Below are 47,667 nucleotides of genomic sequence, written 5' to 3' on the forward strand. Positions count from 1 at the left end.
CGCGCCCCGCGCCCCGCGCCCCGCGCCCCGCGCCCCGCGCCGGTGACGAGCGCGACCTTTCCGTCGAGGGTGACGCTCATGTGACCTCCGGTGCGCTCTGCGGCCGTACGACACGGGCCCGGCACGCCGCGGGGGTGCCCCACGCGTCGCGCAGCGGCCGTGCCTTTCGCAGCCACAGCGACAGGTCCAGCTCCTCCGTGTAGCCCACCGCGCCGTGCAACTGGAGCGCGGTACGCGCGGCGGTGTAGGCGGCGTCACCGGCCGCGGTCTTGGCCGCCGCCACGTCCACCGGGGACTTCGAGAGCGCCGCGCCGAACAGTAGCGGCCGCGTGAACTCCAGCCCGATCAGGGCGTCTGCCAACCGGTGCTTGACCGCCTGGAACGAGCCGACCGGCACGCCGAACTGCTCCCGCCGCTTGACGTACTCGACGGTGCGGCGGAGCAGTTCGAGCCCCACACCGAGCGCCTGTGCCGCCGTCAGTAACGCGGCGAGCTCCGTCGCCCGCCCCACGGCCGCGCGTATCGCCGAGCCTCGGGCCACCACGGTGCCGCCTTCCGGCGCGAACAGCCGCCGTGCCGGATCGGCGGACGGCCGCAGCGGGCCGTGTCCCGTGGCCAGGCGCAGCTCGTCACCCGATGCCACGAACACCGCGTCCGCGGCGTCGGCGTCCAGCGCGTACGGGCCCGACGCGAAGCCCCCGCCGGAGCCCTTCCCGGGAGCGGCGACAAGCGTGGCCAGCGCCTCGCCGGAGGCGATCCGGGGCAGCCACTCCTTGGCCCGGCCGGGGTCGGGGAGCTCGGCCAGCAGCGTGGCCACCGCGGCCGTCTCCACGACCGGGCCGGGTATCGCGTGGCGTCCCGCCTCGACGTACGCCACCGCCAGCTCCACGGGGAGCGGGCCCACCCCCTCGTACGTCTCCGGCACCGCCAGGGCGAACATCCCGGCCTCGCCGAGCCGCGCCCACAGCGACCGCCCCGGCCCGTGGTCACCGCACGCCCATGCCCGGACCGCCGAGGGCGTGTCTGCCGCGCCGAGCATCCGGTCGAGCGTCCGGCCGAACTCGGCCTGCTCCGCGTCCAGGAGGAACCTCATCAGCGGCGTCCCTTCGGCAGGCCGAGCAGCCGCTCGGCGATGATGTCGCGCTGGATCTCGTTGGTCCCCGCGTAGATGGGACCCGCCAGCGAGAACACATACCCCTCGGCCCACTCTCCGTCGGCCGCTTCGCCCTCCGCCCCCAGCAGTTCGAGCGCCGTCTCGTGCAGCGCCACGTCGTACTCGGACCAGAACACCTTGTTCAGGCTGGACTCGGCGCCGATCCGCCCGCCCGCCGCGAACCGTGACGCGTGGGCGTACGTGAACAACTGGTAGGCCCGCGCCCCGATCGCCGCGTCCGCCACCCGCTCACGCAGCGCCGGGTCCGCACCCCGCTCCCGCCACAGCCGCACCAGCCGCTCCGCCGACGCCAGGAAACGGCCGGGGGAGCGGAGCATCAGCCCCCGCTCATTGCCGGTCGTCGACATCGCTATCCGCCAGCCGTTCCCGACCTCCCCGATCACGTCGGCGTCCGGCACGAACACGTCGTCCAGGAAGAGCTCCGCGAACGCCGGTCTGCCGTCTAGGCGGCCGATCGGGCGGACCGTGACGCCCGGCGCGCGCAGGTCGAACATCACGTAGGTCAGGCCGTGGTGCGCCTTGGCCGCGGCCGGGTCCGTGCGGAAGATGCCGAAGGCCCGGTCGGCGAACGCGGCCCGCGACGACCAGGTCTTCTGCCCCCGCAGCAGCCACCCGCCGTCCGTGCGCACCGCCCGCGAGCGCAGTGAGGCCAGGTCCGAACCCGCCTCCGGCTCCGACCATGCCTGCGCCCAGATCACCTCGCCGCTCGCCATCGACGGAAGGACCCGCGCCCGCTGCTCCTCGGTGCCGTGGTCGAACAGCGTCGGTGCCAGCAGGTTGATGCCGTTCTGCGAGACCCGTCCTGGCGCGCCCGCCGCGTAGTACTCCTCCTCGAAGGCCAGCCACCCGAAGATGTCGGCGCCACGACCCCCGAACTCCCGGGGCCACGACACCACCGACCAGCGGCCCGCGGACAGTTCGGCCTCCCAGGCTCGGTGCGCGGCGAAGCCCTCCGCCGTCTCGAGCGAGGGCAGCGGTCGTCGCGGCACATGCGCCGCGAGCCATTCCCTCGCGTCGGCGCGCAGTGCCTCCTGCCCGGGTGTGAAGTCGAGGTCCATCGCGCTCACCAGCCTTCCCTAACAAGTGTTTGGTAGGTTACCGTAGGCGCATGATCGGTGTCGAGGAGTTTCGAGCGGAATACGTGCCGGGGCACGGCCTGCTGGCGGGCCGCGGCGCCGTGATCACCGCCGCCGCGGGCGCCGGGATAGGCGGTGCGACCGCGCGCCGCTTCCTGGAGGAGGGCGCCCGGGTCGTCATCAGTGACGCGCACATACGCAGGCTCAAGGAGAGCGAGCGGGCACTCGCCGACGAGTTCGGTGCCGACCGTGTCCATGCCCTGCCCTGCGACGTCACGGACGAGACGCAGGTCCAGGCCCTGTTCGCGTTCGCCGCCGAGGCGTACGACGGCCTTGACATCGTCATCAACAACGCGGGCCTGGGCGGGACGTCGGAGCTCGTCGACATGACTGACGAAGCCTGGAGCAAGGTGATGGACGTGACGCTGAACGGCACGTTCCGTTGCACCCGGGCCGCCCTGCGCGCCTTCCGCGACTCCGGCCGCGGTGGCATCGTGGTCAACAACGCCTCGGTGGTCGGCTGGCGCGCCCAGACCGGACAGGCCCACTACGCGGCGGCCAAGGCCGGCGTGATGGCCCTGACCCGGTGCGCCGCGCTGGAGGCGGCGCAGTTCGGCGCGCGGGTCAACGCGGTGGCTCCGAGCCTCGCCCTCCACCCCCACCTGGCGAAGGTCACCTCGGAGGAAATCCTCGCCGACCTCACGCGGAAGGAAGCGTTCGGGCGCCACGCGGAGCCTTGGGAGGTGGCCAACGTGATCGTCTTCCTGGCCTCCCGTTACTCCTCGTACATGACCGGCGAGGTCGTCTCCGTCAGCAGCCAGCGCGCCTGAGAAGAAGCCGTCCTGGTGAGCCACCGCCGCCGTTCGAAAGACAAGCAAGCCGGGCAGGCGAGCAAGTCGACCGACAGGCAAGTCGACCGACAGGCAAGTCGATAGGCAAGCAAGTCGAAAGGCACTCAAGAGGCGCTCGAAAGGAGCGAACCGCCGTGGCCGAGGCATACATCGTCGACTCCGTCCGCACCCCCGTCGGACGCCGCCGAGGCGGACTCAGCGGCGTCCACCCCGCCGACCTGGGCGCCCATGTCCTCAAGGAACTCGTGGCACGCACCGGTATCGACCCGGCCGCCGTCGACGACGTCGTCTTCGGCTGCCTCGACACCGTAGGGCCGCAGGCCGGTGACATCGCCCGCACCTGCTGGCTCGCCGCCGGGCTGCCAGAAGAAGTGCCGGGCGTCACCGTCGACCGGCAGTGCGGATCCTCGCAGCAGGCCCTGCACTTCGCCGCGCAGGGCGTCCTGGCGGGAACCCAGGACCTCGTCGTGGCCGGAGGCACCCAGAACATGTCCATGATCCCCATCGCCTTCGCCTCCCGGCAGGCCGCTGAACCACTCGGCCTCACCCAGGGCCCCTACCTGGGCAGCGAGGGCTGGCGCGCCCGCTACGGCGACCAGCCGGTCAACCAGTTCCACGGCGCCGAGCTGATCGCCGACAAGTGGGGCATCACCCGCCGCGAGCAGGAGGAATGGGCCCTGCGCTCCCACCGGCGCGCCCTGCGCGCCATCGACGAGGGCCGCTTCACCCGCGAGACTGTCGCGTACGGAGAGGTGACCGCCGACGAGGGACCGCGCCGCGACACCACACTGGAGAAAATGGCCGCGCTCGACCCCGTCGTCGAAGGCGGCACCGTCACCGCCGCTTGTTCCTCCCAGGTCTCCGACGGCGCCGCGGCCCTCCTGATCGCCTCCGAACAGGCCGTACATGACCACGGCCTGACGCCACGCGCCCGCATCCACCATCTCTCCGTGCGCGGTGAGGACCCCATCCGGATGCTCTCCGCACCGATCCCCGCCACGGCCCACGCCCTGAAGAAGACCGCCCTGAGCATGACCGACATCGACCTGGTGGAGATCAACGAGGCGTTCGCGCCCGTCGTGCTCGCCTGGCTGAAGGAGACGGGCACCGACCCGGACAAGGTCAACGTCAACGGCGGGGCCATCGCCCTCGGCCACCCCCTCGGCGCCACCGGAGCCCGGCTCATGACGACTCTCGTGCACGAACTGGAGCGCACCGGCGGACGGTTCGGGCTGCAGACCATGTGCGAAGGCGGCGGCCAGGCCAACGTCACGATCGTCGAACGCCTGTGAGCCACGTGGCCCACGTGACAACGGCGATGCCTGTGACCTTCGTGACCCCTTTGGATCCTTTCGCCCCCGTGTGGCCCGGGGGCCGCCACCCGGTCCGGCGCGGGGCGGGACAATAGGGAGGTGCCTACGAAGAAGAAGCCCCAGGCGAGTGCCCCGCCCGAGCGGCGCCGAGAACTCCTCGGCACCGCCGCCGAGGTCTTCGCCGAACAGGGGTACAACGCGACGACCGTGCGCAAGATCGCCGACCACGCCGGGATGCTCGCGGGCAGCCTCTACTACCACTTCGACTCCAAGGAGTCGATGCTCGAGGAGATCCTGCGCACCTTCCTCGACGAACTGTGGTCCGGTTACGACGCCGTGCTCGACGCCGACCTGGGCCCGCGCGAGACACTGGAGGCGCTCGTCACCGAGTCGTTCCGCGAGATCGACCGGCACCGCGCCGCCGTCGCGATCTACCAGAAGGAGTCCCGGCAGCTCGTCGCGCAGGAGCGCTTCGAATTCCTCGCCCAGTCACAGCGACGCTTCGAGAATGCCTGGCTGACCACGCTGGAGCGCGGTGTCGCCGAGAAGGTCTTCCGCGCCGACCTCGACATCCGGCTCACCTACCGGTTCGTGCGCGACACCGTATGGGTCGCCGCGTCCTGGTACCGGCCGGGCGGACAGCACAGTCCGGAGGAGATCGCCCGGCAGTACCTGTCGATGGTCCTGGACGGGATCGCCGTACGGGAGGTGTGAGCGGCCTGCCCGCCGGGGCGGGTCACTCCGGTGCCGGAACCGGCAGTGCCTCAAGCACCTCCCGCGCCTCCCGCATCACCCGCGCGACCAACTCCGCACAGCTCGGCAGGTCCTCGATGAGCCCCGCGACCTGGCCCGACGCCATGACGCCGAGATCGGTGCGGCCCTCGACCATGGACGCCTTGAGCAGCATCGGCGTGTTGGCGGCCAGCAGCACCTGGCTCCACGACAGGTCCCTCCCGTGCTTCATGGCCAGGCCGTCGCGAACCATCCGCGCCCAGCTCAGCCCGGACAGCCTCCGGAACCGTGCCGCCCGGCGGACGGCCTGGTACAGGGCGCGTGTCCGTCCGGCGCCCTCCAGCGCGTCGACCAGATCGCTGCGGAGCATCCGGTGGGGCAGCCCGTCCACCGCGCGGGTCACCGTCACATCCCGTACCGACGCCGCGAGATACCGGGCCTTCACCGCGTCCGGAACGGTGGAGTCCGATGTCAGCAGAAACCGCGTGCCCATGGCGACACCCGCCGCCCCGTAGGCGAGCGCGGCGACCAGTCCACGCCCGTCGTGGAACCCGCCCGCCCCGACCACCGGTATGTCCACCGCGTCCACCACCTGCGGCAGCAGCACGCTCGTCGCCACGTCCCCGGTGTGGCCACCGCCCTCCCCGCCCTGCACGATCACCGCGTCCGCGCCCCATGCCGCGACCTTCTCGGCGTGCCGCCGCGCGCCGATCGACGGGATGACGACGACGCCCGCGTCCTTCAGCTCGGCGATCAGCTCCCGGGAGGGCGCGAGCGCGAACGAGGCGACCTTCACCCCTTCGTCGACGATGATCCGCACGCGCTCGCGGGCGTCCCCCGCGTCGGCCCGCAGGTTCACCCCGAAGGGCCGGTCGGTGCGGCTCTTGACCTCCTTCACGGCAGTGCGGAGTTGCCCCAGGGGCATCGTCGCGGAGGCCAGCACCCCGAGCGCCCCCGCCTCGGCCGTCGCCGAGACCAGGCGGGGACCTGCCACCCAGCCCATGCCGGTCTGCACGACAGGGTGGCGGATTCCGGTCAGCTCGGTGAGCGGGGTGGACAGCGTGAACCCGGAACCAGCGGACGCCGTCATGCCGGGCCGACCTCTCGTTCCCGCAGCCCCTCCGGGTCGATCACCTCACGGATCAGCCGCAGCTCCTCGGGTGTCGGCTCACGTGTGAAGGGCACCCCGTTCTCGGGCAGCACGAGCGGGAACCCCGTCGCCTCCTGGACCTGCTCCACCGTGACCCCGGGGTGCACGGACACCAGCCGCATCGCGTGGCCGGGCGACGCGAAGTCGAGCACGGCCAGGTTCGTCGCCACGCGCGGAATGCGGTGGTAGCGGGTGGCGGAAGGCCCCGCCGCGGCCGCACTGTCGTAGCCGACCCCGCTGATCATGTCGACCTTCTCGACGAAGACCCGTGTGCTGTGCCGGGGCACCCAGTAACTCACCGCATTGTTGAGTGTGTTGACCGGAGCGCCGCGCACGCCCAGGAGCTGGCGGTCGGGTCTGGCCCAGTCGCCGATGCACGAGATGTTCATGTTGCCGAACCGGTCGAGCTGGCTCGCGCCCATCATGACGTGCCGCTTGCCGCCCGTGACGAACGCCAGATGCTGCCGGTACGGAAGCCACCCCTCCACCGCGCCGTCGAGGCCGACCAGCATCGCCTCCCCGTCGGTCAACAGCAGGTCGGGGGAGAAGGCGCGCTTGGCGAGGCGGGCACCGAACGCCGGTACCAGGCCGCCCATCGCACTGGCCAGCACCTCGCCGTCGCCCCGCCAGGCGTCGGCGCATGCGATCACGGAGTACTCGGCCCGGGTCACCTCCGTCACGGTGGTCACTTCTGCTCCTCGTGCCAGACCTGGACGGCCGACTGGTACTGCTTCTCGTCGCCGCCGGGGGGCAGGAACCGCTCGGCGAACTCGGACCAGGGCGTGGTCGCGTACATCTTCTGGAACGCCTCGTCCCGGTCGTAGTCGGGCACACAGGACGTGAAGTGCGCGCCGTTCGGCGTCTCGACGACCCCCGTCACCGCGTGCCGCTTGATGAGCAGGGACTGCGGGACGCTCCCCTCGAAGCTCTCGACGACCCGCTCGCACGACACGTACGCCGTGTCGGCCGCCTCGCAGAACAGGTCGTCGAAGTACGGGTCCGGGCCCAGGTACTGGCCGTTGCCCCGGCGGTCCGCGCGGTTGACGTGCACCAGCGCCGCGTCCATGCGCAACGCCGGCATGGCGACGAACATCTCCGCGTCCTCGTACGGCGACGTGACCGTCCGCAGACCCGGGTTGACGCGCATGACGTCCGAGCCGATGCCCGCGCGGACCGGCAGGAACGGCAGCCGGTTCGCCGCCGCGTGCAGCCCCCACATGAACATGGCCTCGTCGACCTCCATGAGCTCGAACGCGCCCCGCTGGCGCGCCGCCCGGAAGTTCGGCTCCAGCGGGATCGAGTCGAGCGTCGCGAACGCGGCGACCAGCTTGCGGATCTTCCCCGCCGCCGCCAGCATCCCCACGTCGGGACCGCCGTACGAGACGACCGTCAGGTCCGAGATGTCGCTGCGCAGCAATGCCCGTACGAGCGCCATGGGTTTGCGGCGAGAGCCCCAACCGCCGATGCCGAGGGTCATGCCGCTGCGCAGGCACGCCACGGCCTCCTCGGGTGTCAGCAGCTTGTCCGCCGTGTTGCTCGTGGTCACTTGTCCTCCTGCGCGAATGTGTCGCGGACCCGGTCGGCGACCCCGCTGAGGTTCGCCTCGAACGTGAAGCCCTGCTCGAAGCGGTAGCTGCGGTGCACGTCCACCGGGTCGATGCCGTTGAGCGCGGCCTTGGCCAGACGCAGCAGGTAACCGTCCTTGCGGGCGATCTCCCGGGCCAGCTCCAGGGCCGCCGCGCGCAGCCGGGGCCGGGGCACGACCTGCCACACCGAGCCGTGCGCACGCAACTCGGCGGCGGTGGCCGTGCGCGAGGTGTAGAAGAGCGCGCGCATGAGGTGCTGCGGCACCAGACGGGACAGGTGCGTGGCCGCGCCGAGCGCGCCCCGGTCCAGCTCCGGCAGGCCGAACGTCGCGTCGTCGCTCGCCACGATCGCGTCAGCGTTCCCCACGAGCCCGACGCCGCCGCCCAGACAGAACCCGCCGACTGCGGCGATCACCGGGACCTCGCAGCGGTACACCGCCGAAAACGCCTCGTAGCAGCCTCGGTTGGCGCCCAGCAACGTGGAGCGGCCACCCGCTCCGCTCGCCGCCTCGCGCTGCATCTCCTTGATGTCCACCCCCGCGCTGAACCCGCGGCAGCCGTCGGCCGCGCACAGCACGACACAGCGCACGCCCGGGGCCCGGCCCGCGGCGAGTATCGCGTCCGCCACGTCGTACCAGCCCTGCACCGGCAGCGCGTTGACCGGAGGGAAGTCCATCGTGACGACGGAGATCCCCTTTTCGGGTGAGGAGGTGGAGACACCCATGGCGTTCAGCTACCTTTCCACCTAACGTTTGTTTGGTACATCGACGACGGTAGCAGGCACGACCGACAGGCGGAACGGGGCGAGCGGGATGAACAGGATGAGCGGCGGGACAGATCTGAACGGCCGGGTCGTGGTGGTCACGGGCGGGACGAGAGGAGTGGGCGCGGGCATCGTGGACGCGTTCGCACGGACGGGCGCGCGAGTGGTGGTGTGCGCCCGCAGACCGCCCAAGGCACCGCTGCCCGGCTGCGAGTTCGTTCCGGTCGACCTGCGCGACGCGGATGCCGTCCGGGAGATGTTCGCGAGACTCGACCGGGTCGACGTGCTGGTGAACAACGCGGGCGGCACCCCGTACCGGCGCCTGGACGAGGCGGACGCGCGGCGGCACGCCCGCGTGCTCGAACTCAACCTGACAGCACCGCTGACCGCGTCGCTCGCCGCCCGCGAGCAGCTCGCCGCGGCGGGCGGCAGCGTGGTGATGATCGGCAGCGTCAGCGGCACCCGCCCCTCGCCGGGCAGCGCGGCCTATGGGGCGGCCAAGGCGGGCCTGGAGAACCTGGCCCGGTCCATGGCCGTCGAGTGGGCCCCTCACATACGCGTGAACACGCTCGTGCTCGGCATGGTCCGCACCGAACTCGCCGCCCTGCACTACGGGGACGAGGACGGCGTGGCCGCCGTCGGCGCCACCGTGCCGATCGGCCGCCTCGCTGAGCCGCACGAAGTAGGAGAGGCAGCCGTGTTCCTGGCATCGGACGCGGCCTCATACATCACCGGGGCCAGCCTGCTCGTGCACGGCGGGGGAGAGGCCCCCGCGTTCCTGGCGGCGGCGACGGTCAACAAGGACGACAAGACCAGCAACGTCCACGACGGCGGGACACCGACACCGAGACCGGGGAGACCGGGGAGACCGACGAGACCGACGAGACCGACAAGGGCGAGCAAGGGCGAGTAAGCGCGAGCGAGGGGAGACGAGATGAGGCACAGCAAGGAGAGCGGAGGGCTCTGCGCGGGGCGGGTCGTCGCCGTGACCGGGGCGGGGCGCGGCCTCGGGCGCGCGCACGCGCTCGCATTCGCGGCCGAAGGGGCGAAGATCGTCGTCAACGACCTGGGCGTGGGGCTCGACGGCACCCCCGCCCCCGACAGCCCCGCCGCCCAAGTGGCCCAGGAGATAAGGAGCCTGGGCGGCGACGCCGTGGCCCACGGCGGCGACGTGGCGACCGAACGGGGCGCGGCCTCCCTCGTCGCCACGGCCGTCACCACCTTCGGCCGCCTCGACACCTTGGTCAACAACGCCGGATTCCTGCGCGACCGGATGCTGGTGAATCTCGACGAGGACGACTGGGACGCCGTCATGAGGGTCCACCTCAAAGGCCACTTCCTGCCGCTCAAGCACGCGGCCGTGCACTGGCGTGCCGAGACCAAGGCGGGCCGCACCCCGGTGGCCCGTGTCGTCAACACCTCCTCCGGAGCGGGCCTACTGGGCTCGGTCGGCCAGGGCAACTACAGCGCGGCCAAGGCCGGCATCCTCGGCCTGACCCTGGTCGCCGCGGCGGAGCTCGGGCGCTACGGGGTCCAGGTCAACGCCATCGCACCGGCCGCCAGGACCCGCATGACCGAAGCCGCCTTCGCCACCACCATGGCCGCCCCCGCCGACGGCGGCTTCGACGCGATGGCCCCGGAGAACGTCTCACCGCTCGTCGTCTGGCTCGGCTCCGGCGCCCCGAGCGACGGCGTGAGCGGCAGAGTCTTCGAGACCGAAGGCGGCCGGATCACCGTCATGGACGGCTGGCGGGCAGGGCCCGGCATCGACAAGGGGCAGCGGTGGACGCCCGCTCAGGCGGGCAGGGCGGCCCGCGAACTCCTCACACGGGCCGAACCGCCCGGCCCCGTGTACGGCGCGTCATGACCGCGGCCTCACGTGTCGCACTCCATGACCGTCCGGCACAGCGAACACCGCGCGCGCACCCGGCCCCGCACCGGAACCCTGATCCGCTGGTGGCACGTCGGACAGGGGAAGGCCACCCGCAGCCCGCCGGAACCGTCCGGGGAGAAGGCGTACGGGCCGCCGGGCGCCGGGCCGCGCGCGCCGTGATCGCGTGCGTAGCGGCGGTCCTTCGCGTAGCGTCGCCGCCCCGCCCAGCCGGCCGCCGCCAGCGGCGGCTGCCGCTCGTCCTGGCGCGCCTGCGCCAGGCCCTGCGTGTACGCCGTGTACGCCTGCGGACTGGTGAACCACGTCTCCGGAGCCTCGCCGAACGCCAGCGACCGCTTCGCGAGCACGTAGCCGAACTCCTCCGGCGTCAGATAGCCGAGCTTCTGCGACGAGGCGGAGTCCTCCCGGTAGGCGTCGAGCAGCAGCCATCCCGCGCCCAGGTACGTCGCCGCGACATCGGTGAGGATCTCGTTGTCCCGCGTCCCCGGGAACGAAAGATCGAGACGGTGCAGATACACATGCATGATCTCGTGGGCGAGCGCCGCCCCGATGTCCCTGCGATGTGTGCGGAAGCGGTCGTTCAGCTCGATGAAGTACTCCGGGCCCGCCGCCAGCTCCACACTCGCCGCGTGCTGCATCTCGCGGAAACTCACGATCATCCGCGCGTCCGGCAGCCGGTAGTGCCGCACCAGCTCGTGCGCCACCCGCTGGGCACCCAGATAGAGATCGTCCTGATCGCAGAAGGCCACGTCGACCGGGGCGACACTGGGGGCGAACGAGTGCAGGCTGTCGTACGACAGACGCTTGTACAGCGCGGTGACCGCCGACCGTACGGTCTCCAGGTGCGGATATCCGTGCACCACCGGTCCGCCGTTCGCCACGCACGCACCCCCTGCCGCAGCCGGGCCGTGTTCCTTCGGGGCAGGCCCCCGGACCCGGCGTCTTCAGAGTACGGCGCCCGCACGCAGGCGAACACCGCCGCAACACCGCACGACGGCGCACACGGCCCCGCCCGACCGGTCCCGCGAGGAATCGGCGCGGCCGGGCGCGGCCGTCCGTACTCCTCCAGCGCACCGGCTCCGCCGACCGTCACACGCGGCAGGCGGCAGCTGCCCGGCCACGGCCACCGCCCGCGGCGGGCGACGCCATTAATCCAACACCTGCCTCCGCTTTGTCCATGGGCGCACACGCCATGGCCGACGCATCGTGATCGGCGCGCCGAGCCACCGCCAGAACAGAACCCGCCGTGAGAAGGAGCGTGCCGTGCAGCCCACACGCCAGCCGTCGCACCAGCCGGACGAGCCGAAGCAGCCGGACCCGGACGAGACAGGGCACCGGCCGGGCCCCAGCCGAAGAGCGGTCGTCGCCGCCACAGCCGCCGCCGGAGCGAGCGCCGCACTCGGCGGCCTGACCGGCCCCGCACAGGCCGCCACACCCGCCACACCCGCCACCCTCGGCACCGCCCGGATCAGCTCCCCGGAACTCGACGTCCGCGTCCACCCCGCCTTCCCGGCCGTCGTCTCCTACACCGACCGGGCCACCGGCGCCGTGCTGCACGCCCAGCCCGACCCGGTCACCACCCTCCTCGTCGACGGCACCGAGCACACCCCGGAGGTCACCTCGACGATCGGCTCCGACCGCGCCGACTACCGCCTCACCCTCACCGGCGGCACCACCATCGACGTCCGCATCGGCGTCGAAGGACACCGCGTCGACTGGCGCGTCACCGACATCACCGACACCGACGCGCTGCGCGTCGGCACCCTGGAGATCCCCGGCCTCGCCCTGCTCTCCGTCCGCAGCGACCAGCCCGGCGCCACCCTGCTCGCCGCCCGCCTCCAACTCGACAAGGCCAAGAGCGGCGACACCCTCGTCACCCCGACCGCCGACAGCACCCCGGTGGCCCGCACCGGCTGCGCGTACGCCGTCGTCGCCCACGACGGACTCGGCGGCGCCGTGGAGACCAACACCGTCTACGACAAGCCCTCCGGCAGCGACGGCACCACCTGGGAGAACGGCCGCCTGTGGCACGACGTCGTGCGAGCCGCCGACCACACCGCCGCCCGCCTCACCCCCGGGCAGTGGACCCACCGCGCCGCCACCTCACCGGTCGACGCCACCGAACCCCTCCCGTACGCCGCGGTCATCGTCACCGGCGACCGCAACGGCGACGGCACCGTCGACTGGCAGGACGCCGCCATAGCCTTCCGCGACATCGCCGTCACCCCCCTCGGCGCCGACGAACAGCACCTGCGCGTCGTCCCGCACATCCCGTTCAACTTCGCCTCCCAGGCCACCAACCCCTTCCTCGCCACCCTCGACAACGTCAAGCGCATCCACCTCGCCACCGACGGCCTGCGCCAATACACCCTCCTCAAGGGCTACCAGTCCGAGGGCCACGACTCCGCCCACCCGGACTACGCAGGGAACTACAACACGCGCGCGGGCGGCCTCGACGACCTCAACACCCTCGTGCGCGAAGGCAGCAAGTGGAACAGCGACTTCGCCGTCCACGTCAACGCGACCGAGGCATACCCCGTCGCCCACGCCTTCTCCGAGACCCTCGTCGACAAGACGAACAGGCAATGGGACTGGCTCGACCAGAGCTACCGCATCGACCAGCGCCGCGACCTCGTCTCCGGCGACATCATCAAACGCTTCGCAGACCTGCGCCACGACGCCGACCCCGCACTCGACTCCATCTACGTCGACGTGTTCCGCGAATCCGGCTGGACCTCCGACCGCCTCCAGCGCGCCCTGCGCGACCAGGGCTGGCACGTGGCCTCCGAATGGGCACACGGACTGGAACGCTCCTCCCTGTGGTCGCACTGGGCCACGGAGACCGACTACGGCCCCGACACCTCACGCGGCATCAACTCCCGCCTGGTCCGCTTCATCCGCCACCACCAAAAGGACGTCTTCGCTGACAAATGGCCCCTGTTGGGCACCGCCCGCATGGGCAACTTCGAAGGCTGGCGCGGCAAAACCGACTGGACCACCTTCTACCGGCTCATCTGGACCCACTCCCTGCCCGCCAAATACCTCCAGGCCCAACCCATCAGGACATGGACCGAGCACGAGGTCACCTTCCTCGACCCGGCGCACACCACCGTCAGTGACGCCACCGGCGCCCGCCGCATCACCACCGACGACCGCCTCGTCTACGACGACGGCAGCTACCTGCTGCCCTGGGAGCCCCGCAGACCTACCGACCCCGACCGGCTCTACCACTACAACCCCAAGGGCGGCACCAGCACATGGCACCTCCCGCGTGCGTGGGAGAGCCTGACCCGCACCGCCCTGTACCGGCTCACCGACCAGGGCCGCACCTTCGTCACGTACGTGCCCGTCAGCGCCGGCAAGGTCACCCTCAAGGCCGCCGGAGACCAGCCGTACGTCCTCTACAAGGACCGCGACGACCTCGACCGCGACCCCGACTGGGGCCAGGGCACACCACTGCGCGACCCCGGATTCCACTCCGGCACCCTCGACGCCTGGCAGGTCACCGGGCCCGCCGGCGTCGAGCTCAGCGACCTCGGCGACCACGAACTCGTCATCGCCCCCGGTGCCGCGGCCACCGTCAGCCAGCGCCTGAGCCGCCTCGCCCCCGGCCGCTACGCCGCGTCCGTCCAGGTCGAGGTCGGCACCAAGGCGGGCGCGCGCCGCAAGGCGTCCCTGACGGTCCGCACCGCCGACGGCGTCACCGCCACCAACTGGACCGAGACCTCCACCGCGGTCAACTACGTCGCCGCCGACCGCAAGCACGGCACCCGCTTCCAGCGGATGTTCACCTACTTCACGGTGCCCGAGGGCGGCGGCCCCGTCACTCTCGCCCTGACCGCCGAAGCCGGACCGGACCGTGTCCGCTTCGACAGTGTGCGCGTCGCCGCCACCGACCGCCCCGCACCACCCCGGGCCACCGTGGCCACCGAGGACTTCGAACACGTCCCGCAGGGCTGGGGCCCCTTCGTCAAGGGCGACGCGGGCGGCTCGACCGACCCGCGCACCCACATCGGCCAGCGCCACACCCCGTACACACAGCGCGGCTGGAACGGCAAGGCCATCGACGACGTCATCGACGACGGGCAGTCCCTGAAGTCCCGCGGCGAGAACACCGGGCTCGTCTACCGCACCGTACCGCACACCGTCCGCTTCACCCCGGGCAAGCGCTACCAGGTCACCTTCCGCTACGAGAACGAGAAGGCCGCACAGTACGCCTGGGTGACCGGCGTCGACACCGGCGCCACCACCAAGGAACTCGACCGCAAGGACCTGCCGGTCGCCACCGCCCCGACCGCCCTCGCCTACACGTTCACCGCGCCGGGCAAGGGCGAGGCATGGGTGGGGCTGCGCAAGACCGGCGGCGACGGCACCGCCGAGTTCGCCCTGGACGCCTTCGAGGTGACCGAACTGGCCTGACAGCGGCCCCCACGCCCGTCGCCACCCGCCGCCTCGCCTCAGCCCGCAGCCCCAGAGGGCAGGGCGGGGCAAGGCGGCACCCCGGCGCGGGCGAGCGCTCGGGCCGGACCCGGCTCGTCGCGGCCCGTCGCGGCGTGCGACCGACCCGGCGCCGCGCGAGCGCACCCCCGCCCCCGCGCGGTCACCGCAACCGCACCAGCGGCTTTGCCGGTGCCCGGTCCGTCTCCAGGACCCACACCTCGTTGCCGCCCTCCCGCAGCACCGGACCGGGCACATACAGCGACCGCTGCGGGCCCACCGACCAGTACCGGCCCAGACAGAACCCGTTGACCCACACGAACCCCCGCGTCCAGCCCGGCAGCTCAAGCGCCGCGTCCCCCGCCCCCGACACCTCGACCACGCCCCGGTACAACCCCGGCAGCCCGCCGCCCGGCGCCCCGCACGGCAGCGCCGCCACCGCCGCCGCGCCGAACACGTCCAGGCGCAGCCCCCGCGCCCGTACACCGTGCAGATACTGCCGCTCGTGCAGCAGCCCGCCCGTCACCCCCTTCGACTCGCCCTGCAGCGGCCCGTAGTTGACCCGCCCCAGCGACTCCACCCACAGCTCCACGCGCGCGTGCCCCGCCACAGGCTCCGCAAGACACGGCTGCTCCTCCGTGAGCACCCCGGCCCGCTCCCCGTCGACGTACACCACCGCGATGTCCCGCAGCCCCCGCGCCAGCAGCGGATACCGCCCGCGAGGACCGGGCACCGTCACCGCGTACCGCACCAGGCCACGGTCCACGTCCAGTTCCTCGAACGACGGCGGCACCGCGAACTCCCCCTCCGGCCCGCCCAGCGCCTCAAGCACCCCGCCCATGGCCGTGAACGACGACAACAGACCCGATGCCGGCGCCGCCAGCACCGGCGGCTGCTCCGGCACATCCGGCAGCGGCCCCCGCGCATAGGGCGCCAGTACCTCCCGGAACCGCCAGAACTTCTCCGTCGGCCGCCCGAACTCGTCGACCGGCGCGTCATAGTCGTACGACGTCACGTCCGGCTCCAGCGGGCCGTCATGCAACGCGCCGCCCCGGTTCGCGCCCGCCCAGCCCGCGAAATTCGAACCGCCGTGCGCCATGTACAGGTTCACCGACGCACCGCACTCCAGGATCTCCGCAAGCGCCCGCGCCGCGTCCGCGGGCCGGCGCACCACCGGCTCGGCACCCCAGTGGTCGAACCAGCCGCACCAGAACTCCATGCACATCAGCGGCCCCTTCGGCCGGTGCCTGCGCAGCGTCTCGAAGCTCTCACGCGCGCGCGAGCCGAAATTCACCGTCGCCAGCACCCCCGGCACCGAACCACCCGACAACATGTGATCTTCCGGCCCGTCCGCGGTGAACAGCTCCGCCGTCACACCGAGCCCCGCCAGCAGGTCCGCCAGAGCCCGCAGATAGCGGCCGTCCGACCCGTAACTGCCGTACTCGTTCTCCACCTGCACCATGATCACCGGGCCGCCCCGGTCCACCTGCCGCTCCACCACGTACGGCATGAGCGCCCCGAACCAGCGCTCCACCGCCGCCAGGAACTCCTCGTCCCCCGTACGGATGCGCCTGCCCAGCGGGCCCGTCACCCAGTGCGGCAGCCCCCCGTTCTCCCACTCCGCGCAGACGTACGGGCCAGGACGCACGATCGCCCACATACCCGCGTCCCGCACCGCGTCCAGGAAACGCCCCACCATCGCCACGTCCCGCACCTCACCAGGACGCGGCTCGTGCAGATTCCACGGGACATACGTCTCCACACAGTTCAGGCCCATCGCCCGCAGCATGCCGAGCCGGTGCGCCCACTGCTCCTCATGCACCCGGAAATAGTGCAAGGCACCCGACAGCAGGCGCACCGGCGCCCCGTCCACCTCGAAATCGTCCTCGCCCACCCGGAAATCGGACATCACGTGCTCCTCTTCACCTGAAGCGGCGCTCCACGCGCCCCCCTCACCCACACCCTCACCTCTGGCGGGCGACCCGGTCCATGGACAAAGATCGGCTGGTGTTGGACGGGGGAGCCGGCCCACGAGCACCACGGGAGGGGACAAATGTCCACATACCACACATGGATGCGGTACTTCACCCCCAGCCCCGTCCACCACCGCCTCGGCCTGGTCTGCCTCGGCGTCGGCCTCCAGCACGGCCTGCTGCCCCCCGTCGGACCCCGCACCCTCGGCCACCACGTCGCCGTCGTCATCACCGCCGGAAGCGGCTGGTACCAGCAGGACGACGGCCGCCGCACCCCCGTCACCGCCCCCGCACTCATCTGGCTCACCCCCGGCCGCTCCCACCACTACGCCGCCGACCCCGCCACCGGCTGGGACGAATGCTTCGTCGACTTCACCGGACCCGCCACCACCACCTACACCGAACTCGGCTACATCCAGCCCGACCAGCCCGTCGTCCCCCTCTCCGACGCAGCACAGCCCCGCGCCGCCGTCGGCCGCATCGCCCGCGCCGCACGCCGCGGCAACCCCCTCCTCGAAGTCGAGACCGGCGCCGCCGTCCACGAACTCCTCGTCGCCCTGCGCCGCGCCCGAGCCGACACCGCCCCCGACGGCGACCCCGTCCTCCAAGCCCTCGCCCGCGACGCCTTCCAGCCCCTGTCCGTCGCCGAACACGCCGCACGCCACGGCATGACCACCGCCGAACTGCGCACCGCCGTCCGCCGCGGCGCCGGCTGCAGCCCCAAGGACTACCTCCTCGGCATCCGCCTCGGCCGCGCCAAGGAACTCCTCGCCGCCACCGAACTGCCCGTCGCCGCCGTCGCCCGCCGCGTCGGCTACGACGACCCCGCCTACTTCTCCCGCCTGTTCACCCGCCGCGTCGGCACCCCACCCGTCCGCTTCCGCGAACAACAAGGCCGCGCCGTGCCCGGCGGATGGTCCGACCAGATCCCCGACCCCGACGACCCGCCCATGCTCCACGTAGGCTGATCCGCCATGACCACCAGCACGCCCCACGAACAGCCGAACCGACACGAGACCGACCCGGCCGTACGCGCCGAACTCGGACGGCTGCGCGACAGCATCGACAACATCGACGCCGCCGTCGTCCACATGCTCGCCGAACGCTTCAAATGCACCCAGCAGGTCGGCCACCTCAAGGCCGCCCACGATCTGCCGCCCGCCGACCCAGCCCGCGAAGCCCGTCAGATCGAACGACTGCGCCAGCTCGCCGAGAACGCCAAACTCGACCCCGCCTTCGCCGAGAAACTCCTGAACTTCATCATCAGCGAGGTCATCCGCCACCACGAGCAGATCGCCGAGCAGAACAGCAACCGCTGACCGATGTCAGTGGCATGCGGCAGCATGTCCTCATGCCCGTACTGACGCGCGACGAAGCGCAGACCCGAGCCAAACTCCTCGACGTCCGGCACTACAGTGTCCACCTCGACCTGACCCGCGGCGCCGACACCTTCGACTCCCGCACCGTCATCAGGTTCGCCGCGCACACCACCGCGGACACCTTCGTCGAGGTCAAACCCGCCGAGCTGCGCTCCGTCACCCTCGACGGGCACCCCCTGGACCCCGCGGCCCTCGACGACAACCGACTGCCGCTGCCCGGCCTGACCGAGGGCGAGCACGAGCTGGTCGTCGACGCCGCCATGCGCTACTCGCACACCGGCGAAGGCATGCACCGCTTCACCGACCCCACCGACGGCGAGACCTACGCGTACACGCAGCTGTTCATGGAAGACGTCCAGCGCGTCTTCGCCGCCTTCGACCAGCCCGATCTCAAGGCCGCCTTCGACGTCACCGTCACCGCCCCCGACGGCTGGACCGTCCTCGCCAACGGCATCACCGAACACCTGGGCGACGGCACCTGGCGCGCCGCCACCACCCCGCCCCTGCCCACCTACCTCGTCGCCGTCGCCGCGGGCCCCTGGCACTCCGTCCGCACCGAACACCGCGGCCTCCCCTTCGGCCTGCACTGCCGCCGCTCCCTCGCACCCCACCTCGACGCCGACGCCGACGAACTCCTCGCCATCACACGCGCGTGCTTCGACCGCTACCACGAGAAATTCACCGAGCCCTACCCCTTCGACTCCTACGACCAGGCGTTCGTCCCCGAATTCAACGCCGGAGCCATGGAGAACCCCGGACTCGTCACCTTCCGCGACGAATTCGTCTACCGCTCCGCCGTCACCGACACCGAACGACAGACCCGCGCCATGGTCATCTCCCACGAAATGGCCCACATGTGGTTCGGCGACCTCGTCACCCTCGCCTGGTGGGACGACATCTGGCTCAACGAGTCGTTCGCCGAATACATGGGCTACCAGACCCTCACCGAAGCAACCCGCTTCACCGACACCTGGGTCGACTTCGGCATCGTCCGCAAAGCCTGGGGCTACGACGCCGACCAACGCCCCACCACCCATCCCGTGGCCCCCGAAGCCGTCGACAACACCGCCGACGCGCTCCTCAACTTCGACGGCATCTCCTACGCCAAGGGCGCCAGCGCCCTGCGCCAACTCGTCACCTGGCTCGGCGAGAAGAACTTCCTCGCGGGCATCAACACCCACTTCGCCCGCCACAAGTTCGCCAACGCCACCCTCGCCGACTTCATCGACTCCCTCGCCCACCACACCGACCGCGACGTCCACGCCTGGGCCCACGCCTGGCTGCGCACCACCGGCGTCGACACCCTCACCACCCGCGTCACCGAGACCGACGACGGCTGGACCCTCGCCGTCGACCACGCGGGCACCCGCCCCCACCGCCTCACCGTCGGCCTCTACGACCTCGACGCCTCCGACGGCCACGCCCTGGCACTCCGCGAGAACCTCGACATCGACGTGCCCGCACCCGGCGAACCCCTGGCGTTCCGCGGACCGCGCCCCGCCCTGATCGTCCCCAACGACCAGGACCTCACCTACGCCAAGATCCGCCTGGACACCCCATCGGAAGAAGCCACCGTACGCGGCATCTCCCGCGTCCCCGGACCCCTCACCCGCGCCGTCCTGTGGAACACCCTGCGCGACATGGTCCGCGACGGCCAGCTCGAACCCGCCGCCTACCTGGAGGCCGTCGCCGCACACCTCCCCGAGGAGACCGACCTCGCCATCGTGCAGGGCGTCCTCACCTTCGCCCGCACCCAGGCCGCCGACCGCTACACCGCCCCCGCCGACCGGCCCGCCGCCCTCACCCGCCTCACCGCCCTGTGCGAAGACCTCATCCGCCGCACCGAGGACGGCAGCGCACCCGGCCTCCGCCTCACCGCCGTACGCCACTTCATCGACACCGCACAACACCCCGACGTCATCCGCGGCTGGTACGACACCGGCGCCGTACCCGGCGGACCCGAACTCGACCCCGAACTGCGCTGGCGGATCCTCGGCCGGCTCAGCGTCCTCGGCGCCGTCGACGACGTCGTCATCGACGCCGAACTCGTCCACGACCCCAGCGCCACCGGGCAGGAAGGCGCCGCCCGCTGCCGCGCCGCCCTGCCCGACCCCCAGACCAAACAAGCCGCATGGGCCGCCCTGTTCACCACCGACCCCGACCGCGACCTCTCCAACTACCTGTTCACCGCCACCGCCCAAGGCTTCTGGCAGCCCGAACAGACGGACCTCCTGCGCGACTACGTCCCCCGTTACTTCACCGGCGCCACAGCCCTCGCCGCGCGCCGCGGCCCCGCCATCGCCGAAGCGGCAGGCCGCCACGCCTTCCCCGCCTACGCCATCGACACCGACACACTCCACCTGGGCGAGCAAAGCCTCACGCACCCCACCCTCATCCCGGCCCTCCGCCGCAAACTCACCGACCAGCTCGACGACCTGGCCCGCGCGCTGCGGGTCAGGCAGCACTGAGGCCGTCCGGTGGATCTTGTCGGGGTCGCGGGCCCCGGCACGCGGCCCCGCCCGCACCGATCGGCACGGCAGACAGAATCCGACCTGATCCACCGGACAGCGCGCATGGCCACCCGCCGCCGAGCGGGGCCACCCGCCCCGCTTCCCGGCCGGCACCCCGCCGGGAAGCGGCTACCCCTCCCGCGCCGCCGACGTCAAGGACATGTCCGCATACCGTTCCCCCGCCACCTGACCGGCGATCGGCTCCAGCACCGCCAACTCGTCCGCGGACAACGTGATCCTCGTGGCCGCCGCGTTCTCCAGCAGACGGCTCCGCTTACGCGTACCCGGGATCGGCACCACCGCCAGACCATGCACCTCCGCTCGCTGCTGCAGCCAGGCCAGCGCGATCTGCGCCGTCGTCGCCCCACGCTCCGCCGCCATCGCACGCATAGGCTCAAGCAGCGCCGCGTTCACCCTCGCGTTCTCACCCGAGAACCGCGGCATCGACCGACGGAAATCAGCACCCGACAACTGGGCACTCGCGTCACTGAACGCCCCCGTCAAAAAGCCACGCCCCAGCGGCGAGTACGGCACGAACGCCACTCCCAACTCCGCCGCCGCACCCACCGCGCTGCGCTCCACATCCCGGCTGAACACCGACCACTCCGTCTGCAACGCCGCGATCGGATGCACCGCGTACGCCTCCCGCAGCTCCGCACCCGTCACCTCACTCAGCCCCAGATGCTTCACCTTCCCCTCCCGCACCAACTCCGCCATCGCGCCGACCGAGTCGGCCAACGGCACGGACGGATCCCGGCGGTGCATGTAGTACAGATCGATGACGTCCACGCCCAGCCGCCGCAGACTCGCCTCCACGGCCCGCTTGATATACCCGGGGTCATTGCGGATCGCCCGGTACGACGGATCATCGGCCCGGTACTCGATCCCGAACTTCGTGGCCAGCGTGATCTCGTCCCGATGCGCGGCCACGAACGGCGCCAGAAACTCCTCATTGGCTCCCACGCCATACATGTCCGCCGTGTCGATCAGCGTCACCCCCGCCTCGACCGTCGCCTCCAGCGTCTCCCGCGCCGCCGCCACATCCGTCTCCCCGTACGCGGCACTGATCCCCATGGCACCGAAACCCTGCACCCCCACCAGCGGACCGCCGTCGCCCAGCTCCACCGTCCGGATCTTCTCCACCACCGCGCTCATCCCAGCCTCCAATCCCGTCACTCCAGCCTCCATGCCCGTCACTCCCGCCTGCACGCCGCTCATCCCTGCCTCCCCGCCTCCGTGTCATCCGCGCCCATGCCACTCATGGCCACTTCACGCACCCTCTGACACCTCCGCCGACGCCCCTTCCGACGCCCCGTCCGGCATCTCCTCGGACGCCTCCCGTGGCACCCGGCCGACACCACCCGCATAGAACTCGATCTTCGTGTCGATGACAGAGAGCGCACTCCGCAACTCCGCGATACGCCCCAGCACATCGCGCCGCGTCCGCTCCAGAATCTCCCGCCGCTCGTCGTACGACTCCGCGCCCAGATGCACCAGAGCCGCGAACCGCACCATCTCCGCGACCGGCATCCCCGTGAGACGCAACGCCGTCACACAGCTCAGCCACTCCACATCGCGGTCACTGAACACCCGCCGCCCCGTGTGCGTCCGTTCCACCGCGGGCAGCACACCGATCTCCTCGTACCAGCGCAACGTCGGCGCACTCAACCCCGTGAGAACCGACACCTCACTGATCGTGAAAGGCCCCTGGTGGGCCGATGCCGACATCGACTGTGGCCGGGACTCTGGCCGTGACTGTGGCCTTGGCTCGGAACCGCTCTCGATCACCGTCATGCCCCACACGCTATGAGGTTCAAGCGCACTTGAAGCAAGCCCCCAGGTGCGCTGTCCGGCGAATCCCGTCGAAGTCACAGGGCCCGGCGTACGCGCCCACGCCACATCAAGGGCGGGACGGCGCGTGGGGGAGCCCCGGGGAGCCCCTACAGCGTCCGCCCCCGCCCCGCACCGACCAATACCCCTTTCGGGTCTCCTTCGTTGGTACATCAGGCACACCACCCCGCCGACGCCCAGGCTGGTGAACCACAGCCGAACAGGCACCACACACCCCGGCACGCTCCCGAAGGACCCGAAGGACCCGCATGAGCCCCCGCCCGTCACCCACCCCCGAACGGGCTGCGCCCACAAACCCACCTTCGCCCGCCCTCGCACCCGGCCCCCCACCCCTCGCCGGCGGCACCCAAGGCCCCGACGCCCTCCGGCCCCTGCTCCACACCGTTCTCGACGCCCTCCACACCGGCGCCACCCACCGCGCGGGCCCCCTCCCCGCCGGCGGCCCCGACACCGTCGCCGCGCACCTACGCGACCGAGCAGGCGACCTCCTGCCCACCCGCGGCACCGGCCCCCACCACGCCCTACGCACCCTCGTCACCGCCGTCGCCGCGGGCGCCGCCGACCCTGCCGACCCGCTCTGCGCCGCCCACCTGCACTGCCCACCCCTCGCCGTCGCCGTCGCCGCCGACCTCGCCGCCGGCGCCCTCAACCCCTCCATGGACTCCTGGGACCAAGCCCCCGCCGCCTCCGAACTCGAAGCCCTCCTCACCCGCACCCTCGCCCACGAGATCTACCGCCCCCACCCCTCGGCCCCCACACCACCCGACGCGCTCGTCACCACCGGCGGCACCGAAGCCAACCAACTCGCCGTCCTCCTCGCCCGCGAAACCAACCCGCACCCCCAGCCCGTCCAGCTCCTCACCGGCGCCAACGCCCACCACAGCCTCGCCCGCGCCGCCTGGCTCCTCGGCCTTCCCGCCCCCATCACCCTCCCCACGCCAGGCGGCACCCTCGACCCCGCAGCCCTCGACGCCGCACTCACCGGCCTACCCGGCCCCAAACTCGTCGCCGCCACCGCCGGCACCACCGACGCCGGCCTCATCGACCCGCTCCCCGACATCGCCGACATCACCGAACACCACGGCGCCCGCCTCCACATCGACGCCGCCTACGGCGCGGGTCTCCTCTTCAGCGACCGCCACGCCCACCGCCTCCACGGCCTCGACCGCGCCCACACCGTCACCCTCGACCTCCACAAACTCGGCTGGCAGCCCGTCGCCGCCGGCCTCCTCGCCGTACGCGACACCACCGAAACCACCGCCCTCACCCACACCGCCGACTACCTCAACGCCGACGACGACACCGAAGCGGGCCTCCCCGACCTCCTCGGCCGCTCCCTGCGCACCACCCGACGCCCCGACATCCTCAAAATCGCCGTCACCCTCAAAGCCCTCGGCCGCACCGGCCTCGCCGCTCTCGTCGACCAGGTCTGCGACCACGCCCGCCACCTCGCCCACCTCGTCGCCACCCATCCCGCCCTCGAGCTCTACGACACCCCCACCATCTCCACCGTCCTGTTCCGGCCCACCGGCGCCCCCGACTCCCACATCGCCGCCATCCGCCGCAACCTCCTCACCGAAGGCCACGCCGTCCTCGGCCGCGCCCGCATGGACAACCGCCTCTGGCTCAAAGCCACCCTCCTCAACCCCCACACCGACCCCGCCGCCCTCGCCGCGCTCCTCAAACTGGTGGAAGGACACACTCCGCGATGAACGCCGAGACAGCCGCACCTGGCGCACCCACCGCCACCCGCCCCAGCTCGACCCCGAGCCCCAGCCCCAGCCCCAGCGCCAGCCCCGGTCCCGAAGCTCCCCGTGACCTCGTCGGCATCGGCATCGGCCCCTTCAACCTCTCCCTCGCCGCCCTCGCCCACCCCCTCACCGAACTCGACACCGCCTTCTACGAACAACGCCCCGCCTTCCACTGGCACCCCGGACTCCTCCTCGACGGCGCCACCCTCCAAGTCCCCTTCCTCGCCGACCTCGTCACCCTCGCCGACCCCACCAGCCACTGGACCTTCCTCAACTACCTCAAAACCCGTGAACGCCTCTACCCCTTCTACTTCGCCGAGCACTTCCACATCCACCGCGCCGAATACGACGCCTACTGCCGCTGGGTCAGCGAAAACCTCCCCGGACTCCACTTCGACCACCAAGTCGACGCCGTCCGCTGGAACCCCGAACGCTCCCTGTTCGAAGTCGACTTCACCCAGCTCGACTCCGACGGCGAAGCAGAAGCCCTCGGACGCACCTACACCAGGAACATCGCCCTCGGTATCGGCACCGAACCCCACATCCCCGAACCCCTCAAACCACTGGCCGAAGCCCCCACCGTCCCCGTCATCCACTCCGCCGACTACCTCACCCACCGCGACCGACTCCTCACCGCCGACCACGTCACCGTCATCGGCTCAGGCCAGTCCGGGGCCGAGATCTTCCTCGACCTCCTCAAGAACCGGCCGGCAGGCCGCGAAAGAATCCACTGGCTCACCCGCACCGAAGCGTTCCGGCCCATGGAGTACTCCAAGCTCGGCCTCGAACACTTCACTCCCGACTACACCCACTACTTCCACCACCTCACCGAAGCCACCCGCAACGAACTCCTGCCACGACAAGGGCAGTTGCACAAGGCCATCGACACCGACACCATCACCGCCATCCACGAAGAGCTCTACCGCCGCACCCTCCACGGCGGCTGGCCCGACACCACACTCACCCCCGGCGTCAACGTCCGCACCGCGGGGCGCGTCGCCACCACCCAAGTCGAACTCCACCTCGAACACCGCCAGCAAGGCACCCGCTCCCGCCTCACCACCGACGCCGTCGTCCTCGCCACCGGCTACCGCGAACGCCCCCTCGGCCGACTCCTCGCCGGACTCGACCCCTACATGCGCCGCGACAGCCGCGAACGGCCCCGCATCGACGAACACTTCCGCCTCGTCCTCGACCCGTCCGTCCAAGGCGCCGTCTACGTACAGAACGCCGAACGCCACACCCACGGCGTCGGCGCCCCCGACCTCGGCCTCGCCGCCTGGCGCAGCGCCACCATCCTCAACACCCTCACCGGCAAGAACCCCTACCCCCAGCCCCGCCGCACCGCCTTCACCACCTTCGGCCTCACCACCGACGCCCACCGCACCCCAGGACCCGGAGCCGGACAACACCCCACCGGCCGCAGCACACTCGTCAAACTCGCCGACTGACCAACCACCGCCTGACACCGACACGCCGACACCCCCCACGAGTGTCACAGTGAACCCATGACCGAGCCCACGCCCTACGGCACCCCCGACACGCCCCGCCTCTCCGTCCGCGGCGAAGCCCACATCGAAGCCGAACCCGAACTCGCCCGCATCGGCATCACCGTCACCGCCCGAAACACCGACCGACGCGCCACCCTCACCGACCTCACCCACCGCAACAACACCACCCTCGACCTCGTCAAAACGTACGGCGACCACGTAGAGAAACTCGAAACCGGCACCTTCACCCTCACCCCCGAATTCACCAGACACGGCCGCGGTGAACGCATCCGCACCTACCACGGACGCGTTCACATCACCGCCGAACTCAACGACTTCACCGCACTCGGCGAACTCGCCACCCGCCTCGCCGATCTCGAACTCACCCGCGTCGACGGCCCCTGGTGGTCCCTGCGCCGCACCTCACCCGTCCACGCCGACGCACGCCGACAAGCCGTGCACGAAGCGGTCCAGCGCGCCCGCGAATACGCCGATGCCCTCGGCACCACGCTCGACGCCCTCGTCGAACTCGCCGACACCGCCGCCGACGACCACACCTGGACCCACGCCCCCACACCCCGCGCCATGTTCGGCGCCGCCGCTCCCGGCGGAGCCGCGCCCGACGACACACCCTCCGCCCTCGACCTCGAACCCCAGCGACAACAGGTACGCGCGCAGGTGAACGCCCGCTTCACCCTCCACCCGCCGACACTCTGAGAGGACGAAAGGGGTGCTCATCAGAGCGAGGGAGTGCCCACATTCAAAACTTGGCGACGCTTGTCAATAACCCTTCATGCAAAGCTCGTTGAGTAGTCACGCCCACCCAATTACCTACCCGCCAGTAAGCCCTAGGCTCGAATCATGCGCCGAGCAAAGATCGTCTGTACTCTGGGCCCCGCCACCGACTCGTACGAGCAGATCAAAGCACTCGTCGAAGCCGGAATGGACGTAGCCCGCTTCAACCTCAGCCACGGCACCTACGCCGAACACGAGGAGCGCTACCAGCGCGTGCGGAAGGCATCCGAAGAGACCGGCCGCAGCGTCGGAATCCTCGCCGACCTTCAAGGCCCGAAGATCCGACTCGGCCGGTTCAGTGAAGGACCCGTACTCCTTGAACGCGGCGACACCTTCACCATCACCGTCGAGAACGGCGTCGAGGGCGACCGCCAGACCTGCGGCACCACCTACGACGGCCTCGCCGCCGACGTCACCCCCGGCGAACGCATCCTCGTCGACGACGGAAAGGTCACCCTCGAAGTCACTCGCGTCGACGGCCCCCGCGTCCACACCAAGGTCGTCGAAGGCGGCATGGTCTCCGACCACAAGGGCCTCAACCTCCCCGGCGTCGCCGTCTCCGTCCCCGCGCTCAGCGACAAGGACGAGGCCGACCTGCGCTGGGCCCTGAACATCGGCGCCGACCTCATCGCGCTCTCCTTCGTCCGCAACGGCCGCGACATCGAAGACGTCCACCGCATCATGGACGAGGAAGACCGTCGCCTCCCCGTCATCGCCAAGGTCGAAAAACCCCAGGCCGTCGACAACATCGACGACATCGTCGCCGCCTTCGACGCAATCATGGTCGCGCGCGGAGACCTGGGTGTGGAGATGCCCCTGGAGCAGGTCCCCATCGTCCAGAAGCGCGCCATCAAACTCGCCAAGCGCAACGCCAAGCCCGTCATCGTCGCCACCCAGATGCTCGACTCGATGATCGACAACTCCCGTCCCACCAGGGCGGAAGCGAGCGACGTCGCCAACGCGGTCATCGACGGCACGGACGCGGTCATGCTCTCCGGCGAGACCAGCGTCGGAAAGTACGCCGTCGAAACGGTCCGGACGATGGCCCGCATCGTCGAAGCCGCCGAGGAAGACATCCTCGCCAAGGGCCTGCCGCCGCTGACCGAACGCAACAAGCCCCGCACCCAGGGCGGCGCGGTCGCCCGCGCGGCAGCGGAGATGGGCGACTTCCTCGGCGCGAAGTTCCTGGTCGCCTTCACGAAGTCCGGCGACACGGTCAAACGCCTCTCCCGCTACCGCTCGCCCATCCCGCTCCTGGCCTTCACTCCCGAGCCGGCGACCCGCTCCCAGCTCAGCCTCACGTGGGGCGTGGAGACCTTCCTCGGCCCGCACGTCGAGTCGACGGACGCGATGATCGCGCAGGTCGACGACATGCTCCTCAAGATCGGCCGCTGCGAGAGGGGCGACGTCGTCGTCATCACGGCAGGCTCCCCGCCCGGCGTCCCCGGCACGACGAACCTGGTCCGCGTCCATCACATCGGCGAGGACGACAGCCCGAAGTAGCCCCGCCCGAGGCCCCGCGCACCTTCAGTGCTTGGGGCCTACGTGTATGTCCATCAGGGCGACGTCAGCCTTGCGGGCGACGGAGATGTCGTACTTCGTGGGCTGCTTCCAAGACGCCGCGGCGCAGAGAGCTGATGCAACCATCACCGAGACAGAGGCCGAGCAGGTACGAGTACGCGGCCGGATCCTCGGGGGGCGAGGGGATCCCTTGGCACCTCGGGCAGGGCGCCGCACGGCCAGTCCGTGTGAGCGGCTGGATGCGTGTGTGCCAGGACCGGATCGCGGCGCGTGACATGCCAGTCTCCTTGCTGACCGAGTTCGGGCTGCGTCCTTGCTCGACCAGAGCGAGCGCCCGCTCACGTGTGCTCATGTCGTACATGTGGGCAGACTGAGCTGTTATACGGCGCGACACGCAGCAAAAAAGCGGATGTTCACGAGAACGTGAGCATCCGCTTCGAGCTGGCCAACCTTCGATTCGAAGGAAAAGTGCCCCGGGTCGGACTCGAACCGACACTGTATGGGTTTTGAATCCATTGCCTGCTGCCAATTGGGCTACCGGGGCCTGCAGAATCAAAGGTTCCCCTTGACCCGCTGCCCGACCACCTTACCGCAGCTAGGTACGCTCTTGGCAGCAGTATCCCCGCCCTGCCCGAACAAGGAGCGCCCCCGTGACCGGCCCCGAGTCGACCCAGCCCGCTGACGCCGCCGACGACGACAAGTCGCACGTCCCGCCGCTGACGACCCGCGTCGTCATCGCCGAGGACGAGGCCCTGATCCGCCTCGATCTGAAAGAGATGCTGGAGGAGGAGGGCTACACGGTCGTCGGTGAGGCCGGTGACGGTGAGGAGGCCGTCGAGCTGGCCCGTGAGCACAAGCCCGACCTCGTGATCCTGGACGTGAAGATGCCGAAGATGGACGGCATCAGCGCGGCGGAGAAGATCGCCGAGGAGTCGATCGCGCCGGTGCTGATGCTGACCGCGTTCTCGCAGCGTGACCTGGTCGAGCGGGCGCGGGACGCGGGTGCGATGGCGTACCTGGTGAAGCCGTTCAGCAAGAGTGACGTCGTGCCGGCGATCGAGATGGCGGTCTCTCGTTTCACGGAGCTGAAGACGCTGGAGAAGGAGGTCGCGGACCTCACGCAGCGCCTGGAGACGCGGAAGCTGGTGGACCGGGCGAAGTCGGTGTTGCAGACGCAGTACGGGCTGACGGAGCCGGCGGCGTTCCGGTGGATTCAGAAGACGTCGATGGACCGGCGGCTTTCGATGCAGCAGGTGGCGGAGGCGGTCATTCAGGACGCCGAGGAGAAGAAGGCGTCGAAGGGCTGACGGACCGGACGGCGCCGCCGCGCGTGTGAAAGGCGTGAGGCCCGCACCCACCCGTGGTGCGGGCCTCACGCGTGTGTGCGCCCGTCGTCAGTCTTCGCCGAGGTAGGCCTTGCGTACGGATTCGTCGTGCAGGAGGTCTTGTCCGGTGCCGGACAGGACGATCGAGCCGACTTCCATGACGTGACCCTGGTCGGCGAGTGACAGGGCGGCCTGGGCGTTCTGTTCGACGAGCAGGATGGTCGTGCCCTGGGCCTTGAGTTCCGCGATGGTCTCGAGGATCTTCTGCATCATGATCGGGGAGAGCCCCATGGAGGGTTCGTCGAGCATGAGGAGTTTGGGCCGGGACATGAGGGCGCGGCCCATGGCGAGCATTTGTTGTTCGCCGCCCGAGAGTGTTCCAGCTGCTTGCTTTCTGCGTTCGCCGAGGATCGGGAAGAGATCGTAGGCGCGCTGGATGTCTTTTTCGATTCCTTCCGGGTCTTTGCGCAGGAACGCGCCCAGCTGGAGGTTTTCCAGGATGCTGAGGCGTGGAAAGATGTGGCGGCCTTCGGGGGAGTGGGCGAGGCCCATGGCGACGATTTTGTGGGCGGGGATGCCGCTCAGTGGCTTTCCGTCGAAGGTGATGCTTCCGCTGAGTGGTTTGAGCAGGCCGGACAGGGTGCGCAGGGTTGTTGTCTTGCCGGCGCCGTTCGTGCCGATGAGGGTGACGACCTGGCCCTGCTGGACGCTGAAGGAGATGCCTTTTACGGCTTCGATCTTGCCGTAGGCGACCTTGAGGTTGTCGACCTCGAGCAGTGCGGTCATTTGTCGTCGTCTCCTTGTGCGGCGTCTCCTTCTTCGGCGGCTTCGGCCGTCCCGGCGGTTCCGTCCTCGGCGGCGTGGCTCTCCGCGGCCTGCACCTCGGCAAGGGCGGTGTCCTCGGGGGCGCCTTCGAAGGGGGTGCCGAGATAGGCGGCGACGACGCGTTCGTCGCCCTGGACGACGTCGCTGGTTCCCTCGACGAGTTTTTCGCCCTGCACGAGGACGGCGACGCGGTCGCAGAGGTTGAAGATGAAGCGCATGTCGTGCTCGATGACGAGGACGGCGATGCCCTTGTCGCGGATGGCGAAGACGAGTTCTTCGGTGGCGCGGGTCTCTTGGGGGTTCATGCCGGCGGTGGGCTCGTCGAGGAGGAGGAGTCCGGGTTCGCTGGCGAGGGCGCGGGCGATTTCGAGTTTTCTTTGTTCGCCGTAGGGGAGGCTGCGGGCGAGGTGGTCGCGTTTGTGGTCGAGGCCCGTGAACTTGAGAAGTTCCATGGCGCGTTCTTCGGACGCCGCTTCGGCCTTGCGGAATCCGGGGCCTCGTAGGAGGGCTGACCAGAGTCCTTCTTTTGTCCTCGTGTGGCGTCCGACGAGGACGTTTTCGAGGACGGTCATGTTGGCGAAGAGCCGGATGTTCTGGAAGGTGCGGGCCATTCCGGCCTTGGTGACGAGGTGGGGTTTGGGCGGGAGGGTGGTGCCTTTGTAGGCGACGGTGCCCTCGGTGGGGTGGTAGAGGCCGGTGAGGCAGTTGAAGAAGGTGGTCTTTCCGGCGCCGTTGGGGCCGATGAGGCCGACGATTTCGCCGGTGGAGACGGTGAGGTCGACGTTGCGTACGGCGGTGAGTCCGCCGAAGCGCATGGTGACGCCGCGGGCCTCCAGGACGGTTTGCTGGGGCGTGGTGGTTGTCGTCATGGTGGTCATGCCCCTGCCTTGGTGGCGTCGGGTGCCGTGGCGGCGCCGGTGGTGCTGTCGGGGAGGCTTTGTTGTTCGGGGATGTCGAGTTGTCCGGTGTCGTGGAACTCGAGCTGGCGGCGGCGGTTGGCGATGATGCCTTCGGGGCGGAAGCGCATGAGCAGGACGAGGGCGAGGCCGAAGGCGAGGAGCTCGTAGTTCTTGAGGAACTGGAGCTTTTCGGGGATGAGGTAGAGGAGGCTGGCGCCGAGGAGGGGTCCGCTGACGGTGCCCATGCCGCCGAGGACGACGGCGGCGAGGAGGAAGGCGGAGTTGGGCGGGGCGGCGCCGGCGAACATGTAGGGCTGGGGGTTGACGCTGTAGTTGACGTGGGCCATGACCGTGCCGGAGAGGCCGGCGAGGGAGGCGCCGAGGGCGAAGGCGATGAGTTTGACGCGGAAGCCGTTGATGCCCATGGCGGTGGCGGCGGTCTCGTCTTCGCGGATGGCGATCCAGGAGCGGCCGATCCGGGAGTTGGAGGCGCGGGTGAAGACGAGGACGACGATGGCTGTGAACAACAGCATCAGGAAGAAGTAGTTGGCGAATCGGCCGAGGGTGAAGGAGCCGAAGGTGTGGGCGTCGCCGAGGTTGAAGCCGAAGACCTTGAGGTCGGGGATGCGGGAGATGCCGTTGGGGCCGTTGGTGAGGTTGGGGCCCGAGGTGCCGTCCATGTTGTTGACGGCGAGGCGGAAGATCTCTCCGAAGCCGAGAGTGACGATGGCGAGGTAGTCGCCGCGCAGGCGGAGGGTGGGGGCGCCGATGAGAACGCCGAAGACGAGGGAGGCGGCCATGCCGGTGAGGGCGGCGGCCCAGAAGGGGAACTGGACGCCGGAGAAGCGGGAGAACTCGGAGCCTGAGACGAGGGCGGCTGCGTAGGCGCCGACGCCGAGGAAGGCGACGTATCCGAGGTCGAGGAGTCCGGTGAGGCCGACGACGATGTTCAGGCCGAGGGCGACGGTGGCGAAGATGAGGATGTTGACGCCGAGGTTGGCGTTGTGGTCGTTGCTCTGGGTGAAGGGGAAGAGCGCGGCGGCGACGAAGGCGAGCACTGCGGAGAGTGCTTTGTGCCGGGTGGTGGCGTTGGTGAAGCGGTCGAGGGCGCCGGAATGATGCAGGGCGATGGCGGTGAGGGTGATGGCGATGAGGTAGCCGATGAACGTTTCGCTCGCGTTGTCGTCGGTACCGATGCCGTAGGTGAAGACGACCAGGCCGAGGGCGATGCCGACGGTGATGGTGAGGCGGTCGATCCAGGGTTCGGGGGTGCTGGTGGGGCGGGCCTGCGGTGGTTTGGCCAGGCGCAGTGTGTGCAGGGCGCGGTGGACGGGCGCGAGGGCGGGGCGTTCGGCCCAGTCGGGGGTGTGGAGGGAGTCGCGGGTGTTGCGGTGGAGGGGCAGGCCGAGGGCGCCGGTGGCGGTGATGAGGGCGCCGACCGCGGCGATGTAGCCGCCGGGGTCGAGGTTGACGAGTCCGCCGAGGTCGACGGCGATGGCGATGGCGGTGAACCAGACGACGCCGAAGGTGCCGAGTGCGGCGAGGGCGGTGGGGTTGTTGCTGCGGCTGGGGTTGAGGCGGGCCAGGGCGCCGCTCTTGTAGCCGGTGAGGGCGAGCAGGAGGGTGAGGGCGGCGGTGACGAGGGTGATGATCTGGAGACCCGCGGGGTAGCCGTAGACGGTGAGGTCGCCGGGGAATGCGGAGGTCCAGGTCCAGGAGAGGAAGGTGGAGGCGATGGTGATGAGGGCGCCCGCGGTGGTGAGGTGGCGGGCGGTGTTCGCGGGGAGCGGGACGACCGGGGTGGTCTCGGTGTTGGTCATGGTGGTCACGCCCTGTCCGCGACGCGTTCGCCGAGCAGACCTTGTGGTCTGAAGAGGAGTACGAGGATGAGGAGGACGAAGGCCCATACGGAGGACCAGCCTTGGCCGCCGAGTTGGTGCATGCCGGGGACGTCGGAGATGTATGCCGTGGCCATGGCTTCGGCGAGGCCGAGGACGAGGCCGCCGAGCATGGCGCCGTAGATGTTGCCGATGCCGCCGAGCACGGCGGCGGTGAAGGCTTTGAGTCCGGCGATGAAGCCCATGTCGTATTCGACGCTGCCGTAGCGCAGGCCGTAGGCGACGCCGGCGACGGCGGCGAAGAGCCCGCCGATGGCGAAGGCGATGACGATGATGCGGTTGGTGTCGATGCCCATGAGCTGGGCGGTGTCCGGGTCCTGGGCGGTGGCCTGCATGGCGCGGCCGGTGCGGGAGAGGCGGACGAAGAAGGCGAGGGCCGCCATGCACAGAGGGGCGGCGACGATGACGAAGATGTCGCCGCTCTGGATGGTGATGGAGCCGATGTGGTAGGGCCCGAAGGCGAGTTGGGGGAAGACGCGGGCGGACTTGGCGTCGGGGTACCAGTTGAAGACGGCCTGCTGGAGGGCGAGGGAGAGGCCGATGGCGGTGATGAGAGGGGCCAGGCGTGGGGCGCCGCGCAGGGGACGGTAGGCGAAGCGTTCCGCTCCGACGCCGATGAGGACGGAGACGAGGGCTCCGCCGGCGAGCATGAGGGGGAGGGCTATCCACATGGATATGCCGTGGGGCAGGGCTAGGTAGACCGTGAGTGCGCCGAAGCCGCCGGTCATGAAGATCTCGCCGTGGGCGAAGTTGATGAGCTGGACGATGCCGTACACCATCGTGTAGCCGATGGCGATCAGCCCGTACATCGAGCCGAGGAACAGCCCGTTGGCCAGCTGCTGCGGCAGGGTGTTCACCGCGTGGCCTCCGTGTGGTGGGAGTTTTCGGGTGTGGCGGGCCGCGCGGTGACCCGGTGAGGGTCCCGCGCGGCCCTGGTGCGCTGTGGCGCCGGGGTGTTCCTGGGTCAGTTGCTGGGGTTGAAGGTGCCGCTCTTGACGGACTTCCACTTGCCGTTGACGACCTGGTACACGGTGAGCTGCTTGTTGGTGGTGTCGCCGAACTTGTCGAAGGAGAGCTGGCCGGACAGGCCCTGGAAGTTGGTCTTCTGGACGGCGTCGACGACCTGCTGGCGGGCGTCGGCGGGGAGCTTGCCGTCCTTCGCGACCTGGGCGACGGCCTTGATGATGGCGGTGGTGGCGTCGTAGGAGTACGCGCCGTAGGCGCCGTAGTCGCCGGGGTACTTCTTGGCCTTGTAGGTGGCGACGAAGTCCTTGGCGGCGGGGAGGGTGTCGACGGGGACGCCGATGGAGGTGGCGAGGTCGCCCTCGGCCGCCTTGCCGGCGGTCTTGATGTAGGTGGTGGCGAACATGCCGTCGCCGCCGAAGAGCGGGATCTTGGCGCCGGAGTCCTTGAGCTGCTTGGTGAGGACCTGGGACTCGTCGTACTGGCCGCCGTAGTAGAGCAGGTCGGCGCCGGAGTTCTTGATCTTGGTGACGAGGGTGGCGAAGTCGCGGTCGCCGACGTTGATGTGGTCGGTTCCGGCGATCTTGCCGCCTGCCTTGGTGAAGCCCTTGATGAAGAGCTTGGCGAGGCCGGCGCCGTAGGTCTGCTTGTCGTCGACGACGAAGACCTTGCGCTTCTTGAGGGTGTTGTACGCGTAGTCGGCTGCGAAGCCGCCCTGCATGGCGTCGGTCGTGGCGGTGCGGAAGTAGGTCTTGTACGGGCGGACCGGGTTGGTCTGCCAGTTCTTGCCCATGGTGAGTTCGGGCGAGGTGTTGGAGGGGGAGATCTCCACGAGGTTCGCCGTGTCGAAGACCTGCTGCATCTGTGTGGCGACGCCGGAGTTGAGGGGGCCGACGACGCCGAGGACGCTCTTGTCGGCGACGAAGGCGGTGGCGTTCTGCTGGCCGGTGGCGGGCAGGGCCTTGTCGTCCTTGGCGGAGAGCTTGAAGGTGACGCCGGGGACGGTCTTGTTCTTGTTGGCGTTGTCGATGGCGATCTGGGCGCCGTACTGGATGCCGAGGCCGGTGGCGGAGTTCTGGCCGGTGAGGGGTGCGTCGACGCCGATGGTGACGGTGGTGTTGCCGCCGCCGCCCTTGTTGCTGTTGTTGTCGCGCGACCCGCAAGCGGTGAGCGTGAGCGCGCCCGTGGTGAGCGCGGTGGTGAGTATGAGCAGAGAACGGTGACGCACGATCATTCCTCTCCCTGGCGCGGCCCCTGGTCGGGGCCGTGTGTCTCGCCGGGCCGTACTGGGGTGGTACAGGGGCCGTGCAAGTGACGCGCCCGGCGGCGCGGTGACTGGCCGTGACTATAAGCTCAGGCCGCAGGGAGGGAGACGACCCGGTGGAGGATGTGACGCTCTTGTTATGACGGCGTGTGCCCGGCGCGCGTCCGGTGGGGCGAAGTGTGGACGATTGGGGCGTATGCATGCCGTGGCGCTGTGTTCGCATAGTGCGAATGCCCAGTTCCGCTCGGGGACTTGAAGTGATCTTGGTCCGTGGTCGGCGGCTGGAAGGACATGTCGCGGGGTGCGGGGCCGGGCCCGGCCGGGCGGTACGGGGGTGCGGTGCGAGGGGGCGGCGTCGCGTTGCGGCGGTGGTAACCGAGTGTTACATCCGTGTGAGATTGTCGGCGGCGCGTGACCCTCGCGTGGTGGCGCCGCCGACGGCCGCTGTCACTTCGGCGGGGTGGGCGCGTCCTTGAGCATGCAGGTCAGGCGGGCGGTGCAGACCCGCTTGTCCTGTTCGTCGGTGATGACGATCTCGTACGTGGCGGTGGAGCGGCCGCGGTGGACGGGTGTGGCGACTCCGGTGACGAGGCCGGAGCGGGCGCCGCGGTGGTGGGTGCAGTTGAGGTCGACGCCGACGGCGAGCTTGGTACTGCCGCCATGGAGCATGGCGCCGACGGAGCCGAGGGTCTCGGCGAGGACGGCGGAGGCGCCGCCGTGCAGCAGGCCGTAGGGCTGGGTGTTGCCCTCGACGGGCATGGTGCCGACGACGCGGTCGGCCGCGGCCTCCTTGACCTCGATGCCCATGCGGGTGCCGAGGTGCCCGGCGGAGAACAGGGCGGGCAGGTCGACGCCGAGCGCCGAGTACTCGTCGATGACCTCTTGCGGGAACTTCACGTGGTGCTGCTCGCCCATGGGCTCCGGCTCCGTCCGTCGTGGGTGCTGGTTCTTCGGACCTCGCTGAGCAAACGCTCAGTCGGTCGGTGATTGTTCCAGGCGGACGACGACCGACTTGCTGGCGGGGGTGTTGCTGGTGTCCGCGGTGGCGTCCAGCGGCACCAGCACATTGGTCTCCGGGTAGTACGCGGCCGCGCAGCCGCGCGCGGTCGGGTAGTGCACCACGCGGAACCCGGGCGCCCGCCGCTCCACTCCGTCGTCCCGCCCTCCCGTCGCCCGCCCTTCCGGCGAGGGCCCCTCGGGCCCGTACCACTCGCTCACCAGGTCCACGTACGTGCCGTCGGCCAGGTCGAGTTCCTTCGCGTCGTCGGGGTTGACGAGGACGACGCGGCGGCCGTGCCGGACGCCGCGGTAGCGGTCGTCCAGGCCGTAGATCGTGGTGTTGTACTGGTCGTGCGAGCGCAGCGTCTGCAACAGCAGGCGGCCCTCGGGCACGCGCGGGTACTCGACGGGCGCGGCGGTGAGGTTGGCCTTGCCGGTGGCGGTGGGGAAACGGCGCTCGTCGCGCGGCGCGTGCGGCAGCGCGAACCCTCCAGAGCGACCGGCGGAACCGCTCACGCGCGCGTTGAAGTCCTCGAAGCCGGGGACGACACGGGCGATGCGGTCGCGGATCGTCGCGTAGTCCTGCTCGAACTCCTCCCAGGGCGTGGCGGATTCGGGGCCCAGGACGCGGCGGGCGAGGCGGGCCACGATGGCGGGTTCGGACAGCAGGTGCGGGGAGGCCGGGGCGAGGCGGCCGCGCGAGGCGTGCACCATGCCCATGGAGTCCTCCACGGTCACGAACTGCTCGCTGCCCTTCCCGTCCGGGCCGGGCCGAAGATCGCGCTCGGTGCGGCCCAGGGTCGGCAGGATGAGGGCGCGGGCGCCGGTGACGGTGTGCGACCGGTTGAGCTTGGTCGACACGTGCACGGTCAGGCGGGCGCGGCGCATGGCCGCCTCGGTGACGTCGGTGTCGGGGGACGCGGCGACGAAATTGCCGCCCATGGCGAAGAAGACCTTCGCGTCGCCGTCGCGCAGGGCGCGGATGGCGCGGACCACGTCGTAGCCGTGCTCGCGTGGCGGGGCGAAGCCGAACTCCTTCTGGAGGGCGTCGAGGAACGCGGGCGCGGGCCGCTCGAAGATGCCCATGGTGCGGTCGCCCTGCACGTTGGAGTGGCCGCGCACGGGGCACACTCCGGCGCCGGGGCGACCGATGTTGCCGCGCAGCAGCAGGAAGTTGACGACTTCTCGGATGGTGGGGACCGAGTGCTTGTGCTGGGTCAGCCCCATCGCCCAGCACACGACGGTGCGCCGGGAGGCGAGCACCATCTCCAGGGCGCGCTCGATGTCCGCGCGGGACAGACCGGTCGCCTTGAGCGTCTCGTCCCAGTCGGCGGCGCGGGCCGCGGCGGCGAACGCGTCGAAGCCGTGGGTGTGTTCGGCGATGAAGGTGTCGTCGACCGCGCCCTCGGTGTCGAGGACGAGCTTGTTGAGGAGGCGGAAGAGCGCCTGGTCGCCGCCGAGCCGGATCTGGAGGAACAGGTCGGTCAGGGCGGCGCCCTTGGTGAGGCCCTTGGGGGTCTGCGGGTTCTTGAAGCGCTCCAGGCCCGCCTCCGGCAGCGGGTTCACCGAGATGATCTTCGCGCCGCCCGCCTTGGCCTTCTCCAGGGCGGAGAGCATGCGCGGGTGGTTGGTGCCGGGGTTCTGCCCGGCGACGATGATCAGGTCCGCTTTGTAGAGATCCTCCAGCAGGACGCTGCCCTTGCCGACGCCGATGGTCTCGGTGAGGGCGGAGCCGGACGACTCGTGGCACATGTTCGAGCAGTCGGGCAGGTTGTTCGTGCCGAACTCGCGGGCGAAGAGCTGGTAGAGGAACGCCGCCTCGTTGCTGGTGCGGCCCGAGGTGTAGAAGACGGCCTGGTCGGGCGAGGCGAGCGCGGTCAGCTCGTCGGCGACGATGTCGAAGGCCCGCTCCCAGGTCACCGGCTCGTACCGGTCGGAGCCCTCCGCCAGGTACATGGGGTGGGTGAGACGGCCCTGCTGGCCCAGCCAGTACCCCGAGCGGGTGGCCAGGTCGGTGACGGGGTGGGCGGCGAAGAACTCGGGAGTCACCCGGCGCAGGGTGGCCTCCTCGGCGACGGCCTTCGCGCCGTTCTCGCAGAACTCCGCCGTGTGCCGGTGCTCCGGCTCGGGCCAGGCACAGCCGGGGCAGTCGAAACCGTCCTTCTGGTTGACCCGCAGCAGGGTGAGCGCGGTGCGCCTCACCCCCATCTGCTCGCGGGCCATCCTGAGGGAGTGGGTGACGGCGGGGAGCCCGGCGGCGTGGTGCTGCGGCTGTGCGACCTGCGGCGCGTCCTGCACCGGGTCGGATACGGGCGGCTTCCTTGCCATGGCGTGCTCCCCTTCGAGCGGGCCGTGCGGGTGGGGCGGTGCTTGCTGTGTGTTACATCCTCGATCCTCGCACGGACGACTGACAGCGGCCCGGTCCGGTCGGCGCGTGGGCGGCGCTGTCAGTGGGGCGTGGCAGGATCGGGGGCGTGGCAGAGAAAGCAGCGAAGAAGACGACGGCGCCGAAGAAGACGACGGCGGTGAAAGCGGCGCAGGGGCCCGCGGCGAAGGCGGCCGGCGGTGGCGAGGGCGGCCGCCCTCGCCTGATGCTCATGGACGGGCACTCGCTGGCGTACCGGGCGTTCTTCGCGCTGCCCGCGGAGAATTTCACGACGGCGACGGGCCAGCCGACGAACGCGTTCTACGGGTTCGCGTCGATGCTGGCGAACACGCTGCGCGACGAGGCGCCCACGCACTTCGCGGTGGCGTTCGACGTGTCGCGCAAGACGTGGCGCTCGCAGGAGTTCTCCGACTACAAGGCGAACCGGTCGAAGACGCCCGACGAGTTCAAGGGCCAGGTCGAGCTGATCGGCGAGCTGCTCGACGCGATGCACGCGCCGCGTTTCGCCGTGGAGGGGTTCGAGGCCGACGACGTCATCGCCACGCTCGCCACGCAGGCGGAGGCGGCCGGGTTCGAGGTCCTGGTGGTCACGGGTGACCGGGACTCCTTCCAGCTGGTCTCCGACCATGTGACCGTGTTGTACCCGACCAAGGGTGTCTCCGAGCTGACGCGGTTCACGCCGCAGAAGGTCCAGGAGAAGTACGGGCTGTCCCCGGCCCAGTACCCGGACTTCGCGGCGCTGCGCGGCGACCCGTCGGACAATCTGCCGGGCATCCCGGGCGTCGGCGAGAAGACGGCTGCCAAGTGGATCAACCAGTTCGGTTCGTTCGCGGAACTGGTGGAGCGGGCCGACGAGGTCAAGGGCAAGGCGGGGCAGAACTTCCGCGACCACCTGGAGGCCGTGAAGCTGAACCGCCGGCTGACCGAGATGGTGCGCGACGTCGAGCTGGCGAAGACGGTCGAGGACCTGGCGCGTGAGGCGTACGACCGCAAGGCGGTCACGATGATCCTGGACACCCTTGAGATCCGTAACCCGTCACTGCGCGAGCGGCTGTTCGCCGTCGACCCGGGCGCCGAGGAGGGCGAGGAGAGCCCGGTGGAGCCGGGTGTGCGGCTGGACGGGGCGGTGCTCGGCACGGGTGAGGTGGCGCCGTGGCTGGCCGAGCACGGCAAGCAGGTGCTGGGCCTGGCGAGCGTCGACACCTGGTCGCTCGGTGCGGGTTCGGTGACCGAGGTGGCGCTCGCCGCCGCCGGGGGAGCGGCCGCCTGGTTCGACCCGTCGACGCTGGACGAGGCCGACGAGAAGGCGTTCGCCGTGTGGCTGGCCGACGCGAAGAAGCCGAAGGTGCTGCACAACGCCAAGGCTGTGATGCGGGTCTTCGCCGAGCACGGCTGGCGCGTCGAGGGCGTCACCATGGACACGGCGCTGGCCGCGTACCTGGTCAAGCCCGGTCGCCGTTCGTTCGCGCTCGACGCGCTGTCCCTCGAGTACCTGGGCCGCGAGCTGGCCCCCGCCCCGGCCGACGGGCAGCTGGCGTTCGGCACGGAGGAGGACGAACAGGCCGAGGCGGACGCGCTCATGGTGCAGGCCCGCGCGATCCTCGACCTGGGTGAGGCGTTCGGCGAGCGGCTCAAGGAGGTCGGCGCGGCGGATCTCCTCACCGACATCGAACTGCCCACCTCGGCGCTGCTCGCCCGGATGGAGCGGCACGGCATCGCCGCGGACCGCGCCCATCTGGAGTCGATGGAGCAGATGTTCGCGGGCGCCGTGCAGCAGGCCGTGAAGGAGGCGCACGCCTCGGTGGGCCACGAGTTCAACCTCGGCTCGCCCAAGCAGCTCCAGGAGGTCTTCTTCGGCGAGCTCGACCTGCCCAAGACGAAGAAGACGAAGACCGGTTACACGACGGACGCGGACGCGTTGGCCTGGCTGGCCACGCAGACCGACCACGAGCTGCCCGTGATCATGCTGCGCCACCGCGAGCAGGCCAAGCTGCGGGTCACGGTCGAGGGCCTGATCAAGACGATCGCGGCGGACGGCCGCATCCACACGACGTTCAACCAGACGGTCGCGGCGACCGGCCGCCTGTCGTCGACCGAACCGAACCTGCAGAACATCCCGGTCCGTACCGACGAGGGCCGGGCGATCCGCCAGGGCTTCGTCGTCGGCGAGGGCTTCGAGTCGCTGATGACGGCCGACTACAGCCAGATCGAACTGCGCGTCATGGCGCACCTGTCTCAGGACGAGGGCCTCATCGAGGCGTTCACCTCCGGCGAGGACCTGCACACGACGGTCGCCTCGCAGGTGTTCGGGGTCTCCAGGGGCGCGGTCGACGCGGAGATGCGCCGCAAGATCAAAGCGATGTCGTACGGGCTGGCGTACGGCCTGTCCGCGTTCGGTCTCTCGCAGCAGCTGAACATCGAGGCGGCCGAGGCGCGTGCCCTGATGGACACGTACTTCGAGCGGTTCGGCGGGGTGCGCGACTACCTGCGCCGCGCCGTCGACGAGGCCCGTGCCACGGGGTACACGGAGACGATGCTGGGCCGCCGCCGCTATCTGCCGGATCTCAACTCGGACAACCGTCAGCGCCGCGAGATGGCTGAGCGCATGGCGCTCAACGCGCCGATCCAGGGCACGGCGGCGGACATCGTGAAGATCGCGATGCTCCAAGTCGACCGGGCACTGTCCGAGGAGAAGCGGGCCTCCCGGCTGCTGCTCCAGGTCCACGACGAAGTCGTCCTGGAGATCGCGCCGGGCGAGGCCGACGCCGTGGAGGAGCTGGTCCGCCGCGAGATGGCGGGTGCCGTGCAGCTGCGGGCGCCGCTCGACGTCTCGGTGGGTGTGGGCCCGGACTGGAAGTCGGCGGCGCACTGACGCCCGAGCCGGCAGCCACCGCGGCAGGCCGGTGCGGCAGGGCCAAGGAGCGGAACCGGTGCGGTTTTGCTCCTTCCTCACGGTTGCCACACCGTTGCGACCAACGGCCGTCATCAATATGAACAATCGGCCGAAAGCGGACCCGAACGGGTGTCTGTGAGCCGGAAGTTGTCGTAGGGTTCGGCGGGGTCCGTGCGCTGGGGAGCGTGCGGCGGGCAGGCTCCAGGACCTGGGGCGAGCCGAGTGGATGGCCACGACACGTGTGGACGCGCCACTACAACTGATGCGGGAGGGGTACGCGGCATGGCGGCGGTTTTCGGCAGGAGGCTGCGCAGGGGTGTGATGTCGGCCGCGGTCGCCGGTGCGGCGGTCGCGGCCCTGTCCGCGTCACAGGCGCCGGGCACCATGCTCCCGCACAGAACCGGTTCCGCCACCCCGACCGCCGAGGACCACTCCGAGGGCGCCGGCGGCGTCGACGGCGGTGACGGCGGCGACGGCACCCCCGGCACCGCGTCGGGCGACTCCGGCTACTACACCGACCTGCCGCCGCTGAACAGCCCCAACGAAGGGCCGAGCGCCGGAGCCCCGGCCGGCGGCGGCGACGAGGAACCGCAGGCCGGCATTCCCGCGACGGTCCTGGACGCGTACAAGAAGGCCGAGGCGGAGCTCGCCACCAGCAAGCCGGGCTGTCACCTTCCCTGGCAGCTGCTCGCCGCGATCGGCAAGGTCGAGTCGGGCCAGGCCCGCGGAGGCAACGTGGACGCGGCGGGCACCACGCTCACCCCGATCCTCGGCCCGGTCCTCGACGGCAAGGGCTTCGCGAACATCCCGGACAGCGACGGGGGTTCGTACGACGGCGACACCGAGCACGACCGGGCCGTCGGCCCCATGCAGTTCATCCCCTCGACGTGGGCGTGGGCGGGCCGCGACGGCAACGGCGACGGCAAGAAGGACCCCAACAACGTCTACGACGCCGCCCTCGCCGCCGGCCACTACCTGTGCCGCGGCGACCGCGACCTGTCGAACGCCAAGCAGCTGGACGAGGCGATCCTCAGCTACAACAACTCCTCGGACTACCTGGCCACCGTCCTGTCCTGGCTGGAGTACTACCGCAAGGGCACGCACGAGGTGCCCAACGGCAGCGGCGTCCTGCCCAAGCACCCCCGCGGCGGCCGGGCGGACTCCGAGCCCACACCGCGGCCGTCCGGGACCCCGGCCGTCACCCCGTCGTCCCCCGCCACGCCCCACGGCGGCCAGAGCGGGCACACGTCCGCCCCGCCCACCCCGGACGCCTCGCCCACTGCGCACGCCTCCCCGACCCCGACCGCCTCCCCGACCCCGACCGCCCCGGCGAGTCCGACCACCCCGCCCACGACGGGCACCGGCACCAGCCCCGCCCAGTCGGTCGCCGACCTCGCCGACGCGGGCACCGGTGCGCTGAGCGCCATGGCGGGCGACACCTTCACCGAGCAGGTGGCGGTCCGTGCCGAGAACGCGGACGGCGACGGCGTCACAGGCGTAGGGGTGCGTTTCCAGATCCTCGGCGACACGGACGCCACATTCGCCGACGGCACCACCACCGCCACCGTCACCACCGGCGACTCGGGCAAGGCCACCGCCCCGGCGTTGCGCGCGGGCGAGCGGACCGGCGAATTCACGATCCGTGCCACCGTCGTGGACCGCATCATGCGGGGCCTCGACTACAGGGCGAGCGTCACCGCGCCGCAGGCCGACACGCTGGCCCGCACCGGCGACACGAAGTACAGCTGTGTCGCGGGCGGCGAATTCGCCGACCAGGTCCAGGTGAAGGCGACGTACAAGGACGCGGTCGCCGACGGCGTCGCCGCGACGGCCACGTTCCTCAAGACCGCCGACGACAAGGACGCCACCGCCCCCGCGGTCGCCGACAAGGGCCCCTACTTCAAGGACAAGGACGGCAACCCGGTCCGCACCCTCAAGGGGCTCACCACCGACGCCGACGGCCTGTTGAAGCTGCCGAAGATGTACGCCGACGACACGACCGGCACGTTCCTGCTGCGCATCGACACGGCGGGCGGCGCGCGCCTCGTCGTCGAGGTCGAGGTGACCGCGGCCCCGTCCGGCGACGCCACGGCGACCACCGCACCGACGGCGTCGCCGAGCCCGAGCCCGTCCGCGTAACGGGACAGGAGTCTCCCCGCCCGAGCCCCCGGCCGCCCGAGACCGGGGGCTCGGGCGTGTCCGCAGCCCCGTCCCCGGCCCCGGCCCCGTCCCCGTCCCCGGCCCCGGCCCCGGCCCCGTCCGTGTGCGTGCCCCTGCGTGCGCACCTGTCCGCGCACGTGCTGCGCGACGTGTTCTCATCTCTCCCCGCCATTGCTACGGTGCACCGACCCAGAGGTCTGACGCCTCATCAGATTCGTGTGCGTGTGCCCGCAGGGAGGCCACAGATGCGTGCCCTCATCGCGGCCGCGGCCGGACTCGCCGCGGCGCTCGCTCTCGTCCTCACCATCACGGCGGTCGGCGCCCCGGCGGGAGGCAAGGCGCCCCCGAAGCCATTGCTGACGACCGTGCCCGAGCACCCCTGACGAAGGAGGGCCGCCGAGATGCGCCGCAAGGCCAGCCTGATCCTGCTCGCCTTCGCCGTGTTCTTCACGGCGCTGTCCCCCCTGATGCGCTGGTACGCGTTTGCGCGCCTGGCGAAGATCCCGCCCGACGAGTACCAGACCGTGGTCCTGGAGGCGAAGAACGCCACGCTCATCGACTACGGCACCATGCGCGACAAGAAGGTGTCCAAGCTCAGCGTCGTACAGACGCTCAGCGGTGACGTCGAAGCGTCCAACAAGATCGAGAAGAGCGCCGGGCGCGACGTCGTCGTCTGGAAGGCGCTCTCCTACATCGTCGGCCCCGACGGCAAGATGGTCTCCGAGATCCCCGAGACGTACATCTTCGACGCCCACAGTCAGGCCCCGGTCCACGCCACCGGAGAGTCCGTCGACGGCGACCCGGTCAGGCGCGAGGGCATCGAGTTCAAGTGGCCCTTCCTCACGCAGAAGCGGGACTACGAGTACTTCGACGCGCGAGCCCGCATCACCCGCCCCATCCACTACAAGGGCACCCGCACCTTCCACGGCCTGAAGGTCTACGACTTCGAGCAGACCATCCCCTGGACGCGAGTCCCCTTCCCCAAGAAACTCCCCGTCAAGGGCATCACCGCCGCGTCCCTGGCCAGGACGGGCACCCAGATGTGGTACACGACCGTCCGCACGTTCCTCGTCGACCCCGTCACCGGCGCGCCCGTCTACGGCGAGGAGCGGCACAAGGAGGAGATGCGCGGCGGCACCCTGGTCGGTGACGGCAAGAAGATCACCGCGTTCGCGGGCGACGTCACGATGCGCCCCGACTACGTCAAGTCGACGGTCGCCCTCGTCAAGTCGCAGCGCACCCTGGTCCTCCTGCTCACGTCCTACCTGCCGTGGGGCTTCCTGGGCCTCGGCCTGGTGCTGCTGGCGCTCTCGCTGTGGCTGGAGGCGCGCGGCAGGCGGCCGGGCGAACCGGAAGGCGCGCCGGAGCGCGCGCCGCAGCCCGCGGGCGTGTGAAGGGAGGCCGCGGACTGGTTGAGGGCTCACTTCGAGGGGCCGCTACCGGCGTGTGTTGGTGCGACGCGTCGGTTCTGCCGTCGTCGGGTCCTCGGGCCAGGGGTGCTTCGGGTAGCGGCCGCGCAGATCGGCCCGTACGGAGCGGTAGCCGTCACGCCAGAACGAGGCGAGGTCGGCGGTGACGGCGGCGGGCCGCCCGGCGGGTGACAGCAGATGTACGAGGACGGGCACGCCGGGCACGCCGGGCGCGCCGGCCACGCGCGGTGTCTCCTGCAACCCGAACATCTCCTGCAACTTCACCGCGAGGACCGGCTGTTCGGGATCCGAGTAGTCGACCCGCACCCGCGACCCGCTCGGCACCTCAAGCCGCTCCGGCGCCAGCTCGTCCAGGCGCGCCGCCTGCCCGTCGGCCCACGGGAGCAGCCGCCGCAGCGCCTGCCCGGCGTCGATCCGCGCCAGGTCCGCCCGGCGCCGCGCCGCACTCAGCTCCGGCTCGAGCCACTCCTCCGCGCGGGCCAGGAGCGCCTCGTCGCGCATGTCCGGCCACGGATGTCCGAGGTGGTGGCGCAGGAAGGCCAGACGCTCCCGCAGCACGCGCGCGTCCCGGTCCCACCGCAGCAGCCCGAGCCCCTCGCGTCGCAGTCCGTCGAGCAGCGCCCCGCGCAGGAGCCCGTGGCCGGGGTTCTTGAGCGGACGTACGGACAGTTCGACCGCGCCGAGCCGGGTGACCTCACGCGCCACCAACTCACCGCCCGCCCAGCGGACGTCCTCGCCGCTCGTGTACAGCGGGGCGGCCGCCCACCGCGCGGTCTCCTCGTCCACCACCGCGCCGAGCCGCACGCGCGCGTGCCCGTGCCCCACCGGCCGGTCGGCGACGGCGACGGCGATCCACCGGGCGTCGCGCAGCGCCGATCCGTCGGCGACGTCGGCCCGGGTCCCGGACGCCATCAGATACGAACCGGCGTCCGCGCGGGCGACCCGTTCCGGGAACGCGAGCGCCGCGACGACCCCGGCCGCGTGATCGTCACCGCGGGCGCTGCCGTCAACGGCGGCGCGGCCGCCACCGGCGGGGGAGCCGGGCCCCTTCGGCGTGTCTTCGTCCTCGCCCTTGAGCCCGGTGAGCCTGCGCACCTCCGCGCGCCAGCGGGACCCGTACGCGTCACCTCCGCGCCGCGCCGTGCGCAGCGCACCGGCCAGATCGTCCCCGTACTCGCGCGGCGGCTCCTCGCTCAACAGCGCCACGACCTCCGCGGCCCGGCGCGCCGAGACCACGGGCGCCGCGTCGAGCAACGCCCGGCCGAGCCGCGGGTGCAGACCGAGCCGGGCGAGCCGGGTGCCGCGCTCGGTGACCTTGCCCGAGTCCGCGTCCACGGCGCCGACCGCCGCCAGGACGGACCGCGCCGCAGCCATCGCCCCGCCCGGCGGCGCGTCGAGCAGCGCGAGCCCGGACGCCCGCGGATCACCCCAGCAGGCCGCCTGCAGTGCGAACGCCGTCAGGTCCGCCACCTTGATCTCCGGCGCCGGGAACCGCGTGAGCCGCCCGTCCTCCGCCTCGTCCCAGCACCGGTACACCGCCCCCGGCGCCTCCCGCCCGGCGCGGCCCGCGCGCTGCGTGCCCGTCGCACGCGAAGCCCGCACCGTCGTCAGCGCGCTCAACCCGCGCGCGTGGTCCACCCGCGGCTCACGGGCGAGCCCGGCGTCCACCACGACCCGCACCCCGGGCACCGTCAGCGACGACTCGGCGACGGCCGTGGCGAGCACCACCCGGCGCCGCGTCCCCGGCGAGAGCACGGCGTCCTGGACAGCGGCGGGTGCCCGCCCGTGCACCTGAAGCACCTCGACATCGCCGAGCCCGTCCAGCTGCCCGGCCACGCGCGCGATCTCGCCCACCCCGGGCAGGAAACACAGCACGTCCCCGTCCCGCTCCGCCAGCGCCCTGCGCACCACGCCCGCCACATGCGTGAGCAGCGCCGGATCCACCCGCGTCCCGTGCGGCGGTCGCACCGCGCGCGGAGGCGGCGCCCACACCACCTCCACGGGGTGCGTGACGCCTTCGGCCGCCACGATCTCGGCCCCGCCGAGCAGCCGGGCCCAGCCCTCGGCGTCCGTCGTCGCCGACGCGGCGACCAGCTCCAGGTCGGGCCGCAGAGCGGCGCGCACGTCGCACAGGAACGCCGCCGCCGTGTCCGCGTCCAGGTGCCGCTCGTGCACCTCGTCCAGGAGCACCGTGTCCACGCCGCTCAGCTCCTGGTCGCGCTGGAGGCGCTGGAGGAGCACACCGGTCGTGACGACCTCCACGCGCGCGTGCGGCCCCACGACCCGCTCGCCGCGCACCGTGTACCCGACCCGCTGCCCCACCGTCTCGCCGAGCAGCCACGCCATCCGGCGCGCGGCCGCGCGGGCGGCGATCCGGCGCGG

General features: G+C 70.9%; 37 protein-coding genes and 1 tRNA gene. 18 read left to right on the top strand and 20 right to left on the bottom strand.

Features of this window, described 5'->3' with window-relative positions; genetic code table 11:
- Window positions 1-76: 76 nt before the first annotated feature.
- Both OFY01_RS20385 and OFY01_RS20390 read right to left on the bottom strand, forming a co-directional pair.
- Window positions 77-1,093, bottom strand: coding sequence for an acyl-CoA dehydrogenase family protein (locus OFY01_RS20385; protein ID WP_266601954.1), 1,017 nt, complete (start codon window positions 1,091-1,093; stop codon window positions 77-79).
- A complete protein-coding gene (locus OFY01_RS20390) occupies window positions 1,093-2,232 on the bottom strand; it encodes an acyl-CoA dehydrogenase family protein (protein ID WP_266602013.1) in 1,140 nt (379 codons plus the stop codon). Before OFY01_RS20390 ends, OFY01_RS20385 begins: the two co-directional genes overlap by 1 nt.
- A gap of 50 nt (window positions 2,233-2,282) precedes the next feature.
- On the opposite strand from OFY01_RS20390, the gene OFY01_RS20395 reads away from it, so the two are divergent.
- From OFY01_RS20395 to OFY01_RS20405, 3 genes are all read left to right on the top strand, one after another.
- Window positions 2,283-3,080 carry an SDR family oxidoreductase gene (locus OFY01_RS20395; RefSeq protein ID WP_266601956.1) on the top strand — a complete coding sequence of 266 codons (798 nt, stop codon included), beginning with the start codon at window positions 2,283-2,285 and terminating at the stop codon, window positions 3,078-3,080.
- 155 nt (window positions 3,081-3,235) lie between these two features.
- Entirely contained in the window at window positions 3,236-4,393 is a 1,158-nt protein-coding gene (locus OFY01_RS20400; RefSeq protein ID WP_266601958.1) for an acetyl-CoA C-acetyltransferase, read from the top strand.
- A gap of 120 nt (window positions 4,394-4,513) precedes the next feature.
- A complete protein-coding gene (locus OFY01_RS20405; RefSeq protein WP_266601960.1) occupies window positions 4,514-5,128 on the top strand; it encodes a TetR/AcrR family transcriptional regulator in 615 nt (204 codons plus the stop codon).
- Window positions 5,129-5,150: 22 nt separating this feature from the next.
- On the opposite strand, the gene OFY01_RS20410 is transcribed toward OFY01_RS20405, so the two are convergent.
- The 4 genes from OFY01_RS20410 to OFY01_RS20425 are packed head-to-tail and all read right to left on the bottom strand — an operon-like array spanning window position 5,151 to window position 8,606.
- The gene (locus OFY01_RS20410; protein ID WP_407700387.1) at window positions 5,151-6,206 is read right to left on the bottom strand and encodes an NAD(P)H-dependent flavin oxidoreductase; all 1,056 of its coding nucleotides are present in this window, start codon (window positions 6,204-6,206) and stop codon (window positions 5,151-5,153) included.
- A 26-nt stretch (window positions 6,207-6,232) separates the two neighbouring features.
- Entirely contained in the window at window positions 6,233-6,976 is a 744-nt protein-coding gene (locus OFY01_RS20415) for a CoA-transferase subunit beta (RefSeq protein WP_266602015.1), read from the bottom strand.
- Between the two features lie 5 nt (window positions 6,977-6,981).
- A complete protein-coding gene (locus tag OFY01_RS20420) occupies window positions 6,982-7,842 on the bottom strand; it encodes a CoA transferase subunit A (RefSeq protein WP_266601964.1) in 861 nt (286 codons plus the stop codon).
- Window positions 7,839-8,606 (bottom strand): enoyl-CoA hydratase family protein, encoded by a 768-nt coding sequence (locus tag OFY01_RS20425; RefSeq protein WP_266601966.1) that lies wholly within the window; start codon window positions 8,604-8,606, stop codon window positions 7,839-7,841. Before OFY01_RS20425 ends, OFY01_RS20420 begins: the two co-directional genes overlap by 4 nt.
- 97 nt (window positions 8,607-8,703) lie before the next feature.
- Between OFY01_RS20425 and OFY01_RS20430 the strand changes: the two genes are divergently transcribed.
- On the top strand, window positions 8,704-9,558 hold the full coding sequence (locus OFY01_RS20430; protein ID WP_266601968.1) for an SDR family oxidoreductase: 855 nt from the start codon (window positions 8,704-8,706) through the stop codon (window positions 9,556-9,558).
- A gap of 21 nt (window positions 9,559-9,579) precedes the next feature.
- Entirely contained in the window at window positions 9,580-10,512 is a 933-nt protein-coding gene (locus OFY01_RS20435; RefSeq protein ID WP_266601970.1) for an SDR family oxidoreductase, read from the top strand.
- Between the two features lie 8 nt (window positions 10,513-10,520).
- On the opposite strand, the gene OFY01_RS20440 is transcribed toward OFY01_RS20435, so the two are convergent.
- Complete coding sequence (locus tag OFY01_RS20440) at window positions 10,521-11,417, bottom strand: hypothetical protein (protein ID WP_266601972.1); 897 nt, start codon at window positions 11,415-11,417, stop codon at window positions 10,521-10,523.
- A gap of 382 nt (window positions 11,418-11,799) precedes the next feature.
- Between OFY01_RS20440 and OFY01_RS20445 the strand changes: the two genes are divergently transcribed.
- A complete protein-coding gene (locus tag OFY01_RS20445) occupies window positions 11,800-14,955 on the top strand; it encodes an endo-alpha-N-acetylgalactosaminidase family protein (protein ID WP_266601974.1) in 3,156 nt (1,051 codons plus the stop codon).
- Window positions 14,956-15,136: 181 nt separating this feature from the next.
- Here the strand turns inward: OFY01_RS20445 and OFY01_RS20450 are convergent, their stop codons facing one another.
- On the bottom strand, window positions 15,137-16,882 hold the full coding sequence (locus OFY01_RS20450; protein WP_266601976.1) for a glycoside hydrolase family 35 protein: 1,746 nt from the start codon (window positions 16,880-16,882) through the stop codon (window positions 15,137-15,139).
- Window positions 16,883-17,026: 144 nt separating this feature from the next.
- Between OFY01_RS20450 and OFY01_RS20455 the strand changes: the two genes are divergently transcribed.
- The 3 genes from OFY01_RS20455 to pepN are packed head-to-tail and all read left to right on the top strand — an operon-like array spanning window position 17,027 to window position 20,793.
- Window positions 17,027-17,914: a helix-turn-helix domain-containing protein gene (locus OFY01_RS20455; protein WP_266601978.1), complete on the top strand. Its 888-nt coding sequence runs from the start codon at window positions 17,027-17,029 to the stop codon at window positions 17,912-17,914.
- Window positions 17,915-17,920: 6 nt separating this feature from the next.
- Window positions 17,921-18,265: a chorismate mutase gene (locus OFY01_RS20460; RefSeq protein WP_266601980.1), complete on the top strand. Its 345-nt coding sequence runs from the start codon at window positions 17,921-17,923 to the stop codon at window positions 18,263-18,265.
- Window positions 18,266-18,297: 32 nt separating this feature from the next.
- A complete protein-coding gene (pepN, locus tag OFY01_RS20465) occupies window positions 18,298-20,793 on the top strand; it encodes an aminopeptidase N (protein ID WP_266601982.1) in 2,496 nt (831 codons plus the stop codon).
- A 171-nt stretch (window positions 20,794-20,964) separates the two neighbouring features.
- Here the strand turns inward: pepN and OFY01_RS20470 are convergent, their stop codons facing one another.
- Window positions 20,965-21,990: an aldo/keto reductase gene (locus tag OFY01_RS20470; RefSeq protein WP_266602017.1), complete on the bottom strand. Its 1,026-nt coding sequence runs from the start codon at window positions 21,988-21,990 to the stop codon at window positions 20,965-20,967.
- A 114-nt stretch (window positions 21,991-22,104) separates the two neighbouring features.
- Window positions 22,105-22,629, bottom strand: a complete 525-nt coding sequence (locus OFY01_RS32655; RefSeq protein ID WP_456115290.1) for a MerR family transcriptional regulator — start codon at window positions 22,627-22,629, stop codon at window positions 22,105-22,107.
- Between the two features lie 305 nt (window positions 22,630-22,934).
- On the opposite strand from OFY01_RS32655, the gene OFY01_RS20480 reads away from it, so the two are divergent.
- From OFY01_RS20480 to pyk, 4 genes are all read left to right on the top strand, one after another.
- Window positions 22,935-24,398, top strand: a complete 1,464-nt coding sequence (locus OFY01_RS20480; RefSeq protein WP_266601984.1) for a pyridoxal phosphate-dependent decarboxylase family protein — start codon at window positions 22,935-22,937, stop codon at window positions 24,396-24,398.
- Window positions 24,395-25,888 carry a lysine N(6)-hydroxylase/L-ornithine N(5)-oxygenase family protein gene (locus OFY01_RS20485; protein ID WP_266601986.1) on the top strand — a complete coding sequence of 498 codons (1,494 nt, stop codon included), beginning with the start codon at window positions 24,395-24,397 and terminating at the stop codon, window positions 25,886-25,888. Before OFY01_RS20480 ends, OFY01_RS20485 begins: the two co-directional genes overlap by 4 nt.
- A gap of 57 nt (window positions 25,889-25,945) precedes the next feature.
- The gene (locus tag OFY01_RS20490; RefSeq protein WP_266601988.1) at window positions 25,946-26,644 is read left to right on the top strand and encodes an SIMPL domain-containing protein; all 699 of its coding nucleotides are present in this window, start codon (window positions 25,946-25,948) and stop codon (window positions 26,642-26,644) included.
- A 144-nt stretch (window positions 26,645-26,788) separates the two neighbouring features.
- Window positions 26,789-28,225, top strand: coding sequence for a pyruvate kinase (pyk, locus tag OFY01_RS20495; RefSeq protein WP_266601990.1), 1,437 nt, complete (start codon window positions 26,789-26,791; stop codon window positions 28,223-28,225).
- A gap of 24 nt (window positions 28,226-28,249) precedes the next feature.
- Here pyk and rhlB read toward each other — a convergent pair whose 3' ends face one another.
- Entirely contained in the window at window positions 28,250-28,585 is a 336-nt protein-coding gene (gene rhlB, locus OFY01_RS20500) for an ATP-dependent RNA helicase RhlB (RefSeq protein WP_407700386.1), read from the bottom strand.
- A gap of 127 nt (window positions 28,586-28,712) precedes the next feature.
- A tRNA-Leu gene (locus OFY01_RS20505) sits at window positions 28,713-28,787 on the bottom strand.
- Window positions 28,788-28,893: 106 nt separating this feature from the next.
- Here OFY01_RS20505 and OFY01_RS20510 point away from each other — a divergent pair.
- Entirely contained in the window at window positions 28,894-29,550 is a 657-nt protein-coding gene (locus OFY01_RS20510) for an ANTAR domain-containing response regulator (protein ID WP_266601992.1), read from the top strand.
- Window positions 29,551-29,637: 87 nt separating this feature from the next.
- Here the strand turns inward: OFY01_RS20510 and OFY01_RS20515 are convergent, their stop codons facing one another.
- The 7 genes from OFY01_RS20515 to OFY01_RS20545 all read right to left on the bottom strand — a co-directional run bounded on the left by OFY01_RS20515 (window position 29,638) and on the right by OFY01_RS20545 (window position 38,744).
- Entirely contained in the window at window positions 29,638-30,354 is a 717-nt protein-coding gene (locus OFY01_RS20515) for an ABC transporter ATP-binding protein (RefSeq protein WP_266601994.1), read from the bottom strand.
- On the bottom strand, window positions 30,351-31,271 hold the full coding sequence (locus OFY01_RS20520) for an ABC transporter ATP-binding protein (protein WP_266601996.1): 921 nt from the start codon (window positions 31,269-31,271) through the stop codon (window positions 30,351-30,353). The genes OFY01_RS20515 and OFY01_RS20520 overlap by 4 nt, the downstream gene beginning before the upstream one ends.
- Window positions 31,268-33,112, bottom strand: coding sequence for a branched-chain amino acid ABC transporter permease (locus OFY01_RS20525; RefSeq protein ID WP_266602021.1), 1,845 nt, complete (start codon window positions 33,110-33,112; stop codon window positions 31,268-31,270). The genes OFY01_RS20520 and OFY01_RS20525 overlap by 4 nt, the downstream gene beginning before the upstream one ends.
- A gap of 5 nt (window positions 33,113-33,117) precedes the next feature.
- Window positions 33,118-34,047 (bottom strand): branched-chain amino acid ABC transporter permease, encoded by a 930-nt coding sequence (locus OFY01_RS20530; RefSeq protein ID WP_266601997.1) that lies wholly within the window; start codon window positions 34,045-34,047, stop codon window positions 33,118-33,120.
- A 107-nt stretch (window positions 34,048-34,154) separates the two neighbouring features.
- Entirely contained in the window at window positions 34,155-35,387 is a 1,233-nt protein-coding gene (locus OFY01_RS20535) for a branched-chain amino acid ABC transporter substrate-binding protein (RefSeq protein WP_266601999.1), read from the bottom strand.
- A 477-nt stretch (window positions 35,388-35,864) separates the two neighbouring features.
- Window positions 35,865-36,332 (bottom strand): PaaI family thioesterase, encoded by a 468-nt coding sequence (locus OFY01_RS20540; RefSeq protein WP_266602001.1) that lies wholly within the window; start codon window positions 36,330-36,332, stop codon window positions 35,865-35,867.
- Between the two features lie 57 nt (window positions 36,333-36,389).
- Window positions 36,390-38,744: an FdhF/YdeP family oxidoreductase gene (locus OFY01_RS20545; RefSeq protein WP_266602003.1), complete on the bottom strand. Its 2,355-nt coding sequence runs from the start codon at window positions 38,742-38,744 to the stop codon at window positions 36,390-36,392.
- A 263-nt stretch (window positions 38,745-39,007) separates the two neighbouring features.
- Between OFY01_RS20545 and polA the strand changes: the two genes are divergently transcribed.
- The 4 genes from polA to OFY01_RS20565 all read left to right on the top strand — a co-directional run bounded on the left by polA (window position 39,008) and on the right by OFY01_RS20565 (window position 45,249).
- Window positions 39,008-41,674 carry a DNA polymerase I gene (polA, locus tag OFY01_RS20550; protein ID WP_266602023.1) on the top strand — a complete coding sequence of 889 codons (2,667 nt, stop codon included), beginning with the start codon at window positions 39,008-39,010 and terminating at the stop codon, window positions 41,672-41,674.
- A gap of 303 nt (window positions 41,675-41,977) precedes the next feature.
- Window positions 41,978-43,834 (top strand): lytic transglycosylase domain-containing protein, encoded by a 1,857-nt coding sequence (locus tag OFY01_RS20555; protein WP_266602005.1) that lies wholly within the window; start codon window positions 41,978-41,980, stop codon window positions 43,832-43,834.
- 266 nt (window positions 43,835-44,100) lie between these two features.
- A complete protein-coding gene (locus OFY01_RS20560; RefSeq protein WP_266602007.1) occupies window positions 44,101-44,238 on the top strand; it encodes an SPW_0924 family protein in 138 nt (45 codons plus the stop codon).
- Window positions 44,239-44,256: 18 nt separating this feature from the next.
- The gene (locus tag OFY01_RS20565) at window positions 44,257-45,249 is read left to right on the top strand and encodes a DUF3068 domain-containing protein (RefSeq protein WP_266602009.1); all 993 of its coding nucleotides are present in this window, start codon (window positions 44,257-44,259) and stop codon (window positions 45,247-45,249) included.
- 42 nt (window positions 45,250-45,291) lie between these two features.
- Here the strand turns inward: OFY01_RS20565 and hrpB are convergent.
- Window positions 45,292-47,667 (bottom strand): ATP-dependent helicase HrpB (gene hrpB, locus OFY01_RS20570; RefSeq protein WP_266602011.1); only part of this gene is annotated, 2,376 nt, incomplete at its 5' end.

It is taken from the genome of Streptomyces beihaiensis, assembly GCF_026274175.1.
GTDB classification, from domain to species: Bacteria; Actinomycetota; Actinomycetes; order Streptomycetales; family Streptomycetaceae; genus Streptomyces; species Streptomyces beihaiensis.

Excerpts from the sequence above, each read along its gene's own strand:
- OFY01_RS20450 (WP_266601976.1), bottom strand. The coding sequence starts at position 16,882 with ATGTCCGATTTCCGGGTGGGCGAGGACGATTTCGAGGTGGACGGGGCG.
- OFY01_RS20385 (WP_266601954.1), bottom strand. The coding sequence starts at position 1,093 with ATGAGGTTCCTCCTGGACGCGGAGCAGGCCGAGTTCGGCCGGACGCTC.
- OFY01_RS20395 (WP_266601956.1), top strand. The coding sequence starts at position 2,283 with ATGATCGGTGTCGAGGAGTTTCGAGCGGAATACGTGCCGGGGCACGGC.
- OFY01_RS20525 (WP_266602021.1), bottom strand. The coding sequence starts at position 33,112 with ATGACCAACACCGAGACCACCCCGGTCGTCCCGCTCCCCGCGAACACC.
- OFY01_RS20455 (WP_266601978.1), top strand. The coding sequence starts at position 17,027 with ATGTCCACATACCACACATGGATGCGGTACTTCACCCCCAGCCCCGTC.
- OFY01_RS20520 (WP_266601996.1), bottom strand. The coding sequence starts at position 31,271 with ATGACCACCATGACGACAACCACCACGCCCCAGCAAACCGTCCTGGAG.
- pyk (WP_266601990.1), top strand. The coding sequence starts at position 26,789 with ATGCGCCGAGCAAAGATCGTCTGTACTCTGGGCCCCGCCACCGACTCG.
- OFY01_RS20560 (WP_266602007.1), top strand. The coding sequence starts at position 44,101 with ATGCGTGCCCTCATCGCGGCCGCGGCCGGACTCGCCGCGGCGCTCGCT.
- OFY01_RS20545 (WP_266602003.1), bottom strand. The coding sequence starts at position 38,744 with ATGGCAAGGAAGCCGCCCGTATCCGACCCGGTGCAGGACGCGCCGCAG.
- OFY01_RS20485 (WP_266601986.1), top strand. The coding sequence starts at position 24,395 with ATGAACGCCGAGACAGCCGCACCTGGCGCACCCACCGCCACCCGCCCC.
- OFY01_RS20535 (WP_266601999.1), bottom strand. The coding sequence starts at position 35,387 with ATGATCGTGCGTCACCGTTCTCTGCTCATACTCACCACCGCGCTCACC.
- OFY01_RS20480 (WP_266601984.1), top strand. The coding sequence starts at position 22,935 with ATGAGCCCCCGCCCGTCACCCACCCCCGAACGGGCTGCGCCCACAAAC.
- polA (WP_266602023.1), top strand. The coding sequence starts at position 39,008 with ATGCTCATGGACGGGCACTCGCTGGCGTACCGGGCGTTCTTCGCGCTG.
- OFY01_RS20460 (WP_266601980.1), top strand. The coding sequence starts at position 17,921 with ATGACCACCAGCACGCCCCACGAACAGCCGAACCGACACGAGACCGAC.
- OFY01_RS32655 (WP_456115290.1), bottom strand. The coding sequence starts at position 22,629 with ATGACGGTGATCGAGAGCGGTTCCGAGCCAAGGCCACAGTCACGGCCA.
- OFY01_RS20515 (WP_266601994.1), bottom strand. The coding sequence starts at position 30,354 with ATGACCGCACTGCTCGAGGTCGACAACCTCAAGGTCGCCTACGGCAAG.
- OFY01_RS20555 (WP_266602005.1), top strand. The coding sequence starts at position 41,978 with ATGGCGGCGGTTTTCGGCAGGAGGCTGCGCAGGGGTGTGATGTCGGCC.
- OFY01_RS20470 (WP_266602017.1), bottom strand. The coding sequence starts at position 21,990 with ATGAGCGCGGTGGTGGAGAAGATCCGGACGGTGGAGCTGGGCGACGGC.
- OFY01_RS20430 (WP_266601968.1), top strand. The coding sequence starts at position 8,704 with ATGAGCGGCGGGACAGATCTGAACGGCCGGGTCGTGGTGGTCACGGGC.
- OFY01_RS20490 (WP_266601988.1), top strand. The coding sequence starts at position 25,946 with ATGACCGAGCCCACGCCCTACGGCACCCCCGACACGCCCCGCCTCTCC.
- OFY01_RS20425 (WP_266601966.1), bottom strand. The coding sequence starts at position 8,606 with ATGGGTGTCTCCACCTCCTCACCCGAAAAGGGGATCTCCGTCGTCACG.
- OFY01_RS20565 (WP_266602009.1), top strand. The coding sequence starts at position 44,257 with ATGCGCCGCAAGGCCAGCCTGATCCTGCTCGCCTTCGCCGTGTTCTTC.
- pepN (WP_266601982.1), top strand. The coding sequence starts at position 18,298 with ATGCCCGTACTGACGCGCGACGAAGCGCAGACCCGAGCCAAACTCCTC.
- OFY01_RS20540 (WP_266602001.1), bottom strand. The coding sequence starts at position 36,332 with ATGGGCGAGCAGCACCACGTGAAGTTCCCGCAAGAGGTCATCGACGAG.
- OFY01_RS20435 (WP_266601970.1), top strand. The coding sequence starts at position 9,580 with ATGAGGCACAGCAAGGAGAGCGGAGGGCTCTGCGCGGGGCGGGTCGTC.
- OFY01_RS20390 (WP_266602013.1), bottom strand. The coding sequence starts at position 2,232 with ATGGACCTCGACTTCACACCCGGGCAGGAGGCACTGCGCGCCGACGCG.